Below are 43,661 nucleotides of genomic sequence, written 5' to 3' on the forward strand. Positions count from 1 at the left end.
CGGCTCGCTGCCGAGCCGCGCCTCGAGGTTTACGAGCTTGCCCTCGGCGCGGCGGCGCTCGATGTGGCCGTTGACCAGGGTGGCGACGCCCGCCGAATCATAGCCGCGATATTCGAGCCGCTTCAGCGCCTCGACCAGCAGGGGCGTGACTGGTGCCTTGCCGATGATGCCAATGATGCCGCACATGAAAAGCCCCGCCCCAGCTACTTCTTCCCGGCCTTCTTGGCCGCCGCCGCACGTGCCTTGAGTTTTGCACGAAGCGCCGCCGCCCGCCCCTTCTTTGTCTGCTGGCGGGCACGGCCGAAAGCCACAGCGCCGGCCGGCACGTCCTCGGTGATGACGCTGCCCGCCGTCACGCTGGCACCACGGCCGATCCTGACCGGCGCCACCAGCGAGCTGTTGGAGCCGACGAAGGCTTCCGGCCCGATGACGGTGCGCCACTTGCCGTAGCCGTCGTAGTTCACGAAAATCGTGCCGGCGCCGATGTTGGAGGCGCCACCGACGTCGGAATCGCCGAGATAGGCCAGGTGATTGGCCTTGGCGCCGCGGGCCATGCGGGTGGCCTTGAGCTCGACGAAGTTGCCGATATGGACCTCGTCGGCGACCTCCGAGCCCGGCCGGATGCGGGCGAAGGGACCGATCCTCGTGTTGCGCCCGATGCGAACGCCCTCAATGTCGCAGAACGCCAGGATCTCGCTGCCCGCGCCGACGCTGACGCCGGTGCCGAAGCGCACGTTGGGGCCGATCGAGACATCAGGCGCCAGCCTGGTGTCGGCCGCGAGCCACACCGTATCCGGATCGGTCATGGTGACGCCACCCTCCAGCGCCGCGAGACGCAGGCGTTGCTGCAGCGCCTTCTCGGCGATCGCGAGCTCGGCGCGCGAATTGATGCCCTGGAACTCCGATTCGTCGCCCTTGACGGCGATCACGGCATGCCCGTCCGCACGCGCAATGCCGACCACATCGGTGATGTAGAACTCGCTCTTGACGTTGTTGTTCTTGATCGAGCCGAGCAGCGGCGCGATCAGCGCGCCGTCGATGCACATCACGCCGGAATTGCAGAAGTCGACGGCGCGCTCGGTCGCGTCGGTATCCTTGCTTTCGACGATCCGCTCCAGCATGCCGTCGCGCACGATCAGGCGGCCGTACGGCGTCGGATCCCTGGCCATGAAGCCCAGCACGCCGACGGCAGCCTTGGCCTTGCGGCATTCCTCGACCAGGCGCCTCAGGGTGGCCGTGGCGATCAAGGGCGCATCGCCGAAGACCACCAGCACGGGGCCGCGATGGCCCTTCAGCGCCGGCAGCGCCGCCTTGGCGGCATCACCCGTCCCACGGGGCTTGCGCTGAACCACCGCGGGATGCGGCGCGAACACCAGCGCCACCTCTTTCGCCCCCGGCGCAACAACGCCGACGATGCGGGTGGGTTTCAGCCGGGCGGCGTTCTCCAGCACATGGCGGACCATCGGCCATCCGGCCAGCGGATGGAGAACCTTCGGCAGGGCCGACTTCATGCGCGTGCCGGCGCCGGCAGCCAGCACCACCACGGCGATAGGCGATTTCATGTCCCGTCCGATGCCACGGGGCTGGCGGTCCTGCAAGGCGGATATGCTAAGGAGACGGCATGCACCCCAATGCCGACAACCTGATCGCCAGCCGCTTCGACACCGTGATCTACGACCTCGACGGCACCCTGATCGACAGCGCCCGCGACATGTGCGTGGCGGTGAGCCGCGTGCTGGCCGATCACGGCCTGCCGCCGATCAGCGACGAGGATGCCCGCCTGTTCATGGGCGAAGGCAGCAAGGTCACCATGCGCCGCGCCTTCGCCAAGGCCGGCCGCACGCTGGACGAGGCCGAGGCGAGCGCCGTCACCCGCGAATTCGTGCGCTACTACGAGGCCGATCCCGTCAGCCATACGACGGCCTTCGACGGCGTGGCCGAGGTCGTCGCCCGCTTCGACCGGATGGGCCTGAAGCAGGGCGTGTGCACCAACAAGTTCGAGAATCCCTCACGCCTGATCCTGAAGCACCTGAAGCTGATGCCGCCGATCACCGACGTGGCCGGTGCCGATACCTTCACCGTGCGCAAGCCCGACCCCGGCCACATCCTGCAGCTGATCGACAAGATGGACGGTCATCGTGACCGCGCCGTGATGATCGGCGATTCCATCCACGACGTAGAAGCTGCCCACGCGGCGGGGCTGCCGGCGGTGCTGGTGAGCTGGGGCTATACGGCCAAGCCGGCCAGCGAGCTGGGCGCCGAGGCCGTGATCGACCGTTTTGCCAGCCTGCCCGACGCGCTGGGGCAGATTGCCGCCCGTTGACGGCCAAGTTGACGGATTCGCCGGCAGGCCCTATACGCGCCCCTTCCGGGCGCTTAGCTCAGCGGGAGAGCACACCCTTCACACGGGTGGGGTCGTAGGTTCAATCCCTACAGCGCCCACCATTTTCTATCCGCCTCCCAGGCCCTTGTTGGCCAGGCCGAGGCGGTCCCGGTCGGTCGCCATCGCCGCACCGGCCAGTTCCGGACGCAGGATGTAGAGATCGCGCGCGTCGACCTTGTCGGCCTTGCGCTCGGGCAGCGCGATCGGATAGCGCGTCTCCTCGCGATGGTCGCGCAGGAGCTTCTGCACGTCGTACTGGCTGCCGAACTTCCACAGGCTTTTCACGAAGTTGGTCTGACCGCGTGCGAGATGGCCCGCGACGATCGAGGTCGCGCCGACCAGAGCCTGCCAGCCCATGTGCTTCTTGAAGAGGATCTGCTGGGTCTTGACCAGTTCCTCGTAGAACTTCTCCAGCGGCAGGCGGGTCGGCACCACGGCGTGCTGCACGTCGAAGAGCTTGTAGTTGCGGGTGGCGAGGCCTCGCGCATCGGTCGTCCAGGTCTCGGTGCCGGGATAGGGCGTGTTGACCGTGACATGCACGATCTCGGGCACAGACAGCGCCCATTCCCGGACGACGGCGAAGCGCGCCTCGTCCCATGACGGATCGGCGATGATGTTCACCGCCACGATGAGCCCCAGCGAGCGCGCATACTCCATTGCCTCGAAGCTCTTGCCGAGACTCACCCGCTTGCGATGCAGCGCAAGCCCCTCCTCGTCGATCGCCTCGACGCCCAGGAACATGTAGGTGAGGCCAAGCTTGCGCCAACGCGCGAACAGTTCCTTGTTCTTGAGCAGCACGTCGCAGCGGGTTTCCAGGTAGTACTGCTTCCTGATGCCGCGCTTCTCGACCTCATCGGCGATGGCGTGGCCATGCTCGGCGTGGACGAAGGCCACGTCGTCGACGATGAACACGCCGGACTCAGCGACCCGCGCCAGATCCTCGCCGATCACGCCGGGGCTGACCTTGCGGTAGCTGCGGCCGTAGAAGGTCCAGGCGCTACAGAAGGTGCAGTTCCAGGGACAGCCACGGGAGAATTCGACAGAGGCGCAGGGATCGAGCACGCCGATGAAGTACTTGTGGCGCTTCGCCACGAGATCGCGCGCCGGCATGATCTCGTCGAGCGAATGGACCATGCGCGGCGGCGGGCCCTCGCCGGCGATCGTCACCACGCCCGGCAGCGTTGCGAGATCCCGCCGGGCGGCCAGGATCTTGGGGGCGATCTCCTCGCCCTCGCCCTTGACGACGCAATCGATCGCGCCGTCGGCGTGGGTCAGGATCTCCCGCGCGGTGAAACTCGCCGAATGGCCGCCCACGAACACCAGCGCGTCGGGCAGCAGCTGCCGTGCCAAGCGCGCGAGATCGACGACCTCGGGGATATTGGCAAGATAGTTGAGCGAGAAGGCCACCGCGTCCGGCTGCCAGGTTTCGAGCACGCGGCGGTAGTGCCTGTGGCTGAAAATCTGCAGGTCGAGGAGGCGCACCTCGTGCCCGGCCCGCCGGCAGGCCTCCGCCACCCGCTCCAGCCCGAGCGGCTCGAGCCTGAGGTAGACCTCGGTGTACATGAGACCACTGGGATGAACGAGCAAGACCTTCATGGGCGGCTCCCCGAGTGCAGGGCATTGTATACTCTTTGGCGATGAACGACGATTTCGCGCTGCCCGGATTGGGCTGCACAGCGGAGTCACCGCTGCTGGGTCCCGTTACCGACCTCCGATCGTTCGCTGAAGAAACTCGCGCACACGCACGATCGAGTCTCGCATGGCCTCCTCGTTGAACTCGGCGCGATGTCCTTTGACCGTGATGCCGCGCCCGGGCGCCAGGAACAGGTCGAGCTGATCGAAGTCGTGGTGCACGCCGGGATAGACGACCAGCTCGATCGATGAGCGGTCGCCGGGCGTCCGCGGCGCGCCCAATTCAGATCGGCCGGCCGCCATGGCTTCGCAAGAGGCGGACGGCGTCCAGTCGTCCTTGTCGCCGACCATCACCAGCACCGGGCCGATCGTGATGCCTGAGGCGTACTGACAGACCGGATAGAAGGCGATGCCGGCGCGGAATTTCTCCGGGTAGCGCTGCTCCAGCAGGCCCTTTTCCAGGGCGGCCAGAACGGACCCACCGCCCATCGAAAAACCCATGAGTGCGACATGCGATGCGCGAACGAAGGACTTGGCCGCGAGATAGCCGAGCGCCGCATAGCCGTCCGTTGCCTGCTCGTGGAAGAAGAAGCCGCCGCAATGGTCGTCCATGCCACGCGGACCAAAGCTGTCGATGGCGAGCGCGGCGTAGCCGTAACGCGCCAGCCGGTCCGCCCACGAGATCATGGAGCTGTGGAAGCCGCCGCAGCCATGTAGCAGAACGACGGCAGAAAACGGTCCCGCTCCCTGTGGTCGGGCCAGATAGCCAACGAGACGGACCGGCTCTGCCTTGGTCCCGGCGTCGACGGTAACAAACTCTCCTGCCGATACGCTGGTATTGGCAATGGCCATCGCGGCAAGCAGGCTTGCGATGAGGACCCGCATGGACATGCGTGGCAGTGTATACTCTTTGGCGATGAACAACGTGCTCAGCCTTCGTCCCGGGGACCGCATTCCCGACTTCGCCCTGCCCGGCCTCGACGGCAAGCATCGCAAGTTCATCTGGTCGTTCACCGGCGAGCCCGTGGCTCTGGTCGCGGTCGACGATCTCGCCAATCTTGACGCCGGCCAGTTCGCCGCTCTGATCGATGCGTGCGGCAAGTCCTCCGTCGTGCCCGTCGTGGTGGCCGGCAACGCCGTCGCTGGCGCCTCGGCCCCCTGGACAAAGCTGGGTGGCACGCCCGTGGCTCCACTGCTGCTCTGCGACCCTGACCGCAGGTTTTTAGCCGCGCTGCTGGCCCAGGGCGGCATGGGTCTCGGGTCCGCCGGTGCCTTGCGCATGCGCGTGATCGTGCTCGATCCCAACCAGCGCATCGCTGCCACCTTCGACAGCCGCGCGCTGCCGGCGGCGGCAGAGGCAATCGACGGGCTCGCCCGCTCGGTGCGCAGCGACGGCGGGCGCGATCTGCTGCTGCAGACACCAATGGCGCCGGTCCTGGTGCTGCCGCGCGTCTTCGAGCCGGATTTCTGCGCCCAGCTCGTGCGGCTGTGGGGTAAGGGCGACCACAAGGACAGCGGCGTGTCGAGCCGCTACGGCAACGTCAACATGGATCATCTGAAGCGGACCGAGGACTACACGATCGTCGAGCCGATGATGCTGAAAGCGGTCTCCGATCGCCTGGCCTATCGCATCGGGCCGGAGCTCACCAAGGTCTTCGCCTTCGACCGCCAGTTCACCTTCGATTCGCACGTCGTGCTGTCCTACAGCGCCGACGGCAAGCACTTCTTCGGCGCCCATCGCGACAACGGCGCGCCGACCACGGCCGACCGCGCCTTCGCCGTATCGCTCAACCTCAACGACGATTTCGAGGGCGGCGAGCTTGTCTTCCCGGAATATGCCGGCGTGCGCGTCAGCCCGCCGATGGGCGGCGCCGCGGTCTTCTCCTGCTCGCTGCTGCACCAGGTGCTGCCGCTGACGCGCGGCCGGCGCTTCGTGCTGACGACCTTCTTCCGGGCGAAGGCATGACGTCGCCCTGGTGCGGAGCCCTATGCGGCACCGTACTGGCCTTGGCCACGACGGCGGCGGCCGCACAGTCCGTCAAGGCGCACATGGAGGCGTGCACCCGCTGGGGCCATGCCGGCGCCGAGTACGGCACCCGCAACAGTTGCGACAGCCCGGTCGTCATCCGCTTCATGGCGCTCGGTGATCAGCACGTCGTCGAGCGCGAAGTGGCGCCGGGCGCCTGGTTCGGCTCAAGTGCGGACCTGTCGGGAGGCTGGATGTTCACGGCCTGCCCCGTTGGCTATGCGCCGAACCTGCGATTCGCCGTGGAGAACAGGAACGCGATCCTCGACAGCCTGTACAACTGCCTGCCGTCGCGGCCCGGCGCCTGATCGGAGCCTGCTCTACTTCTTGTTGCTCGCCTCGTCATGGGCGTGCGCCAGCTCGACGCGCGCCTGGTCGAGCGCGGGATCGAGGACATCGATGCGCGAGGCCTCGTTGAAGGCACGGTCGGCGCTGGCAATGTCATTGCGCGCGATCGCCTGGCGCATGGTCGTCAGAGCCTCGGCGACCTGGCTGCTGCGCTTGGCCTCCTTCTGCTGCGTGGCCTGCACGGCCTGGCGCAGTTCGGCGATCTCGGGCGCTTCAGGCTTCAGCTTGGTGGCTTCGGCCAGTGCCTTGTCGGCCTCGGCATAGTCGGCATTGCCGACGGCGGTGCGGGCGCGGGCGATCTGCAGCGCGAACTGGCCGTCGGGGGTCGCGAGTGCCGCGATCTTGCGCCGGGCCTCGCCCGTCTCGCTGAGGCCGGGCACCAGCTTGTCGGCCTCGTCGAGCTTGGCGGTGGCTTCCGTGAACTTGCCCCTGTCGGCCAGGCGAAGCGCCTGGGCCACCAGGTGAAAGGCTCGATCGCTCGACGCTTCATCCGGCAGGGAGTCGACGTCGCTCAAATCGGCGCGCGGCTGGCTTGCAGCAGCTTGCCTCGCCGGCGCAGGCGGCGGCGCTTCAGCACCCGTGCGGTCGAAGAGATAGAAGGCACCGGCCACCACGGCGACACCAACCGCACCAATGACCGCGAAGCGTGGCAGTCGCGCTGAAATCGGACGCAAAGCGCATTCCTCCGGCATAGCCGGGGGTTAACGTAGGAAGTCCGCCGTTGGTTGCTAGACTAGGCCGGCCTAAGTCCAGCGTAAGGTTCGTTGATGCCGTCCAACGGCCAGATCGGCCGGCGCAGCCTGGTGAACTTGAGCCGCGAGATGTCGGGCGAGCAGATGCCGCCGGAATCGACCAGCACGATCTCGCGCGCGATCGGTGCATAGGCGGCGCGATAGTGCTGCACGCTCTTGACCACCAGCACGCTCTTGGCCGTGGGATCAATGCCCTGGCTCAGGAACACCTGCAGGTCGATGGTCTGGATACGGTTGGAGATCGTCACCACGTCGATGCCGCCGATGCGTAGCACCGCCGTCGGCCCCATCGACGTCTCGACGCCGGCATTCATCGGCCCGTCGTTCTTGAAGCTGCCGTCCGACAGCATCTTCACGACCGCCCTGGCCTTGATCGGCGCGCCCATCGCCGGATCGGTGTGGCCGCCCAGGCTCACCTCGATCTCCGCGCCGACGCCCGCCTTGGTCGCCTGCTGCACCGTGCCCGGATCGTAGATCGTGCCGAACGCCACGTTCTCGATGCCGGCATCCATCAGCGCCTTCAGCACCGGCGTCGTGTCGTTGTAGCCGCCGCCGCCTGGATTGTCGGTGCCGTCGGCGATGACCAGCGGGCCCTTCTTCCCGACACCGGCCTTGGCTGCAGCGATGCCGTCGGCAATCGGCCGATAGTAGGATTTCGCCCCCTCCTCACGCCGCCGCCAGATCTCGTCGATCAGCTCGGCCGCGATCGCCTTGGCGCGCGCCTCGGCGCCGGGCTCGTGGCTGACCGCGATCGACGGGCCGGTATAGGGAATGTCAGCCCAGGTGAAGCCCGCCTGGATGCTGACGACGTCGATGCCCGGCTCCGTCTCGAAGCTGTCGGCCTTGGCCAGAAGGTCGAGCATCAGGCCGGGCTGGGTGGTGCGGCCATGCTCGGCGCCTTCCAGCATGGCGGGCTGCACCAGCAGGCAACGCGGAGCCTTCTTGCCCTCCATCGCCTGTTGCACCAGCGCCGCCGCCTGCACGGCCCGCTCGTAGCCGTCGATATGCGGATAGGTGCGATAGCTCACCAGCGCGTTGGCATTGCTGGCCATGCGCACGGTGGCGTTGGCGTGCAGGTCAAGGGTCGTCGCGATCGGCACGTCCGGCCCGACGACGCTACGCAACAGCTCGAGCAACGCGCCTTCGGCGTCGTCCTCCGTCTCCGTCACCATGGCGCCGTGAAGCGAGAGACAAATGCCGTCGAGCTTGCCGGCCTTCCTGGCGGCATTGACGATCATGTCGCGGATCGTCTCCCAGGTCTCCTTCGTGAGCTTACCCGACGGCGTGGCGTTGGCCGCGCCTGCCCACACCGGCTGCCAGCCGTACTTCTTCGTCGCGTCGATGTAGCCGCCGATCTCGTTCTTCGTGCCGGTGAAGCGCGGCACCATCGCCTCGCCTTCGATCAGCCAGCGCTTGCGATAGTCGTCCAGCGTGGTCACGAGCTTCGAAAACGTATTGGTCTCGTGCATGAACTGCGCGATGAGAACGCGGTACGCCATTCCTGAAAACCCTTCTACAGCTTCGCCGTCTTCAGCCACTCCGCCTGCCCTTCCTCGCCCTCGACGCCGGTGGTCTCGAGCAGGCGGCAGACCATCATGTAGTAGCCGACGGTGAGCGTGAGCTCGACCACCGCGCCCGGCGTCAGGAAGCCCTGGACCGCCTTCAAGGCCTTGTCCGATGCCTTGACGTTGCGCACGACGTCGTCGGTGTAGCGCAGCACGGCCTTCTCGTTGTCGGTGAAGGTCGGCGCCTCGATCGTGGCGTCGCGCAAAGCCGCGATCTTCTCCTCGGCGACTCCGGCTTCGCGGGCGATGCGTTCGTGCTGGAACACCTCGTAGGCCGCACGGCTCAGGCGACCGACACGCAAAATCGCAAGCTCGCGCAATTGGGCATCGAGCTCGCAGCGATAGAGCAGCGCATTGCCCATGCGAATGAAGCCCTTCAGCCCGGCCTCGGAATTCGCCAGCATGCGATAGATATTGAGGTGCGGCTTCAGCTTTTCGAGAAATTCGGCGTGCTTGCCGGTGGCGTTTTCGACTTCGTAGTATGGAATGCGCGGCATCGTCCCTCCCTCCGGAGCGGCGAGCCTGTCAGATCACTCCACGCCGTACCAGCGGATTAAGAAAACGGCCGAAAGGGCCCGTTAGCACAATCGGCTTTTCGATGACGATCAGGGCGATGCACGGCTCACCGGGATCGGCGATCGGTTCGTGCTGCTCGGGCCCCGGACCGACGGCGAAATCGCCAACCCCGTAGTTGCCGGTTGAATCGGTGTAGCCGCCCTGCAGGACGACGGTGAACTCCTCCCCGACATGGCGATGCATCGGCAGGCCACGCCCGGGCTCGAGCCGCAGCAGCGACACGCGATGCTCGCCCGGCAGGCTTATACGCATCTCCTCGAAGCCGCCGAACACGCGCTTCCAACGCATGCCGTCCTCGAGATGACGGACAAGCGGCTCCGGCACCCATTCGAAGCCGGGCCGCGGCACGTAAGGCGGCGGCCGGGACTCGACGGCGATCCCGTCCAGGCGCGCCAGCGTGCTCTGCAACAGCGCCTCGTCGAACGGCGCCTCGCCCTCGCCTTCCATCAACGCGCCGCCCAGCGCGCCCAGCTTCTCGACCATACGGCGGGCAGCGGGGTCGAGCGCGACGTGCAGGGACACGGCCAGCGCCGGGCCCGGGGCAAGCGTGCCGGCGGCGTAGTCCAGCAGCAGCTCTTCAGGGGCCGGATGGCTCATGACTCCTCTTTCTCCAACGCTTCCCGCAACCGCCCGAGCGCCAGGCGAATTCGGGACTTCACGGTACCCAACGGCAGCTTCAGCTCCTCGGCGATCGCGGTATGGGTCTTGTCCTCGAAAAATGCCTTCTGGATCACCACCAATTGATCGGCTGAGAGGCCGCCTAGAAGTTCCTTCACTCGCGTATACGTTTGTCCGGCCAGGACGGATTTATCGGCATCGGCCTCTTCTGGCGCAAATACCGTCAGCCAGTCCTCGGTCTCGATGGCCGGCCGGCCGGCCCGCCGGGCGAGGTCGATCCGCTTGTTGCGGGCGATGGTATAGATCCAGGTGGCGACCGAGGCCCGCCCGCGATCGAAGCTCGCCGCCTTGCGCCACACCATTATCAGCGCTTCCTGGGCCACTTCCTGCGCGGTTTCTGCATCGGTGCCGCCGCGCATGATGAAGGCTTTTACGCGCGGCGCGTAGTGGCGGAACAGGTTCGCGAAGGCCGCGCGGTCCTGGCGGGCCGCGATGGCCTCGATCAGGTCGGCGGCCTCGTCGGGCGAAAGCATCGACGAATACTAGTCCTCCCCCGTCGCGCGGGGGAGGTGGCAAAGACCCGCGACGGACACGTGATCCGACGTCGACCGCTGGTCGTATATCAGGCGCGGGCGCCGGTCGGCGGGTTCGCGCCGAGGTCCCAGAAGATGCCTGTCATCAGTCGCAGGCCTTCGCGGGCCACCGGAGCCAGCAGGTGCTCGTTGGGGGCATGCTGGGAGCAGGCCGCATAGGAATGGGGCACCCAGACCGTCGGCATGCCCAGGATGTCGGTGAAGACCTCGTTGGGCAGCGAGCCGCCGAGATTGGGCAGCATGTTGGGCTTTACGCCGCCGGTCTTCTCGATCGAGGTCGCGGCGAACTTCGCCCACGGATTCTCCGGGTCGAGGCGCGTGGCGTTCATGATCACCTCGCGCGCCTGGTCGATCTCGATCATCTCGTAGCCGTGCCGGTCGAGATGGCGCCGCAGCGCCGGGATGATGTCGTGCGGATCGGTGCCGACGACGAAGCGCAGCTGGCAGTAGGCGATGGCGCTGGGCGGGATGGCGTTGACCGGCCGGTCGGGATTGCCGGTCTTGAAAGCCAGGACCTCGAAGCTGTTCCAGCCGAACACGCGCTCGACCGGCGTCAAAGATTCCTCGCCCCAGTTGGGATCGATGGTCGGCGCCCCCTCGCCCGCATCGATATGCGCGTCAGCAAGCGCCGCGCGCACCGAGTTGGTCAGCGTCTGGGGCCGCCATTCCGGCACTTTGATCTGGCCGCGCCGGTCGGTGATGGTGGCGAGGGCATGCGCCAGCATGATGCCGGGGTTGCTTAAAAGCCCGCCCCAGTTGCCCGAATGATGGCCGCCTTCGCGCATCGTGAGCTTGAGGTTGAAGTTCAGTGTCCCGCGCGTGCCGCCGAAGATGGTGGGCCGGCGATGGTCAAGCCTGGGCCCGTCCGAGCCGATCAGCGCGTCGGCCTTCAGCGCCGCCTTGTTGGCCTTGCAGAAGTCGGCCAGGCCCGGCGAGCCTGTCTCCTCGCCGGTCTCGATCAGGATCGTCGAGTTGAAGCCGAGCGAGCCGCGCTCCTCGAGCACGCACGCCAGGGCTGCGATGTTGATGGTGTGCTGTCCCTTGTTGTCGGCCGTGCCGCGGCCGTACATGCGATCGCCCTCGATCACGATCTTCCACGGCGACAGGCCCTGGCGCCATTGGTCCTCCTGGCCGCGGATCACGTCGCCGTGGCCGTAGGTCAGCACCGTCGGCTTGGCCGGGTCCTCGACGCGGCGCGCGATCAGGAACGGGCCGTACTCCGCGCGCGGGTTGGGCAGCACGGTGCAGTCGTAACCCATCTTCTGCAGCGACTGGGTCATCTCGCCCGAGACGTACTCCTGCAGGGCGGGCATGGAGTTCGTCTCCTGGCTGGTCGTCGGGATCGCCACCCGGCGCTGCAGTTCGGCCAGAAAGCCGCCGTCGTCGAAATACTTTTCCGCGCGCGCGATGGCGCTGTCACGTGTTCCACTCATGATTTTTCCCGTGCCTTTCGCAGCCACGATAGCAAAATGCCGGCCTAGGGAGGACACAATGCTGACATCCGGCCGCGTCGTTTTTACCGACATGGAAGAAGTCCACTACGGCAAACCGGCCGCCCAGTCGGTCGCCGAGGTCGTGACGGCGCATGGCGCCGAGCGCGTGTTCCTGATGGTGAGCGGCACGCTCAACCGCGAGACCGACGAGATCGAGAAGGTCCGCCGCGCGCTGGGCAACAAATGCGTCGGCACGTTCGACAAGATGCCGGCGCACTCGCCGCGCTCGGCGGTGATCGCCGCCGCGGCACAGGCACGCGAGGCGCGTGCCGACCTGATCGTGACCCTGGGCGGCGGCTCGATCACCGACGCCGCCAAGGCCGTCCAGCTCTGCCTCGCCAACGACATCGCCACCGTCGAAGGTCTCGACAAGGTCCGCAACGCCGACGTGAAGGCGCCGACGGTGCGCCAGGTCTCGATCCCGACCACGCTGTCGGCCGGCGAATTCTCCGGCATCGCCGGCGTCACCAACGAGGCGACCCGGGTGAAGGAGCTGTTCCGCCATCCGCTCACCATCCCGCAGGCGGTGATCCTCGATCCCGAGGTGACGCGCCACACGCCGATGTGGCTGTTCCTGTCGACCGGCATCCGCGCCGTCGATCATTGCGTCGAAGGCGTGTGCTCCAACGAATCGACGGAGTTCACCAACGCCTCTGCCCTGCACGGCCTGTCGATGCTGGCGCGCGGCCTGCCCAAGGTGAAAGCCGACCCGTCGGACATGAAGGCCAGGCTCGACTGCCAGATCGGCTCGTGGCTGTCGATGGGCGGGCTGGCGGCCGGCGTGCCGATGGGCGCGAGCCACGGCATCGGCTACGTGCTGGGCGCGGTGTTCGACGTGCCGCACGGCCACACCTCCTGCATCATGCTGCCGTCGGTGATGCGCTGGAACAAATCGGCCAACGCCGACCGCCAGGCATTGATCGCCAACGCCATGGGCCAACCCGGCAAGGACGCGGGTGACGTTTTGGACGAGTTCATCCGCGGCCTCGGCATGCCCCGAAGCCTCTCCGAGGTGAAGATCGGCAAGGAACACTTCGATCGCATCGCCACACAGGCGATGGGCACGCCCTGGGTGCCGCGCAATCCGCGCAAGATCGACGGCCCGGCACAGGTGAAGGAGATCCTGGAGCTGGCTGCGTGAGCTGCTCGCCCTTTTGGCGAAATCGGACAGTTTCGCAAGTTTCGCAACCACATTTGCTGTCTGGGAGCGGTCCCTCCCGGTGTTGGAAATCGGATCGACGATGCGTAGAGCGACTTGGCAGGTCTGACTCTAACACAACTAGAGTAACATATCAATAACCATGGTATTTTTGCGCTCCATATAGGGGCCATGGCCGCATTAATTTGCCAGCAGTGCCAGCACCATGGCGTTGTTGTCCGGAAACGGGCAACTAAATCTCTCGGACGCGCGTTCAGACGATGAGCGCATGAAGACCTTTGGCCTGACCCGTCCGGTCTTGCGTTGCTGGCCCATCCGGCGGGCTGTCGGGTGGGCCTTCTATTCGGGTGTGGGCTATGTGGCGCGTGTTGGTAGTGGAGGACGACTCCCTGCAGGCTGACCATATGTGCGACCTGCTGTTGGCAGAAGACATGGAGCCGATCGGCCCGGCTGCGACGGCCGAGGCGGCGCTCAACCTCCTGGACGCGACCAGTCTCGATGCGGGCGTCCTCGATATCCGCCTGCAGAACGGGCTTTGCTTCGACGTCGCGCGCACGCTGATCGAACGGCGCATTCCCTTCCTCTTCCTGACCGGCTCCGTCGGCGAAGTCGTACCCACGGCCTTCCAAGCAGTTCCTCTCCTCCGCAAGCCGTGTGAATCCGCGACCCTGTTCGAAGCGCTGCGCAAGATATTGCCATTGCGACAGCACTGAATATCGTCAAAGCGTGCGACGATTGCCAGTGCATCGTCGACACGGCACACTGTCGGCATGCCGCTACATGTAGATATCTCGCGTCTCGATCGCCTGGTGGTCATCGTGGCGCGCGGGCAAATCACGGCCGAGGAGATGGGCGCCGTCAAACGGCAGCTCTTCGAGGCCGGCGTGCAGGCCTATGGCAAGATCATCGACGTCTCGCAAGGCCGATCCGACCTGACGCGCGAGCAGATCCAGAAGGTGGCCGACGTCATGCATGGGTCGGCGGACGAGACACCGCGCGGCTCGGTAGCGTTCGTCATCGATCCCCTTCGCATCGGCTTCCCCAACATGTTCGCCGACCTGACCAAGGGCGAACGGCCCATCGAGCTGTTCCGCAGCCTGCACGAAGCGCGGGCGTGGCTCGAACGCGCCAGGCAAAAGCCGCCGCAGCGCCAAGCCGGCTGATTCCTTCAGCGGGTCATTCCTTTTCTTATCTTTGCTCGCTCTCAGCGCGGCATTGCCGCATGCCGACTGAAGGCTGACCGCGCTGGTGCCGTGGGGTCGCCGGCTGTTGCACATGCGGGGAAGGTAGTCGCTGCTTCTCGAGCAGCCTCAGTCTGATGCGTTGACGAAAGCGAGAGAAGCCCTTCGGCGACTGCCTCCGAATGGTCACGACGCGAGCGGCACGCGCTCGCTATTGTACCGCTTGGGTGTTGTGGGAAGGGGCCACGTGCTCCGATCAAGTCGAACACGAGCTGGCGGCGCGCGCGCGCAACGGGCTGCCACGACTCTCCGCGGAAGAGCAGCAGGCGGCTATATGCTTGCCGGCCTCGCCGGCGTCGCGGTCGGCATGTGCCTCTTCAACGTTTTCCTGTCTGCCACGCCGGAGCCTGCAACCGCACTCTACAAACGGTCCAACGCGTTCGTGCGCGCGTGCGAGACGGCGGGTGCCGAGATCTCCAGGCTGCGGCGCGCCACCTTCTTCATCGACGATTGCGCCACACCTGTCGTCACACCGATCTTCGGCGAGGAAGGCCGGGTGATCGTGCGCCGGACGGTCGAGGGCGAGGCCGACGACGATGATGGCGGGCGCGTCACCTACTCCGTAAAGATGGACGGCCGCAGCATCGAGAAATGGCGCGCCATCGAAATCAGGCTGGCGCCGAGCCGCCTCACGCTCGATGCATCGCTGCTGCCGACCTCGCGATCCGCGACTCCGACGGCCGCCCATCGTTGAGCTGCGCCGATCTTGCAGCAGGTGATTTTCACCGCGGCCGGCAACAGTTACGCATCGCACGACGTTGGGCCCAGCGGGCGGATGCATCCTCACAGGCGCGGCGATACGCGGCTTGAACACAGTGCAGCCGGTGATCGTGTGCTTGTCGGAGGTGTGAACCAACATGTCGCGATGGTATTGGACCGCAGCCCTGTGCTGCGGTGTCCTGCTCGGTCACGCGGAAGTATCGAGAGTTGAAGCGCAGGGCGGTGGTGTCGCCGGCGCGGTTGGCGGAGCGGTCGGTGGCGCCGCGGGCGCCGTCGGCGCTGCCGTAGGAGCCGTTGGAAGCACAGCCGGAGCGGCGGTCGGCGCTGTCGGTAGCGCCGTCGGTGGTGTTGGTGCAGCTGTGAGCGGCGGCGGCGCAGGCAGCGGCGGAGCCGGCAGCAGCGGTGGCGCTGCCGGCGCGGGCGCCGGCGCTGGAGCAGGCAGTTCCGGTGCGAGCAGCGCCGCCGGTTCAGGTAGCAGTTCGGGCAGCGGTTCGGGCAGCAGCGGCTCTGGCGCCGCCGGTGGCAGCAGCGCAAGCGCCAGCAGTGGACCCGGCAGCACCGCGAGCAGTGCAACGGCCGGCACCGGCACGGCAGGATCGCAGAATCTTTCCGGCGGGATTTCCATCGGACTGGCGAGCAGCGCGGCGACACCGGGAAGCGGGCCGAGCGGCGGGAGCTCGATGACAGGCCAAGCCTGGCCGGTCTTCTCGGGCTCGACGCCAAGGTCGACGGAACCCTCGAAGCAGCCCTTCTCCATGCAGGCGGTCTATTTCCGGCCCGATCAGTTCAAGAGCAAGGCGGACTGCCTGACCGCCGCGGCAGGCAAGCGTCTGCCGCTCGAGGTTTGCCGGTGAGGCAAGCGATGGCCACAGAAGATAGGCAGCCCCCGCAGTGGGTGGCGGCCCTCTGGGCTTCGTCTTGCCTCCACATGATTCTCGTCGGCGCGCTGCAGCCCGCGCCGCTGCCGATGGATGATCGCTTCTCGCAACGTGCGATCGAAGTGACGGTGGAAAGGGCGGCGCCACCACCCGCCTTCCCCGCGGCAACGCCAATGGCAGACAGCGGCAGCCTGCACCCAGGGCCACCGATCGATTCCGTACCGAGTGAGTTGCCGCCGTCCAGTTCCCTCCATCGACCCAACCTCGAGGAAGCGGTGATGCTGTCCCAGCCAGCGCCCGCTGTCAGCGCGCGTGAACTGGCTTTTGCCGCACCTGCCGCCGTCCCACCTGTCCCGCACCAGCCGCCACAGAAGGCGATCACGCCGTCGACGTCCGCCCCCTCTTCCCCGGCCAGCCAGCGCCAGGCGCTGCAGGACTATGTGCTGCAAGTCGTTGGCAAGCTGTCGCATACGCGGTTCTACGTCGCTTCCCAAGCCAACCGAAACGAGGATGGCGTCGTCATTGCCCGCCTCACGGTTGCCCGTGACGGCGGACTGGTCGATCTGTCGCTGTCCAAGCAAAGCGGTTCGGCCGGAGTCGACAGCAGCGTCCTCGACGCAATCCGCAAGGCGGCGCCCTTCGCGCCCCTGCCCAAGGCGTTCGCCGATAACCGGTTCACTTTCATCGTGCCGATCAACTACGCGCCGGAACGGTAGAGCGCGTTACCTGGGAGACGTCATGCGCCTTGTCGCTTCGCTGGCCTGCTTGGTTGCCTTGCTCACTGCTGCCGGAACGGCCGTCGGCCAGACCCAGCGATACACCTGGAAGGACATGGACTGCCGACAATCGCGCATCGTCGCCTGGTCGGGATTGAAATGCAGGACCACCAATGTCGTGACCAGCGAAGGCAACATCGGCGCCTTCCGCCAGTGGGCCGCCTTCGGGACAAACCGCGACGGCTACTATGTGCATATGTTCTTCTGGGAGGCAGGGAACACCTACTCCTATCTGTCGGCTGACCAGACCACGGCCGACTTCCTGAAGTGGATGTTCGAGCATGGAAAAACCATCGCACAGGTCTCGGCCGTCACGCACTACAGCGATGCCGACTACGTGACGTTCAGGGATGACAAGGACGGCCGCAGCTGCGCGGGCTTCCGCCGGCTCGGCAAGTTCCAGCGCGGCGGCTACGACTCGGTCACAGGCGGCATGGTCTGCGCGCCGGCCGGCAAAGCCATCGCCGCAAGCGACATCCCGACATTCATCGACAATGTGCGGCTGCAGGCGGCTGCCGATTGAATCGATTCACGCTGTCGTCCTGACCAAGGCCCCGACCCAATTGGGTGAGGTGGTCGGGGCTGACCGCGACTTGTATGCTTTGCTCCCATAGTGCCAGGATACTGCATGCTGTCGGAGAGCGATCCCAAACCGTTCTACATCCGCCATAACAAAGATGGCACCCGAGACGAGTACGTACTGCAGGATGGCTGGTCGGAAGTGCTCCACCGGCATGTCACGCCTTGTGTGTATCGTTCAGGCGCCGACCGCGTTAGGGACGTGCGAACGTGGGAGGCCGACGAATTTTATGGCGAGAATAATGTTCCGCCGCGCGCGAAACTCGCCCTTCAGAAACTTAGAGAAGCCGTTCAGAGAATGCGGGAAGTGAGTAGTGCCCACCGGACCTGAAGGCCAGAAGCGCGACGCCGCCGCCCCAAGACTGGTCCGCGCGGTCCCTACAAGAAGCGGGCGGAAATTTCAAACCGAGACAGTGCCGGCTAGACCGTTCACATCAGCCACCCCTGCCCCGACGCACTGGTGAAGTCGAGCTGCACGATCAGGTCGTTGAAGTCACGATCGCCGCCGCCGTACGTATCCTCCCAGCCCCATGTGTTGAGCCCGTAGTTCCAGAGGTGGCCGACCGACTGGCTGTTCACTTGCTCGTTGGCATGGGCGAAGGCCCAGAAGAATGCGCCGGTGGTCTGGTTGGTGAGCTTCATGGCGATAAAATCGCCGGCATCGACGCCCACCAGCGCGGCCTGCTCGTAGTTGCCGTAGCCCGGGCCGCCGAGCGACGTGCCGCCTTGCGCCAGTTGATAGGCCCGCGCATCGGCGGCGGCGGCATAGGCTTCATGGCCCGGCCGCTTGCCGTCGATCGTGCCGGCAAGGTCGTCGACCCTGTAGAAGATGAGCGACAGGTCGTTCTCGCCGTTCTGGCGCACGCGCACCACGGCGATCTGGTCGTCTGCTCCACCGGCGGTCTCCGCCACCGCCACGGCACGCGCGACCCGCACCGCGCCGTCGTCCGACACGAAGTCGGCGAAGCCGAACGGCGAGCTGAGCGTCCCCTGTATGGCCTGTGCCGAGCCGCCGTTGATCGACACCGATACGTCCTGGCCCGACGCCACCACCGACTGCCCGATCCATCCCTGCGCCTGCTTGTCGAACAGCCGCACGAGATTGGGATCGAAATCGGACTGCAGGGACTGCTGCGCCAGCCGGTTGGTCCAGGCATAGGCACCCGAAGCGTTGGTGCCGAAATCGAAGCCGCCTGCGCCCAGGCCGATGTCGATGGCGGCGCCGGAAGCGGACATCGCCTGGAACATCAGGCTCTGGTCGGCGCCGCTCTGCCAGCCGCCGCCGTCGGCATCGAGCATGTCGGGGCTGGTGCCGAACGACATCTGCGAATGGGCGATCGCGGTCAGCGCCCGCGCCAGCAGCGTGCCGTTGGGCGTGCCGAGGCCCGACGTCAGGTCGTAGCCCGCACCGGCCTCGTAGCCGAAGCCGGTCAACGTGATCGCCGTGCCGTCGCTGTCGATGTGGCCGCCAAGGCGGTACGACGTGACGTTGTTGCCGAAGGTGACATCGTTGAACGAGGCCGGCGCGATCGCCGCGGCGATGTACAGCAGGTCGTTCATGTAGCCGAGGTTGGGCAGCCCCTGGTCCTCGAAGATGGTATCGATCTGCGCCACCAGCGACGCCCACATCGGTGTGGCGGCGCTGGTGCCGTCGGCCACGGCTAGGCCAAGCATGTTGGTTTGGGGCGTCGTGTACCACATGTTGCCGCCGGCATCGGCCGCCACGTCCGGCGCGCCTCGCCCCGTGCCGCCCCAGGGGCTGTGATTGACCGACGTCGGCGTCAATCCGAACGCCGTCTGGTACGACGGCGTCGGCTGGGTGACGTCGACCCCGCCGTCGCCGGCGCCGACGTCGTCTATGGCCGGGTCGATCGTGTGCCCGGAGATGGCATAGGTGTTCCATACCGCTTCGATCAGCAGGGTCCGCACGGCCTCGGACCCCGCCACGCCGCTGGGCAGCGTCATAAGGCCGCCTTCCATCAGCTGCCACAGCGTCGCCAGGTCGCCGGCCACAGCCAGCCCATAGAGCGCCTCGACCGTGTGGTCGTGCGGCGCCGCGGCCAGCGTCGTGATCGACGTGCCGCCCACCATCACCGCGTAGGCCGAGCTCAGCACTATGTTCTGGTTGGCGATGCCGTTGGTGAAGTTGTAGCTCGAGCCCCAGTCGTTGTTGGCGACGAACACCGAGATGTTGCGCAGCGCCGCGTCGATGAAGAGCTCGCGGATCGCACTGGCGAACGGCGACCCGGGCGCTGCCTGCTGGAAAATGCCGAACGAGGAGGAGACGACGGCAGGGTTGTTCACCTGGTCCCAGAATGCCGCCTGATAGGCGGTGACGCTGTTGGACGTCGCATGGTTGCCGAAGCCTGAGCCGGCATAGAGGCCCATCGTGCTATTGGGATTGGCCGAGGTGACCACGGCGACGTCGAGCGTGCGCTCGCCGGGATTGCCCATGGGCTCGGTGTAGTCCTGGCCGTTGTTGGCGACGACGTAATAGTCGCCCGGGGTCGACAGGCCGGCACGTTCGCGGAAAAGGTTCAACGCCTCCTGGAAGGTGCGCGTGAGCCCGGGCTGCATCACGTCGCCGGTCCCGGATTCCACGAGGCCAACCGTGGCCGTCGGCACGTCGATGCCCGTCAGCGGGAAATTGTAGAACCAGTTCGCCATCTCGCCGGCATAAGCCGACGACTCCCTGCCCGCAGCCAACAGCGCGTTGCCGATGCTCAACGGTCCGTCCGTCGGATGGACCGCGGCACCACGAGAGAGATCGTTGGGCGTGGCGGGATAGGTGCCCCACAGCGGCTGGCTGTCGAACCAGATGCCGGTCGCGCCGATCGTGTCGGGCAACGACAGCTCGCCCTCCCAATACTGGAGGTAGGCACCGGCGCCATAGAGCGTCTTGCCGAACAGATCGGTGAAATGCTGCGGCGTGAGCTGTACCCAGATCGTGCGCGATTCCACCGAGCTGATGTAACCGTCGCTGCCGGCGGCATTGCCCAACAGCGGAATGCCGAGTGCGGTGAGCTCCGCCTGGGCGGCGGCATAGGCGGCGGGATCGGCGCCGTAGGTCGACCACAGCGTGCCGTTGTCCTCGAGCTGCTGCAGGGTCGTCTGGCGCGTCGCCCAGTTGCTCTGCAGCAGCGCCGTCGGATCGTTGGCGCGCGGCAGGATGAGAGCGACGTTGAGCGTCATGTCGCTGGGGACCGGCGCCCCCTGAATCTGATAGGCCTCCGCGACCGTGGTCGCCGTGGTGGTGTGGTAGCTGGTGAGGTCGAGGTACGTCGAGTTGGTCAGGGTGACGCGCGCCATGACCACGATGCTAAGGCACGAAACAACTCGGCGACAACCGGCGTCGATGCAAGGCGAGATGCGCGCAGCGAATTTCTGCAGTTACTGAGAGGAGAGTTGCGCTCGATTACGAGGTCGTTGAAGTGGCCGCTCCAGGAAGAGCCGCACGTCTGTCGTGAACTGGCCCGGCGCCTGCAGCATGGAGAAGTGGGCTGACCTCCGGCTGCAACAGCAGGCCGGCATTGGGGATCTCGCGCGCCATGAACTCGGTGTTCTCTCGCTTGATCGCCTCGTCGTGGTCGGCGTCGACGATCCGTGTGTGCACCTTGATGGCGCCGAGATCGGCAGCGGTCCAATTCGGCTGGGTCGCCCACATGGTGCTGATCTCGTCGACGAACTTCTTGTAGTCGCGCGGTGTCGCCGACAATGCCTCGTACTCCTTCTCGGCCCGCGCGATGAACTGGGTGAAGACGGGGCTCTTGTCGACGTCCTTCACGCCGCTGGGATCGGAGTTGGCGGCGAAGGCGAAGAGGCGCGAGACGCGGCCCGGGTGGCTCATCGCCCGGCTGAGCCCGATGATGGCGCCGTCGCTCCAGCCGACGATCGCCGCCTGCGGGATGCCGAGATGGTCCATCAGGCCGATCACGTCGGAGGCCATCAGCGTATAGCCGAACGGCCGGCTGTCGCGCGTGCTGCGGCCATGCCCGCGGCTGTCCATGACGATCACGCGATGATCGCGTGCCAGCTCGGGCACCTGGTTGCCCCAATAGTTCGCGTTGGCGAGGCCGCCGTGCAGCAGGATCACCGGCGGGCCGCTGCCGAAGGTGGCGTACCAGATCGAGATGCCGTTGACCGGGGCGTGGCCGCTGGTTGTCGCCACGGGCAGCGACGGCGTCGGCGGCAGGGTCATCCAGCGCGGCACGGACTGTGCCGCGGCGGTCGAAACAATGAGCGCGGCGAACAGGCTCAGCAGGTAGGCTCGCATGAGCGAGCCTACCTCAGCGTCCGGGCCGAGAGCTATCCGGCGCTATCCGGCCCTACCCGGCTTTGGCCGCCCCCGCCGCCGGCGGCCGGCCGTTCTGGTAGACCGCGCCCTCGAAATCGCCGAAGACCTGCAGCGTCTTGGTGTCGGCGAAGGGCAGGATCTGGGTCAGGATCACGCCGGCCACCTTCTTTTTCGGATCGAGCCAGTAGTAGGTGTTGGCGAGGCCCGCCCAGGCGAGGCTGCCGGCGCTGCGTTTGCCGGGCACGTCCTGGGTGTTGATCATGTAGGCCAGCCCCCATTTCTTGACCATGCCAGGGAAGAACTCGGCGTCGTTGGTGAGGTCGGGCTGGGCGGTCTTGAGCAGGGTCACGTTGAGGTCGCCCATGCTGTTCTTGTTCACCAGGGCAACGGTTTCGGGTTTCAGGATCTGCGCCGTGCCGAGCTTGCCGTTGCCCAGGAGCGCGCGCAGGAACGAGAGGTAGTCGCGCCCCGTCGAGTAGAGGGCGCCGCCGCCCATGAAGAATTCCGGCGCCTGGGGCATGCCGAACTCGATGGGGCTGAGCTTGCCGTCGGCGCCGCGGGCATGGACGCTCGCCAGGCGCGCCTGCTGGTCGGGCCGCAGGATGAAGCCGGTATCCTTCATGCCGAGCGGCGTGAAGATGCGCTCGCGCATGTAGCCGTCGAGCGACATGCCGCTCACACGCTCGACCGCCTTGCCGGCCCAGTCGATGTTGATGCCGTACTCCCACTTCTCGCCGGGGTCGGCGATCATCGGCACCTTCAGCGCCTCGAGCTTGCAGGTGCCGATGCCAGGGACATTGGCCACCTTCATGTAGCGCTCGATGTCCTTGTTCCACAGGTCGTAGCTGAAGCCGGCCGTGTGGGTGAGGAGGTGCCGGAGCGTGATCGGCCGCTTGGGCGGTCGCAGCTTGGGCTTGCCCTCGGCGTCGAAGCCTTCCAGCACCTGCGCGGCGCTGAGCTCCATCACGACGTCGCTGATCGGCTTGTCGAGGCTGAGCTTGCCCTGCTCGACCATCTGCATGGCGGCGATCGAGGTCAGCGCCTTGGTCATCGAGGCGATCCAGAACATGGTGTCCGGCGTCATCGCCGTGCCGGTCACGAGGTTGCGCTTGCCGAAGGCGCCTTCGTAGAAGACGCCCTTGTCGTCGGCGGCCGCCGCCACGACGCCGGGCACATCGCCCGACGTGACCGCGCCGTTCAGCACGGCGTCGATCTTGGCCTTGTCGGCCCGGGCCTCGCCCGGCCAGAACAAGGGCACGCCCGATGCCAGCAAGGCGCCGGCGCCGGCTTTGATCGCGGTTCTGCGTGTGACTGTGTTGGCTTGATTGTGCTTGCTGTCAGCCATCGTCCTGTCCTCCCACTGCCATAAGGGACATCTCGTACGCGCTGCTATGTCGGCACTACCCGACAACTATAGCGCGTGCGCGGCGAACGGGCGATTGTACGCAGGTTGCAACTGTTGGGGGGCAAACCAGAATGCCAGACGAACCTATTCGTTCCTTAGGCAGGATGACGCGGTCATGATCGTGGCGATATCTGACATCAGCCGCTCTCACCCGCTAATAGCAACATGGCAGTTCTAACCAGATCTGAGCAACATCCGTCTCGCCCACCGACCGAGTGATAGGTAGGTCGCTTGAATGTACGTCACTCGATTCTCAGGCCCAACAGCATGCAAGCTCTGCTCGGTTTCCCAAATCAAAAGTCGTTCTCCTGCTCGATGATTAATGTCATCTTCAAGCTGACGCAGGCGCGCCGAGAATCTCAAGATATCGAACTCGATAATCTTGTAAGCGACCAACAGCACGTTGGATAAAACTATCACAAGCGCGAAAACGGCCCACGATGCGTAGACGATACTTGCTGTAAGAATGGTCGTCAGGACCGTGCCCCCAACCGTCATGATTTGTATGAGGACGCTATTCCTTTGAACGGCTTCTGCTCGGAGTGTGTTGTATTCCGCTAGCAGCGTTTGCAGTCGTTCCTTATCACCAATGCCCGATTCACTAGTTTGGCGCATAGTTCGGCCCTCACTCGCCGAATGGTCGTTCGACAAGTGTGATGGACAACCGTGAGTTTGCCAACTTGCCAGATAGTCCTCGACCAACCGCTCTGGCCTTCCGCGGGCAGGTCAATCAGACGGCAAAGGCCAGCCGAGGCTAAGGGGTCAGTCCAACGGCAAGCCAATTCTCTCCTTCCGCCAGTCTCAGAGCCGTCCCTTGCGCCTCGCCACCGCCTCGGAGAGCAGGCAGAGGATCTCCCACATCATGGTGACGCCGACGAGCGCGGTGTTGCCGCTCATGTCGAAGGGCGGTGAGACTTCCACGACGTCGCCGCCGACCAGGTCGAGCCCGCGCAGGCCGCGCAGCATGCGCTGCGCCTCGTGCGGGGTGTAGCCGCCGATCTCGGGCGTGCCGGTGCCCGGCGCATAGGCCGGGTCGAGGCCGTCGACGTCGAAGCTGACATAGGTCGGGCCGTCGCCCACGACGCGGCGGGCCTCGGCGATCACCTTGTCGACGCCGAGGTCGAAATACTCCTCGATGGTGATCACGCGCATGCCCTGCTCGACCGCCCACATGTTGTCGTCGCGCTTGTAGAGCGAGCCGCGGATGCCGATCTGGACCACGCGCTTGGGATCGAGCAGGCCCTCCTCGACCGCGCGGCGGAAGGGCGTGCCGTGGGTGTACTTGTAGCCGCCGAAATAGGTGTCCCAGGTGTCGCTGTGGGCGTCGAAATGAACCATGCCGAGCGGCGGCAGGTTCTTACGGATGCCGCGCATGATCGGGAGCGTGATCAGATGGTCGCCGCCGGCCGACAGAGGCACCGCGCCGGCCGAGTGCAGCTTGGCGAAGAAGGCTTCGATGCGCTCCAGCGAATCGTCGAGGCTTGCCGGGTTGACCGGTGCGTCGCCGAGATCGCCGCACTTGGCCAACTCGTAAGGCGCCACGCCGGTGACGTGGTGCACGCGGCGCATCATGGTCGAGAGGTCGCGCATCTGGCGCGGGCCGTGGCGGGCGCCCGGGCGGTTGGTCGTGCCGCCGTCCCAGGGCACGCCGACCATGCCGATCTCGACGTCGGCGGGATCGCGGAACAGCGGCAAGCGCATGAAGGTGGCGACGTCGCCGAAGCGCGGCACCACCGTGCCGGAGACCGGCTGCGGGAAGGCAGGCTTGGAGGGGTGCGAAGCGTCGTTCATGCGCGCCTATGTAGGTAGTTATTTGGGCTGCAAAAGAGCCTTTCTCGCGGTGACGAACTCCTCGACCACCGCCACAAACCGGTCACCTTCGCTATCGCCGATCATGATGTTCAGCGCCACGAAGCCGCGACGGGCGATCCAGATGCCGGCCGCCATCATGTCGAAGAAGAACAGCTCCTTGGCGTCCTGGCTGCCCGAGGCGATGTCGGCCGCCGTCTTGATGGGTCGGGAGGTGGCGTGCGCCGTCATCATCGAGCCGATGCCGGAGAACTGGAAGGCCACCTTCTCGCGCTGGCAGATGGCGTTCAGCCGCTGCCGGATCTTCTCGCCGCGCTCGTTCAACTCCTTGGCGGCGGCCGGCGTGTAGACCTCGCCGTAGCCTGCGGCACCCGCCGCCATGGTCAGCGCGTTGTTGTTGAAGGTGCCGGCGTGCGGCAGATGGTCAGGCTTGGTGGGATCGAACAGCTCCATGATGTCGCGCCGGCCGCCGAAGGCGCCGAACGACATGCCGCCGCCAATGTACTTGCCGAGCGTCGTCATGTCCGGGATCACCCCGGTCTTCTCCTGCAGGCCGCCCGGCGACAGGCGCGAGGTCATGACCTCGTCGAAGATCATGGTGATGCCGCGGGCGCGGGACTCCTCGCGCACCATCTTCAGGAACTCGATGTCGCCCGGCAGGCAGCCATGGCTACCCTGCATGGGCTCGAGCAGGACGGCGAACAGCTCCTCGCCGTGCTTGGCGAGCAGGGCGCGCGTGCCCTCGACGTCGTTGTACGGCGCCACGATGTATTCGTAGGGCACGTTCACCGGGCTGCCGCCGCTCACGAAATAGAGCACGCCGCCATGGTAGCCGCCGTGGAACACCATGACCTTGGTGGCCTTGGTACGGCCCTTGCGCTGGGCATAGACGCGGGCGCCAGCCAGCGCCATGACGTTGCCCTCGGTGCCGGAGTTGGTGAAGCGCACCAGGTCGATCGACGGCATGCGGTCGGCCACCAGCTTGGCGAGCTTGGCCTCGTTGGCGTTGCGGCCGCCGTAGTTCCAGCCGTGGTTCAGCGCGCGGTCGATGGCGGCGCGGATCACCGGATGGGAGTGGCCATAGATGCCGGCGGTATATTCGCCCAGCACGTCGATGTATTCGTGGCCGTCGGCGTCCCACAGACGGCAGCCTTCGCCGCGCACCACGGTGAGCGGGAACGGCGAATTGTGCAGCGTGGTGCGGGTGTTGCCGCCGGGCATGGCCTCGCACGCCTCGTGGTGGCGCGTCAGGCTCTTGGGATTGCGGGCGGTGTAGGCCTGCCGCGCCTCGTCGAGGGCGGACTGCAGGTCTGAGTTGACCAAGGCGGTATCGGGCACGGGCTACTCCTCCAGGCACTCTGTCATCCTGAGCGTAGCGAAGGATCTCATGCCCTCAGCAAGCGGCGATGAGGTCCTTCGCTACGCTCAGGACAACAATGAGTATCGCACCACGTTCAGCTCACGGATAGGTCAGCCTGCGGATATCCGCGATTCATTGTTTGGACGCAGGCTTAGAATGATTCACGGGCCGCATGAATTCATCGGCTGGCCAGGCAGTCCTCTTCGAAGCCCGGCTCGGGATCCAGCCATCACACCACGTTCAGCTCCCGGATAGGTTTGCCTGCGGATATCCGCCCATAACCGAACGGCGAAAGATCGAGCGTGCGATAGCTGCCATGCACGATCAGCTCGGCAACGGCGCGGCCGACGGCCGGCGACTGCTGGATGCCGTGGCCGGAGAAACCGGTGGCGAAGATCAGGCTGTCGATCGCGGGGTAGCGGCCGACGATGCCGTTCTGGTCGAAGGTGTTGTACTCGTAGTAGCCCGCCCAGGCATTCACGACCTTGGCCGCTTCGAAGGCCGGCACGCGGTTGGCCAGCACCGGCCACACCATGTCGTCCCACTCCTGGTGCTGGACTTCCAGCGCCGCCGTCGGCGGATCGTTGCCGTCGGCCGGCGTCGTGCCGCCGATGTAGAAGCGGCCTTCCGGGCGGAACCAGGTTCCCGTGGGATCGATGGTGAGCGGCGTCGGGCCGGGCGGCTCACGCACATCGAAGACGAATACTGAGCGCCGGCGCGGCTCGACCGGCAAGGCGATGCCGGCGGTGGCGGCGACCTCGCCCGACCACGGGCCGGCAGCCAGCACGACCGTCCCGGCCTCGATCGTGGCGCCCGAGCGCAGCGTGACGGCGTTGGGTGCCAGCTTCACGACCTCATCGGCAACGTACTGCGCGCCGAGCTCCCGCGCCTTGCGGCGGAAGGCCTGCATCAGCGCCGGGCCGTCGAACCAGCCTTCGTTGGCGACGCCGTGCGAGGCGAGCCGGATGCCTTCATCCGACATCCAGGGAAAGCGGCCACGCAACGCTGCCGGATCGAGCAGCTCGACGGCGCAGCCCTCGCCTTTCTGAACGGCATGGTTGGCCCGCAGGACGGCCTCGCCCGCGTCGCTCGCCAGGAAGAGATAGCCCGGCTCCTTCAAGCCGAGATCGACGTCCAAGAGCTTGGATGCCTGGCGCAGGAAACCGATGCCGTAGCGCGACAGATGGATGTTGAGCGGCGTGGAGAACTGTTGGCGGATCGAGCTCGCTGACAGCGCCGACGAAGCGCGCGTGTAGCCGGGATCGCGTTCGACCACGACAACATCACCAGCGAAATCGGCATCGCGCTTGAGATGCCAGGCGATCGACGAGCCCATGACGCCGCCGCCGATAACCACAACATCGACCATGTCCCGTAGCTAGCATGCAATTTGCTTCGATTCATGCGGTTCCTTTGGCTGCAGAAGGCTGAGTTCGCCGCGGATGCTCCCTGCCCTGCTCCGATTGTCGCTGCGTCGGGCCCTGCTGGCTCTTCCGCTGGTGCTCGCCGTCATCGCCTTCACCTTCTTCCTCATCCGGCTGGCGCCGGGCGATCCCGCCGCGATCCTGGCGGGCGAAGCCCCGACGCCCGAGTTCCTGGCCCAGGTCCGCGCGGAGTACGGGCTCGATCAGCCGGCCTGGCGCCAGTTCGTCGCTTTCCTCGGAAAGGCGATGACCGGCGACTTCGGGACCTCGATCTATTCCAAGCAACCGGTGTTCACGGTCATCCTCGAACGATTTCCCGCCACCGTGCTGCTGACCGGCACGGCGATGGTCATCGCGTCGTTGATCGGCATCCTGCTGGGCGCCGCGTCAGCCCGACGGGCAGGCTCGCGCGCCGACGCGCTGATCAGCGCCGCTTCGCTGGTCGGCTATTCGCTGCCCGGATTCTGGGTCGGCCAGCTCCTGATCCTGCTGTTCGCCGTATCGCTCAACTGGCTGCCGGCCGGCGGCATGGTAGCGGCGCGCGGGAGCTATACCGGCTGGCGCCATGTCGAGGACGTCGCGTTTCACATGGTGCTGCCAGTCGCGACGCTTGCGGTTTTCCTGCTGACCATGATCGCCCGCTTCACGCGCGCCGCCATGGTCGAGGCGCTGGACCAGGACTACGTACTGGTGGCCGAGGCAAAGGGCGCGTCGCGGCGGCGCGTGTTGTGGAACCACGCGTTCCGCAATGCCGCCGTGACCACCGTCACCGTGATCGGGCTGGAATTCGGCATGGTGCTGGCCGGCGCCGTGGTCGTCGAGATCGTCTTCAGCTGGCCGGGGCTCGGCCGGCTGTTCTACGACGCCATCCACCGCCGCGACTTCGCGCTGCTGACCGGCGCCTTCATGTTCTCCTCGCTCGTCGTCATCGTGGTCAACATGGTGTCCGACATCGGCTGCGCCATGCTCGACCCCAGGATCCGTCGATGACCCTGGCCTCGCCTTTGCCGACGCGCCCAGCGTGGGTCACGCGTCCACTGACGGTGCTGGCGGCAGTGCGGCGTCAGCCGGCAGCTGGTGTCATGGGAGCGCTGCTCGTCCTCGTCACGATTCTGGGCGCGCTGCTGGCCCCTTTCCTGACCGCCGCCGATCCCCTGGCGCTGGGCAGCGACACGCTCGCCGAGCCCTCGTGGGCTCACCCTTTCGGCACCGACGATCTCGGCCGTGACGTCCTGGCCCGGGTGCTCTATGGCGGCCGCGTGTCGCTCGGCATCGGCCTATTCAGCGCCGCAATCAGCGTCGGGCTGGGCATGACCATCGGCATGGTCGCGGGCTTCTTCGGCGGCCTGCTGGACGAAGTCCTGATGCGCATCACCGAGGCTTTCCAGATCCTGCCCAAGCTTCTCGTCGCCGTGGTCGTCGTGTCGCTGATCGGCAGCGGGCTGCTGAACGAGATCCTGGTGATCGGGCTGCTGAGCTGGCCGGCAACCGCCCGCATCGTTCGCGGCCGCGTTCAGGTGATCCGCCATGAGGAGTTCATCGCCGCCGCCGAGATGTCGGGCGCAGGCCCGGTGCGCCTGCTGGCCCGCCACATCGCGCCCAACGTGCTGTCCTTCCTGCTTGTCAGCGCCTCGCTGCAGGTCGCGTCGGCAATCATGTCGGAATCCTTCCTGAGCTTTCTCGGGCTCGGCGATCCCGAACATCCGAGCTGGGGACTGCTGCTGCAGCAGGGCCAGCTTTTCCTGCAGCAGGCGTGGTGGCTCACCACCTTCCCGGGCCTCGCACTTGCCATGACGGTGCTGGGGCTGAACCTGCTGGGCGATGGATTGAGCGGCAGCCACGCCGCACCGGCACGCAGCCGCCGATGAGCGCACCGCTCCTCTCGATTCGCGAGCTGGGCGTAAGCTTTCCCCGCAAGGAGGCGCCCTCGACCACGGTCGTCGAGGGCGTGAGCTTCGACATCATGCCGGGCGAGATCGTCGGCATCGTCGGCGAGTCGGGGTCGGGCAAGTCGATGACCGCGCGCTCGGTGCTGCGGTTGCTGCCGAAGTCGGCCGAGCTCAGCGGCAGCATCCGCTTCCGCGGCCGCGAGATTCCGGAAATGACGGACGAGGAGATCCGCGACATGCGCGGCGCTTTGGTCTCCATGGTGTTCCAGGATCCGATGACGTCGTTCAATCCGGTGCTGCGCATCGGCGACCAGATCGGCGAGGCCATCGCCCTGCACGATCGCGCGCGCCGCGGCCGTCGCGCGTTGCGCGATCGGGTGGCAAAGCTGCTCGCCCTGGTCGGCATCGCCGATCCCGCGGAACGGGCGCGGTCGTATCCTCATGAATTCTCCGGCGGCATGCGCCAGCGCGCGCTGACGGCGATGGCGGTCGCCAACAGCCCGGCCCTGCTGATCGCCGACGAACCGACGACGGCGCTCGACGTCACGGTCCAGGATCAGGTTCTGTCCCTGTTGCGCGAGCTCAACGAGAACTCTGGCACCGCGATCCTGCTGATCACGCATAATATCGCTGTCGTGGCGAGCCTCTGCCGCCGCGTCATCGTGATGTACGCCGGACGCGTCATCGAGGACGGGCCGACGGACGAGGTGCTGACCGCACCGCGGCATCCCTATACGTGGTCATTGCTGCAGTCCGTGCCGCGCATCGACCAGGCTGGGACCCGCCTGACGGCCATCAAGGGTCAGCCGCCCGATCCGGCGACACCCCTCGCCGGCTGCAAATTCCATCCTCGCTGTCCATGGGCCGAACAGCGTTGCGGCGAGCAGGAGCCGGCGTTGTCGCCGATCGGCGAGGCGCACGGCGTGCGCTGCTGGCTGCCCATGAACGGCATCGCGGCCGCCGCCCAATGACCGCGGCCGAGGCCCCGCTGGTCAGTGTCACGGCAATCCGCCGCCACTTCGTAAGCGGCGGCGGACTTCTCGCGCGGCGCAAGGTCACCAGGGCAGTCGACGACGTGAGCTTCGGCATCGCCGCCGGCGAGACGCTGGGCCTGGTCGGCGAATCGGGATCGGGCAAGTCGACGCTGGGCCGCGTCATCGTGGGCCTGCTGGCCGCGACCTCAGGCCAGGTCGCTATCGCTGGGCAGGCGGTAGGAGGCGCCCGCGGCGGCGCCCGGCGCGCCCTGTGGCGTCGGGTGCAGATGGTCTTCCAGGATCCTTATTCGTCGCTCAATCCGCGCCTGACCGTCCGCGACACGCTCGCCGAGCCGTTGCGCAATTTCGGCATCGCGCGCGGCGCCGATGCCGACCGGCGCATCCGCGAAGCGCTGGACGCCTGCGGACTGCCGGCCAGCGCCATGACGCGCCATCCGCGCGAGTTCTCGGGCGGACAGCGCCAGCGCATCGGCATCGCCCGCGCCCTGATCGTGCGGCCGGATTTCATCGTCGCCGACGAACCCGTCTCCGCCCTCGATGTCTCGATCCAGGCGCAGATCATCAACCTCCTGCAGGATCTGAAGGCGGCGTTCGGCCTCACATATCTGTTCATCGCCCACGACCTCGCCGTGGTGAGGCACGTGTCGGATCGAGTGGCAGTGATGTATCGCGGCAAGCTCGTCGAAACCGCCTCTGCCGAGATGCTGTATGCGCGACCGGCGCATCCCTACACCCAGCTGCTGCTGCGCTCCGTGCCGATGCCGGATCCCAGGGCCGAGGCCGAGCGCCGCAAGCGGACCGCCGCCAGCGAGATCGCCCATCCGCAGGCCACGGCCGGCGGCTGCCCTTTCCACGCGCGATGCCCGAAGGCCCGCTTTCCCCTCTGCGGCGAGCAGGCGCCGCCTCTGGCCGCACACGCGTCCGGCCACAGGGTCGCCTGCCATTTCCCCGGTTAAGCCGGGCTGGCGTGGGCGAAGTCCTCGCGGTTGCTTGCTTCACCGTCGAAGATCCCGGTCACGGCGGTGCTGTTGAAAGCGCCAGGCAGGGTGTAGGTGCAGAACGGAAAGACCGGGATGTCGTTCCAGACGATTTCCTGGATGCGGTCGTAGATCGCCTTGCGCTTGGTGAAGTCGACCTGCACGCGCTGTTCGTCGAACAGCTTGTCGACCTCGTGATTGACGTAGTTGCTGTTGTTGACGGCCTGGATGTTGAAGATGTTGTTGGAGTTGTAGAAGCGCTCGACGCCGACATCCGGGTCGGGGCCGAGCGAGAACGACATCGTGGCGAAATCGAACTCGTTCTTGACGAAGGCGACGTCGATGATGGCGCCACGGTCGAGCGGCCGCGGCATGACTTTGATGCCGACCGCCGCGAGGTTACGGCTCACGATGTCGCCGATCTTGGCCGCCGGCAGATCGTTGGCGCTGTAGAGATAGCGCAGCGGAAAGCGAACCCCGTCGGCCTTGCGGGCAAAGCCCGCTTCGTCCAGCAGCGCGTTGGCCCTGGCGGGATCGAGCGCATAGTCGGCAAGCGCCTTGTTGGCGAGCGGCGAGGTCGGCGGCACGGGCCCGATCATGTTCTGCGAAAGTCCGGGAAATACCGTGTTGCGAATGAAGGTGCGATCGATGGCGTGCGCCAGCGCCTGGCGTACCTTGCGATCGCTGTAAGGCGGGTTGCGGAGATTGATGTACGCCTGGTAGCCCGCCGTCTGGATCTTGGTGAACTTGAGCTTGACGCCGCGGAACTTGCCGACCCGCGCCACCTCGACGGCCGGCAGCGCGCTGCTGTAGATCATGTCGACTTCGCCGTTCTGCAGCGCCGCCATCCGCGCCGCCGGATCGGGGATGATCCGGAACATCAGCTCGTCGAAGCCGGGCTTGCCGGGCAGGAAGTACTTGTCGTTGCGCCGGTACAGGATGTGATCGCCGGAGACGTACTCGACGAACTTGAAGGGACCGGTGCCGATCGGCCGCTTGTTGTGCGGATCGCGCGCCGCGTCCTTCCCTTCCCAGATGTGCCTGGGCAGGATGGCGCCGCAGAAATTGCCGAGCGTGCTGATCAGCGAGGCCTGCGGGTGCTTCAGTCGCAGCACGAAGGTGTTGGGATCGGGCGCCTCGAAGGCGGCGATGGCCTTCAGCGCGCCGCGATAGGGATGGAGCTTGGAATTCACCTGCTCCAGCGAGAATTTCACGTCCTCCGAGGAAAACGGCTTGCCGTCGTGCCAGACGACGTTGGGATGCAGCTTGAAGGTGTAGACCAGACCGTCGGGCGAGATCTCGAAACTCTGCGCGAGATCGCCGCTCACCTTGCCATCGGCATCCATCCGCGTCAGGGCGCTGTAGCAGGGCGATCCGGCAACGAAGCTCGAGATGCCGGAGCTGACCGCAGGATTGAAGAACGGCGGATCTTCCTCGATGACGCCGATCAGGCGCTTGGGATCGGCCGCCCGTCCGTAGCGGCCGGAGAGGATCAGGGGTGCCGCCGCCAGGCCAGCGAGTGCGCCACGCCGGCCGATGCCGGCAACGACCGCGGCCCGCATCACTCGGCCGCCAGGCTGGTCTTGTCGAAATAGGGATTGGCCGGCACCGGCAGGCCCATGCGTTCGCGCAGCGTCCGGCCCTCGTAGGCCTTGCGGAACAGGCCGCGGCGCTGAAGTTCGGGGATCACAAGTTCGACGAAGTCGTTCAGGCTGCGCGGCATGACCGGCGTGTTGATGTTGAAGCCGTCACAGGCCTTGCTCGTGTACCAGTCCTCGATCTCGTCGCAGACTTGGCTGACGCTGCCCTTCATGGTGACGTGCCCCATCGAGGGCAGGATGCGCTCGTAGGTCTGGCGGACGGTGAGCTTGTCGCGCTTGGCCATCTCGACGATGGTGTTGCGGAAGCTTGCGATGCCCAGCACGCTGGTCGGCAGGTCCGGCATCGGCCCGTCGAGCGGATACTTGGACATGTCCGTCTCGCAGAGCTTGGAGAGGTACGGCACGCCGAGCTCCGGTGCGATCAGCGACTGCAGCTCGTCGTAGAGTTCCTCGGCCTCACTGGCGGTCCGCCCGACATAGACGGCGCAGCCGGGCATGATGCGCAGCGAATCCGGCGCCCGGCCGTACTTCGCCAGCCGGCCCTTGAGATCGGCATAGAAGGCCTGGCCCGCCTTCTTGGTATTGGTGACGGCGAAGATGCAATCGGCATGCTTGGCCGCAAGCTCGCGGCCGTCCTCCGACTGGCCGGCGGTGAACAGCACCGGATAGCCCTGCGGCATGCGCGCGACGTTGAGCGGTCCCTTGACCTGGAAGTGCTTGCCCATGTGGTTCAGGACACGCACGCGCGTCGGATCGAGGAAGCGCCCGGTCGCCCTGTCCTGGATGAATGCGTCCTCTGCCCAGCTGTCCCACAGGCCCTTGGCGACCTCGATGAATTCGATGGCCCGCTCGTAGCGATGGTCCTTGGCCATGTGCTCGGTGCGGCTGAAGTTCAACGAATCGTCGGGATAGGACGTCGTGACGATGTTCCAGCAGGCGCGTCCCTTGCTGAGATGGTCGAGGGAGGCGAACCGGCGGGCGAGAGAGTACGGCTCGTCGTAGGTCGTTGTCGCCGTGCACAACAGACCGATATGCTTGGTGTATTGGGCGACGGCCGTGAGCAAAGTGATCGGCTCGAAAACCGCTGGGCGGTCGGATGGACTGTTGGCGGCGAACAGCGCCGGCTTGTCCATCTGCCGGACCGCGTTGCCGTCGGCCATGAACAGAAGGTCGAACAGACCGCGCTCGGCCATCTGTGCCGTCTCGATGGCGTGGTCGAGATTCATGACATTGTCGGACCAGGCATCCTTGTGACGCCAGCCGCCGAGATGACCTCCCAGGCCCAGCAACCCGGTCATCAGATTCATCATGGCAACGCCTCCACGCTCATCCCAGACTCGGCGGGCACGATGCAAGAGATGCGCCACTGACCAACAATTGCAGGTATGGTTCCCAGTCGATTCTGTCGGAGGTCTCGATGACGCAAGAGCCCGGTCATAGCCTGCGCAGCCGCGCGCCCTACCTGCCGATCCACAAGCGGCCGCGCCTCAGGCTGCCCAACGATGCGCGCGTCGCCGTCTGGACCATCGTCAATGTCGAGAACTGGAGCCCGCTGGGGGCGATGCCGCGCACGGTGCTGCCGCCGCCGATGGGCAATCCCCTGCTGCCCGACGTGCCCAACTGGGCGTGGCACGAATACGGCATGCGCGTGGGCTTCTGGCGCTTCCTGGAGGTGCTGGCCGCGCGCCAGCTCAAGGCGACGTTCGCCGTCAACGGCACGGCCTGCGAGCTCTATCGCGAGGCCTGCCAGGCCGCGCACGAGGCGGGCTGGGAGTTCATGGGCCACGGCTTCGTGCAGCGGCCGATGCATCGTGTCGACGACCAGCAGTCGGCCATCCGCGACACCATCGCCGCCATCAAGGCCTTCACCGGCAAGCCGCCGCGCGGCTGGGAGAGTCCGGGACTGACCGAGACCGACGAGACGCTGGACCTGCTGGCCGAAGCCGGCATCGAGTATGTCGCCGACTGGGTGATGGACGAGCAGCCCATCGCGCTCAAGACACGTACAGGCAGCATGGTCTCCGTGCCCTACACCGTCGAGGTGAACGACGTCGTCATCAGCGCCGTCCAGCAGCAACCCTCCGACGAGATCCTGCGCCGCGGCCGCGACCAGTTCGACCGGCTGTGGCAGGAGGGCGAGACGGCGCCACGGGTGATGGCGATCTCCATCCACCCCTATCTTACGGGCGTGCCGCACCGCATAAAATACCTGGAGATGCTCTACGACCACATCCTGGCGCACGACGGCGTCGTGCTGTGGACGGGCGCGGAGATCCTCGACTGGTATCGCGCCGAGACGGCGCGAACGACCTGAATTTTCGCTCTCTGGACAGACCGCTATCTCTGCGAGTATTAATATAGGACAACTCTACCCTATATCAGAGGCCCCAGGTGCCAACAGCCGGAACCGACACGATCGAATGGCAAAAGGGCAATACGGCCAAGAGCGATCCCTTCTTCATCCTCATCCTGAACAATCCCGCACTGGAGCGCCCGGAGGGCTCCGCGCACTTCGTCCCGGACATGCCGGGCGTAGGCGCTGCCGACCGCGCCGCCCTGAAAAAAGCGGCCGGGTATATCTTCCAGAACCTTTTCGGATTGTTGCCAGGCCAGGTCGACAAGGTCCTGGGCCTTTCGCCCCACGCTAACGAGATCCGCGTGGTGTCGATGTGCATCCCGACGACGACCGTCAGCGATGCGACCGCCCTTGTCGCCGAAGACGCCCTCGACGACAGCCTGATTCTCGTGGCGCGCCGCGATCAGGCCCATGCGTTCGTGAGCGCAGAGAGCCTCGATCCCGACATTTTGTTTCTGGTGTCCCAGTCGCCGACCCATACGCGCGCTTCGGCCTTCGGCACAACGGACGACGACACGCGATCCGGCATCGCGTTCACCTATGACGGCTGGAACCTGTCGCAGCGTTATCTCCACCTCATTCCCGGCATGTCGGCGGTCCACGCGACGGTCGGCGGGATGACGCCGGTCCACGAGTTCGGACACGCTTTCTCGAGCTATACCAATGGCTACGTGACGGACCTATATGTTGACGGCACACCCGCGTTCAATCGCAAGGTGGGCCGACCCATTCCTGCCAAATTTGCCGCCTACGACGGCACTACGTACAATAGCGATGCGGTTCGGGATGGCCTGGGCTATCCCGGCGGCTGGCAGTCCTATCACCCCGAGTTGATCGACCCGACACGGCCGGCGATCATGGACAACTACTGGGCTGCCGCCGGCGGGCCGCTGAAGTGCCAGCACGACAAGCTAACGCGAGCCTATATCCTGGATCGAGTGCACGCCAAGGCGACCCGCTAGAAGGAACTTCAGATGGTCGAGCCACTCAAGCCTCAAGCAAAGCTCCTGGCGAACAAGAACGTCTCGCAAGCCGAGTTGGCCGAATTCGAGCAGCTCCTTTCGGCGCGTTTCGACAAGGACCCTTCCCTTCCGGACGAACAGCGCGCCAACCGCCAGCGGCGGCTCGAGGAACTCGCCGCCAAGATCAAGGGCAAACCCCTGGAGCGATAGTGGAAGCCGTAGATTGAGTTCGATCCCGTGCCGGCGTGATCGACTACGTCGCCTTCACGCAGTCGAACGACGCGGTGGTGCCCGATTGACCGACGGCGCGGGCAAGCCGGTCGTTCTTGCTGCAATACCTCTGGGCCAAGGTGAAGGCGGAATTGGGATTGGCGGCGCCGGTGACCTGCACCGACACCTGGTTGCCGACGATGGTTTCGCCGTTGGGGCCGCTCGACGTGCTGAGCCCGCTGCCTGAACAGCCGGCCAGCACCAGGGTGAGGAGGATGGTTCGCTTCATGGGCGGACGCTAGCCTCCGAGGCCGGCAAAGCAAACGGCCGAGGCCGTGGCAAATCTGGGACTAGACGCCGTAGACCGCGCGCGCCGTCGGCGCGCTGATCGCCCCCTCGACGAGATCGCGCTGGGCGGCGGCGCGCTCGCGCTGCTGCGGCGGTCCGAAGCCGCCGGCGCCCGGCGTCACGACCGCGAACCACTGCCCGGGCTTCAGTACCGCCGAGTCGCCCTCGAACACGACGCCCGGCCCGGCCTCGACCTTGCCGTGAGCGCCGGGACCGCCGCCGAACAGGCCCCAGCTGCGCGATCGCTGGCGAGTGATATCGACGCGCACGCGGCAGTCGTGCGTCGCCTGGTAGACGCGACGCAGGCCCATGCCGCCGCGGTATTGGCCGACGCCACCGGAATCCTCGACCAGCTCGTAGCGCGTAAGCAGCAATGGATACTCGATCTCCAATGCCTCGACCGGCAGGTTGGAGGTGTTGGTGGTGTGGACATGCACGCCGTCCAGCCCGTCCTTGTGGGCGCGCGCGCCGCTCCCGCCGCCGATCGTTTCGAGATAGACCCAGGTCGAGCCGTCGGTCGGCCGCTTGCCGATGAAGTAGGCCACGGTGCAGGCCGAGTTCGAGCAGGCCATCACCCGCTCCGGCACCGGCTGGGCCAGCGCGCCCAGGATCATGTCGGAGACGCGCTGGCAGGTCTGCAGCCGGCCGTTGACCGCGGCGGGCGCCAGGCAGTTCAGGATGCTGCCTTCCGGCGCAGAGATTTTCAGCGGACGCGCCAGGCCGGCATTGGGCGGAATGCCGGGATCGAGCACCGACTTCACGACGTAGTAGGTCGTGGCGAGCAGCGCGGTGTAGGTCATGTTGATGCCGGCGCGCATCTGCTCGGTAGCGTCGAAGGCGAGCGACATCTCTTCGCCCTTCACGGTCACCTCGACCGACATCGGCAGCAGGCCCGCCACCTCCTCGTTGTCGAACACGTCCTCGAAACGCCAGGTGCCATCGGGCATGGCGGCGATGGCCGCGCGCATCTTGCGCTCGGCATAGTCCATCACCGCGGCGCCGGCCTGCAGCACCGTGTCGGTGCCGTACTTGGCGGCCAGCGCCTGGAAGCGCTGCACGCCGACGCGGTTGGCCGCCATCTGGGCGCGCAGGTCGGACAGTCGTTCGGAGGGCACCTGGCAATTCAGCAGGATCAGGTCCTGCACGTCGCGCTGCAGCTCGCCGCCGCGATAGAGCCGCACCGGCGGGATGCGCAGGCCCTCCTGGTAGATGTGGGCATGGCCGCGATCGACGAAGTCGGCATGGTGGGCGAGGTTCACCGTCCAGGCGACCATGCGGCCGTCGATGAAGATCGGCTCGGCGACGACGATATCGGGCAGGTGCGTGCCGCCGCCCTCGTAGGCGTCGTTGCCGATGAAGGCGTCGCCCGGCCGGATGTCCTGGGTCGGATAGCGCCGCATGATGTGCTTGATGAGGTCGAGGAAGCTGCCGAGATGGATCGGGATGTGCTCGGCCTGGCACAGCGTCTCGCCAGCGGCGTTGAACAGCGCCGTCGAGCAGTCGCGCCGCTCCTTGATGTTGGTCGAATGCGAGGCGCGGATCAGCGTCTCGCCGGTCTCCTCGACGATCGAGGCCATGGCGGCGCCGATCACCTCGACGGTGATGGGGTCGAGCTTGGTCATGCCGCCGCCTCGAGGATAAGATTGAGATAAGCGTCGACCCGGGCAGTCCAGCCGGGCGGCACGAGGGTCGTGGCGTCCATCTGTTCGACGATCGCCGGGCCGGCGAAGCGGTTGCCGGGGCGCAGAGCCTCGCGGCCGTAGACGGGGGTGTCAACGAAATCGGCAGCTTCAGCCAGCCATACCGAACGACGCTGCACGATGGCGCCGGACGCATCCGGTCCGGTCTCGGGATGCGCCAAGAGCTCGGCCTTGCACACCTCGCCAGTCGCCTCGACACGCAGGGTGACGATCTGTACCGGATCGCCGTCGGCCGCAAAGCCGTAGCGCTGGCGATGCACGTCGGAGAAACCTGCCGCCAACGCCTGCAGCGTCGCCTTGGAGACGGGGCCTTCGGGCACCGCCACACTCAGCTCATAGTTCTGGCCGTGGTAGCGCATGTCGACGGTGCGCGTGATGTGCCGGTCGCCGGAAGCAATGCCTTCGTGCTCGAACCAGCGCTCAGCGCGCTCAGCCAGGGCCGCGAATCCCTCGGCGACGTCGGCCGTCGAAGCCTCGGTCGCGGGCATCAGGCGCGTCAGGGCGAAGTCGGCGCGCAGGTCGGTCAGGAGCAGGCCCATGGCGCAGAGGATGCCGGGATTGGCCGGCACCAGCACGCGGCCGATCTCGAGCTCCCGGGCGAGGCGCGCGGCGTGCAAGGGCCCCGCCCCGCCGAACGCCATCAGCGTGTAGTCGCGCGGATCGTGGCCGCGCTGCACGGAGATGACGCGGATGGCGCGCGCCATGTTCGCCGTGACCACCGACAGGACGCCCTGCGCCGTCTGCGGCACGCCAAGCCCCAGCGTTCCGGCCAGGCGCGCGATCGCCTGCTCGGCGAGGTCGCGGCGAATCTTCATGCGGCCGCCCAGCAGATGCTGCGGGTTCAAGGTCTGCAGCACGACGTTGGCGTCGGTGACGGCGGGCTCCGGATTGCCCTTGTCGTAACAGGCAGGTCCGGGATCAGCGCCAGCCGAGCGCGGCCCCACCTTCAAAAGGCCGCCGCTGTCGATGTAGGCGATTGAGCCGCCGCCCGCGCCGACGGTGTGGATGTCGAGCATCGGCGCCTTGATCGGATAGCCGTGCACCGTCGCTTCGGCGGCGAGCCGGCAGCGACCGCCCTGCAGCAACGCCACATCGGTCGAGGTGCCGCCCATGTCGAAGGTGATGAGATCCTCGAAGCCCGCCAGCCGGCCGATCGCCTGGGCGCCGACCACGCCGGTCGAGGGGCCCGACAGCACCGTGCGCACCGGCATCTCGGCCGCGGTGGCAAAGCCGATGACGCCACCGTTGGACTGCGTGAGATGCGGCGTGGCCGTCATGCCGAGTGCCGCAAGCCGCGGGCTCAGCCGCCGGATGTAGTTCTCCATTACCGGGCCGAGATAGGCGTTCAGCACCACCGTCGACAGCCGCTCGAACTCGCGGAACTCCGGGGCGATCTCATGACCGGCCGAGATGAAGGCGTCGGGCATCTCCTCGCGCAGGATCGCCACCGCGCGCTTCTCGTGATCGGGGCGGACGAAGCCGTAGAGGAAGGACACGGCGACGGCCTTCACGCCGGCAGCCTTCAAGGCTCGGGCGGCGGCGCGCATCCGGTCCTCGTCGAGCGGCACGTCGACCTCGCCCGTGTGGCGCAGGCGCTCGGGCACTTCCAGCCGCAGGTCGCGCGGCACCAGAGTTTTAGGCTTGTCGGCCTGGATGTCGTAGAGGTCGGGCCGCTTCTGGCGGCCGATCTCGAGCAGGTCGCGGAAGCCGTCGGTGGTCACCAGCCCGGTCTTCACACCGCGATGCTGGATCAGCGCATTGGTCGCGACCGTAGTGCCGTGACCGAAGTAGACGATGGGCGCCGCGGGATCCTTCGCCTCCGGCGCAACGCGCCGCATCCCCTCTTCCACGCCCTGGGCGATGCCGCGCGAGGGATCGTCGGGAGTCGACGGCACCTTCCAGGTCTCGATCCGGCCTTCCTGTTCATCGAAGAGGCAGATGTCGGTGAAGGTTCCGCCTGAATCTACCCCGACCCGCCAGCGCGACATGCCATTTGCCCTAATTGTTCGTCATTCAAATGATAGTCGGTCGGCGCGCGGTACTTCAAGACAAGCGGTAGCCACCAATCAACTGGCTGGCAACGTCGAATGCATCGTATTGATGATGGTCATACGGCGGGTGGTTCCATCGATATCGAGAGCGTGCCACGCCGTTCCTCTGATGTCGGTTGGCCGAACCTCGACGACCGATCCGTTGATCTGCGCGGTCAACGTCGTTGAAGAAGGAAAGCCGCTTCCCCCGGAATAGATGTGAACCCAAAGTTCATAACGCCCGTCGCGCCATCTGCCGACGCGCATGACTTCCGGCGCCTGCCCACCGCGCTGCACATCGCGCAGCAGCTCGATCCACGGCGCCGTCGCGACGCTCCCCAGGCCGCCATAGAAGACGTGGCCGGCGGCGTCTCCGGCAGGGAAGACGATGAAATGAAGGTCAAGGTCAATCGCCTGATCATCCCACGCCAATGAGAAGGTTGCCTCGTCGGCCAGATTCTGAGAAGGCGCCAGCCCATCGAGCACGGATGGCGGCGGGGCAGGAACGTGACGAGCCACGAGACTGCGGAAACGCTCGCGCACTTCCGATTCGGCCGGGCGGAAACTACCGAGCAAAGTCACTCGATCATCAATCTTTCGCCATGCCTCCTCCAAGTATCCCGGAACCGATGATACCAAGCGGTCGGCGTCCATATCGCCGTAGTTCACCAGGATGACTTCGGCATTACCGCTGTTGATTGCATAATCGACCGCCGCCTCGAGGAAATTCTTGCGGCTTGGCTTGGCGTACTGCTTGCATTCGACGATCAGGACTTGCGAGCTTCTCTCGGTCACCGGTTCCCTGACGATCCGCCAATCCGGCTGTATGTTCCGCTTGCGTTTCTTGCTGAAGAGAATGGTAGCGCGCGTGCGGAGTTCGGCGAACAGGTAGAGAGGCGGCACGCTGCGAATCGTGGCGACGTGCGTTGCGGCGAACCGAAAGCGAAGGCCGCCATTGACCGGATGGAACACCAGCCGATGATAGCCCGTTGCTTCCGCTATCTGCGTTGCGACCCAGAGGCCGAAAAGCTGGTCTCGCTGCTTCCACAGCGGCAGGTTCAGGAACTCCTCGAGTACCTGGGAGACGACCTCTTCCTCGCTGTGCTGAACATGCGTTTCGAGGAACGCTTGGAGGTTGCTGATGATTGGCTCGATATTCGGATCTCCGGGTCGGGCGCGCAGTCGCGCGACCAACTGGTCGAGCTCCGCGAACGTGCTTCCGATCCATCTGTCATGGTCGGCCTGAAGGACCGCCGCCAGTTCCTCGCTGGACGGGGTCCCCACGCGCCTCTCGTAGGTAAAGGAACCTTCGTGAGGCTGTGCGCCGTTTGCGACAAGCAGTTCTATCGCCGTCGATACCACCCGGCGCGTTTCTCTTACGACGAAGTCACCCTTCGAATTACCTGTGCTGGGCAGTTGAGGGAGCGGCATGAGCCATTCCCCCGCGGAGTAGGCTTCCAACCAGCGAGCGATTTCCGGCGAGGTTGCTTCCTGGCGATCTACTGGCCGGATTATCCGCTCCAGTCCCCAGAGGACATCGATGGTCAGCGGCTGCTTGGCCACCAGTTGACGGAAGCGACGAAATTCTTCTCGGTATGCCTTGAAGTGCTGGAGATCGAACTTGATGCCATCGGGCGACGACGCGCTGAAATCAAATGTGATCTGCAGATTCTCATCGGAAAAGCGCGCGTCCGCTTGCACGAACATGTTCCAGATTTCCTTGGCCATGTCGTCAAAAGGTTCACAGCAAGCCAGGAACGCTTCCAGGAATTTCGACGCCGTCAGTTTGCGTTTGCGCAAGCTCGCTTCGATGTCCGCATTCTCTTCCAGCCCCAACTCTCCTGAAAGCCGCACCACGAAGTCCTTGTCGTAGGTATCCTCATCGAGGCCGGATTCCTTCAGTCGTCTCCAAACCGAGAGTGCGTCCGTCAGCAGCCGAGCGCTTGATGACATTGAACATCTTCCCCTCGATGATCAGTAGAATGCATATCGGTCATTCTACCACAGGTGGAGAAGATACGCAGCCGCCGCCTCGGCCTGAGATATTTGACTGGCGGCCTGGCGTTGCGGTCAGACGTTGCCGGGGTGGACGGCTCCTGACAGCGTACTTGCGTAGACGTCCTGCCACTTCTTGTCGCTGTCAGGGCTGATGAAATAGCCGCTGCGTGCGCCGCGATAGACGTTGGGGTCCTCGGCGCCGGGCGGCAGCGCGCCGCTCTCGCTGAGCGCCCGCGCCGCGCGCAGGAGGCGGCGACGCGTGCGGGTGATCATCTGGTCCGACGGCGCCAGGTGCTCGTGGCCGAAGTCGGTGACGGGGCCCATGCTTTCGGTGATCGCCTGGTCCTGCAGATGGATGCCGTCGATGCCGCTGTAGATCCGATTGCTGCGCTGCGCTTCGCGGTCCATGCCCCAATCGTTGGTCTCGTCCATGGCCATACGCCAGCGGCCGAGCCAATCCGTGGTATTGGGCAGCATCCTGATGCCGCCGCGGCCGGTGCCGCCGATCGGCGTGCCGTCCTTGAACCTGGGTTGCGGCAGGGCCTGCGCCGACTTGGCATGCTTCCAGAAGATGAACACGAACATGCAGTGCCCATCGTCGATCGGCACCCAGGCGCGGGCATGCATGTGGCTGTTGAATTCGCCGTTGGGCGCCTGCGACCAGCAGGGGAACAGGAAGTTGGCGAAGCGCCAGTAGGTCTGGCACGGCCCGGCGGCGCGGTAACCGGCGTACTGCGTGCCCCACGGCGTGTCGGCGACGTGGTACTGCGGCGCGCGGTTGGTGATGGTGAAGTAGAACGGATCGGTCTCGGGCACGTCCTCAGGGTCGACGTGGCCAGCATGCAGGAAGCCGAAATGGGCGGTGTCGATCTCGCCCTCGAGCGCCTGCAGCCAGTTGCAATTGCGCTGCATCATGTGGACGACGATCTCGTCGGGCGGGAGATCCAGCACCTCGAAGGCCGGC

General features: G+C 66.0%; 38 protein-coding genes, 1 tRNA gene and 2 pseudogenes. 17 read left to right on the forward strand and 24 right to left on the reverse strand.

Going from position 1 to position 43,661, the window contains the following annotated elements:
- Positions 1–186 (reverse strand): annotated as a pseudogene (locus RSO01_RS31295) (glutamine--fructose-6-phosphate transaminase (isomerizing)); the annotation flags it as partial.
- Between the two features lie 17 nt (positions 187–203).
- On the reverse strand, positions 204–1,562 hold the full coding sequence (glmU, locus tag RSO01_RS31300) for a bifunctional UDP-N-acetylglucosamine diphosphorylase/glucosamine-1-phosphate N-acetyltransferase GlmU (RefSeq protein ID WP_147154489.1): 1,359 nt from the start codon (positions 1,560–1,562) through the stop codon (positions 204–206).
- Positions 1,563–1,621: 59 nt separating this feature from the next.
- On the opposite strand from glmU, the gene RSO01_RS31305 reads away from it, so the two are divergent.
- Positions 1,622–2,323 carry an HAD-IA family hydrolase gene (locus tag RSO01_RS31305; protein ID WP_147154490.1) on the forward strand — a complete coding sequence of 234 codons (702 nt, stop codon included), beginning with the start codon at positions 1,622–1,624 and terminating at the stop codon, positions 2,321–2,323.
- 47 nt (positions 2,324–2,370) lie between these two features.
- Positions 2,371–2,445: transfer RNA gene (locus tag RSO01_RS31310), tRNA-Val, on the forward strand.
- A gap of 4 nt (positions 2,446–2,449) precedes the next feature.
- On the opposite strand, the gene hpnR is transcribed toward RSO01_RS31310, so the two are convergent.
- Both hpnR and RSO01_RS31320 read right to left on the reverse strand, forming a co-directional pair.
- Positions 2,450–3,979 carry a hopanoid C-3 methylase HpnR gene (hpnR, locus tag RSO01_RS31315; RefSeq protein ID WP_147154491.1) on the reverse strand — a complete coding sequence of 510 codons (1,530 nt, stop codon included), beginning with the start codon at positions 3,977–3,979 and terminating at the stop codon, positions 2,450–2,452.
- Positions 3,980–4,084: 105 nt separating this feature from the next.
- Positions 4,085–4,906, reverse strand: a complete 822-nt coding sequence (locus RSO01_RS31320) for a dienelactone hydrolase family protein (RefSeq protein ID WP_170303501.1) — start codon at positions 4,904–4,906, stop codon at positions 4,085–4,087.
- 25 nt (positions 4,907–4,931) lie between these two features.
- On the opposite strand from RSO01_RS31320, the gene RSO01_RS31325 reads away from it, so the two are divergent.
- Both RSO01_RS31325 and RSO01_RS31330 read left to right on the forward strand, forming a co-directional pair.
- A complete protein-coding gene (locus RSO01_RS31325) occupies positions 4,932–5,981 on the forward strand; it encodes a prolyl hydroxylase family protein (protein ID WP_170303502.1) in 1,050 nt (349 codons plus the stop codon).
- 41 nt (positions 5,982–6,022) lie between these two features.
- Complete coding sequence (locus tag RSO01_RS31330; RefSeq protein WP_170303503.1) at positions 6,023–6,349, forward strand: hypothetical protein; 327 nt, start codon at positions 6,023–6,025, stop codon at positions 6,347–6,349.
- Between the two features lie 12 nt (positions 6,350–6,361).
- On the opposite strand, the gene RSO01_RS31335 is transcribed toward RSO01_RS31330, so the two are convergent.
- The 6 genes from RSO01_RS31335 to RSO01_RS31360 all read right to left on the reverse strand — a co-directional run bounded on the left by RSO01_RS31335 (position 6,362) and on the right by RSO01_RS31360 (position 11,926).
- Positions 6,362–7,063, reverse strand: a complete 702-nt coding sequence (locus RSO01_RS31335) for a hypothetical protein (RefSeq protein WP_147154494.1) — start codon at positions 7,061–7,063, stop codon at positions 6,362–6,364.
- A gap of 59 nt (positions 7,064–7,122) precedes the next feature.
- On the reverse strand, positions 7,123–8,640 hold the full coding sequence (locus RSO01_RS31340; protein WP_147154495.1) for a M81 family metallopeptidase: 1,518 nt from the start codon (positions 8,638–8,640) through the stop codon (positions 7,123–7,125).
- Between the two features lie 14 nt (positions 8,641–8,654).
- Positions 8,655–9,203, reverse strand: coding sequence for a carboxymuconolactone decarboxylase family protein (locus tag RSO01_RS31345; protein WP_147154496.1), 549 nt, complete (start codon positions 9,201–9,203; stop codon positions 8,655–8,657).
- A 28-nt stretch (positions 9,204–9,231) separates the two neighbouring features.
- On the reverse strand, positions 9,232–9,879 hold the full coding sequence (locus RSO01_RS31350; RefSeq protein WP_147154497.1) for a ChrR family anti-sigma-E factor: 648 nt from the start codon (positions 9,877–9,879) through the stop codon (positions 9,232–9,234).
- A complete protein-coding gene (locus RSO01_RS31355; protein ID WP_147154498.1) occupies positions 9,876–10,433 on the reverse strand; it encodes a sigma-70 family RNA polymerase sigma factor in 558 nt (185 codons plus the stop codon). The genes RSO01_RS31350 and RSO01_RS31355 overlap by 4 nt, the downstream gene beginning before the upstream one ends.
- Positions 10,434–10,522: 89 nt before the next feature.
- On the reverse strand, positions 10,523–11,926 hold the full coding sequence (locus RSO01_RS31360) for a M20 family metallopeptidase (RefSeq protein ID WP_147154499.1): 1,404 nt from the start codon (positions 11,924–11,926) through the stop codon (positions 10,523–10,525).
- Between the two features lie 61 nt (positions 11,927–11,987).
- Here RSO01_RS31360 and RSO01_RS31365 point away from each other — a divergent pair, with 61 nt between their 5' ends.
- The 4 genes from RSO01_RS31365 (at position 11,988) to RSO01_RS31380 (ending at position 15,080) form a co-directional block, all read left to right on the forward strand.
- On the forward strand, positions 11,988–13,127 hold the full coding sequence (locus RSO01_RS31365) for an iron-containing alcohol dehydrogenase (protein ID WP_170303505.1): 1,140 nt from the start codon (positions 11,988–11,990) through the stop codon (positions 13,125–13,127).
- Positions 13,128–13,501: 374 nt separating this feature from the next.
- A complete protein-coding gene (locus RSO01_RS31370) occupies positions 13,502–13,858 on the forward strand; it encodes a response regulator (RefSeq protein ID WP_147154500.1) in 357 nt (118 codons plus the stop codon).
- A gap of 57 nt (positions 13,859–13,915) precedes the next feature.
- Positions 13,916–14,308 carry a hypothetical protein gene (locus RSO01_RS31375; protein ID WP_147154501.1) on the forward strand — a complete coding sequence of 131 codons (393 nt, stop codon included), beginning with the start codon at positions 13,916–13,918 and terminating at the stop codon, positions 14,306–14,308.
- 352 nt (positions 14,309–14,660) lie between these two features.
- Positions 14,661–15,080 carry a hypothetical protein gene (locus RSO01_RS31380; protein ID WP_147154502.1) on the forward strand — a complete coding sequence of 140 codons (420 nt, stop codon included), beginning with the start codon at positions 14,661–14,663 and terminating at the stop codon, positions 15,078–15,080.
- A 213-nt stretch (positions 15,081–15,293) separates the two neighbouring features.
- Here RSO01_RS31380 and RSO01_RS31385 read toward each other — a convergent pair whose 3' ends face one another.
- A complete protein-coding gene (locus RSO01_RS31385) occupies positions 15,294–15,863 on the reverse strand; it encodes a hypothetical protein (protein WP_147154503.1) in 570 nt (189 codons plus the stop codon).
- Between the two features lie 171 nt (positions 15,864–16,034).
- On the opposite strand from RSO01_RS31385, the gene RSO01_RS31390 reads away from it, so the two are divergent.
- Together RSO01_RS31390 and RSO01_RS31395 are read left to right on the forward strand one after the other, a co-directional pair.
- Positions 16,035–16,700, forward strand: a complete 666-nt coding sequence (locus RSO01_RS31390) for an energy transducer TonB family protein (RefSeq protein WP_170303504.1) — start codon at positions 16,035–16,037, stop codon at positions 16,698–16,700.
- Between the two features lie 22 nt (positions 16,701–16,722).
- Positions 16,723–17,283, forward strand: coding sequence for a hypothetical protein (locus RSO01_RS31395; protein ID WP_147154505.1), 561 nt, complete (start codon positions 16,723–16,725; stop codon positions 17,281–17,283).
- A 485-nt stretch (positions 17,284–17,768) separates the two neighbouring features.
- Here RSO01_RS31395 and RSO01_RS31400 read toward each other — a convergent pair whose 3' ends face one another.
- The 6 genes from RSO01_RS31400 to RSO01_RS31425 form a co-directional block, all read right to left on the reverse strand.
- Complete coding sequence (locus RSO01_RS31400) at positions 17,769–20,648, reverse strand: DUF4114 domain-containing protein (RefSeq protein ID WP_147154506.1); 2,880 nt, start codon at positions 20,646–20,648, stop codon at positions 17,769–17,771.
- A 106-nt stretch (positions 20,649–20,754) separates the two neighbouring features.
- A complete protein-coding gene (locus tag RSO01_RS31405) occupies positions 20,755–21,612 on the reverse strand; it encodes an alpha/beta fold hydrolase (RefSeq protein WP_308933105.1) in 858 nt (285 codons plus the stop codon).
- Between the two features lie 52 nt (positions 21,613–21,664).
- A complete protein-coding gene (locus tag RSO01_RS31410; protein ID WP_147154507.1) occupies positions 21,665–22,978 on the reverse strand; it encodes a serine hydrolase domain-containing protein in 1,314 nt (437 codons plus the stop codon).
- 861 nt (positions 22,979–23,839) lie between these two features.
- On the reverse strand, positions 23,840–24,829 hold the full coding sequence (gene speB / locus RSO01_RS31415; RefSeq protein ID WP_147154508.1) for an agmatinase: 990 nt from the start codon (positions 24,827–24,829) through the stop codon (positions 23,840–23,842).
- A gap of 18 nt (positions 24,830–24,847) precedes the next feature.
- Positions 24,848–26,185, reverse strand: a complete 1,338-nt coding sequence (locus RSO01_RS31420) for an aspartate aminotransferase family protein (RefSeq protein WP_147154509.1) — start codon at positions 26,183–26,185, stop codon at positions 24,848–24,850.
- Positions 26,186–26,436: 251 nt separating this feature from the next.
- Positions 26,437–27,576, reverse strand: coding sequence for an NAD(P)/FAD-dependent oxidoreductase (locus RSO01_RS31425; protein WP_147154510.1), 1,140 nt, complete (start codon positions 27,574–27,576; stop codon positions 26,437–26,439).
- Positions 27,577–27,649: 73 nt separating this feature from the next.
- On the opposite strand from RSO01_RS31425, the gene RSO01_RS31430 reads away from it, so the two are divergent.
- From RSO01_RS31430 to RSO01_RS31445, 4 genes are read left to right on the forward strand one after another with little or no spacing between them, the layout of a single operon-like run.
- Positions 27,650–28,621, forward strand: a complete 972-nt coding sequence (locus tag RSO01_RS31430) for an ABC transporter permease (RefSeq protein ID WP_147154511.1) — start codon at positions 27,650–27,652, stop codon at positions 28,619–28,621.
- Positions 28,618–29,499 (forward strand): ABC transporter permease, encoded by an 882-nt coding sequence (locus tag RSO01_RS31435; protein WP_147154512.1) that lies wholly within the window; start codon positions 28,618–28,620, stop codon positions 29,497–29,499. Before RSO01_RS31430 ends, RSO01_RS31435 begins: the two co-directional genes overlap by 4 nt.
- Positions 29,496–30,491 carry an ABC transporter ATP-binding protein gene (locus RSO01_RS31440; RefSeq protein ID WP_147154513.1) on the forward strand — a complete coding sequence of 332 codons (996 nt, stop codon included), beginning with the start codon at positions 29,496–29,498 and terminating at the stop codon, positions 30,489–30,491. Before RSO01_RS31435 ends, RSO01_RS31440 begins: the two co-directional genes overlap by 4 nt.
- A complete protein-coding gene (locus tag RSO01_RS31445) occupies positions 30,488–31,471 on the forward strand; it encodes an ABC transporter ATP-binding protein (protein WP_147154514.1) in 984 nt (327 codons plus the stop codon). Before RSO01_RS31440 ends, RSO01_RS31445 begins: the two co-directional genes overlap by 4 nt.
- Here the strand turns inward: RSO01_RS31445 and RSO01_RS31450 are convergent.
- Complete coding sequence (locus tag RSO01_RS31450; RefSeq protein WP_147154515.1) at positions 31,468–33,054, reverse strand: ABC transporter substrate-binding protein; 1,587 nt, start codon at positions 33,052–33,054, stop codon at positions 31,468–31,470. The genes RSO01_RS31445 and RSO01_RS31450 overlap by 4 nt on opposite strands.
- Positions 33,054–34,403 (reverse strand): LLM class flavin-dependent oxidoreductase, encoded by a 1,350-nt coding sequence (locus RSO01_RS31455; protein ID WP_147154516.1) that lies wholly within the window; start codon positions 34,401–34,403, stop codon positions 33,054–33,056. The genes RSO01_RS31450 and RSO01_RS31455 overlap by 1 nt, the downstream gene beginning before the upstream one ends.
- A 107-nt stretch (positions 34,404–34,510) precedes the next feature.
- On the opposite strand from RSO01_RS31455, the gene RSO01_RS31460 reads away from it, so the two are divergent.
- The 3 genes from RSO01_RS31460 to RSO01_RS31470 all read left to right on the forward strand — a co-directional run bounded on the left by RSO01_RS31460 (position 34,511) and on the right by RSO01_RS31470 (position 36,621).
- On the forward strand, positions 34,511–35,407 hold the full coding sequence (locus RSO01_RS31460) for a polysaccharide deacetylase family protein (RefSeq protein ID WP_147154517.1): 897 nt from the start codon (positions 34,511–34,513) through the stop codon (positions 35,405–35,407).
- Positions 35,408–35,484: 77 nt separating this feature from the next.
- Positions 35,485–36,411 (forward strand): hypothetical protein, encoded by a 927-nt coding sequence (locus RSO01_RS31465; protein WP_147154518.1) that lies wholly within the window; start codon positions 35,485–35,487, stop codon positions 36,409–36,411.
- Between the two features lie 12 nt (positions 36,412–36,423).
- Positions 36,424–36,621: a hypothetical protein gene (locus RSO01_RS31470; RefSeq protein WP_147154519.1), complete on the forward strand. Its 198-nt coding sequence runs from the start codon at positions 36,424–36,426 to the stop codon at positions 36,619–36,621.
- A gap of 43 nt (positions 36,622–36,664) precedes the next feature.
- Here RSO01_RS31470 and RSO01_RS31475 read toward each other — a convergent pair whose 3' ends face one another.
- The 5 genes and pseudogenes from RSO01_RS31475 to RSO01_RS47705 all read right to left on the reverse strand — a co-directional run.
- Positions 36,665–36,910, reverse strand: a complete 246-nt coding sequence (locus RSO01_RS31475; RefSeq protein WP_147154520.1) for a hypothetical protein — start codon at positions 36,908–36,910, stop codon at positions 36,665–36,667.
- Between the two features lie 61 nt (positions 36,911–36,971).
- Complete coding sequence (locus RSO01_RS31480; RefSeq protein WP_147154521.1) at positions 36,972–38,591, reverse strand: hydantoinase B/oxoprolinase family protein; 1,620 nt, start codon at positions 38,589–38,591, stop codon at positions 36,972–36,974.
- A complete protein-coding gene (locus tag RSO01_RS31485) occupies positions 38,588–40,657 on the reverse strand; it encodes a hydantoinase/oxoprolinase family protein (protein WP_147154522.1) in 2,070 nt (689 codons plus the stop codon). The genes RSO01_RS31480 and RSO01_RS31485 overlap by 4 nt, the downstream gene beginning before the upstream one ends.
- A gap of 78 nt (positions 40,658–40,735) precedes the next feature.
- Positions 40,736–42,652, reverse strand: coding sequence for a DUF8600 domain-containing protein (locus RSO01_RS31490; protein ID WP_147154523.1), 1,917 nt, complete (start codon positions 42,650–42,652; stop codon positions 40,736–40,738).
- Positions 42,653–42,769: 117 nt separating this feature from the next.
- Positions 42,770–43,661: pseudogene (locus RSO01_RS47705) on the reverse strand (Rieske 2Fe-2S domain-containing protein); the annotation flags it as partial.

This window comes from Reyranella soli, assembly GCF_007992495.1.
In the GTDB taxonomy this organism is placed as follows: domain Bacteria; phylum Pseudomonadota; class Alphaproteobacteria; order Reyranellales; family Reyranellaceae; genus Reyranella; species Reyranella soli.

Bases quoted from the DNA above. Each gene is read 5' to 3' on its own strand.
- glmU (WP_147154489.1), bottom strand. From the start codon at position 1,562: ATGAAATCGCCTATCGCCGTGGTGGTGCTGGCTGCCGGCGCCGGCACG.
- RSO01_RS31305 (WP_147154490.1), top strand. From the start codon at position 1,622: ATGCACCCCAATGCCGACAACCTGATCGCCAGCCGCTTCGACACCGTG.
- hpnR (WP_147154491.1), bottom strand. From the start codon at position 3,979: ATGAAGGTCTTGCTCGTTCATCCCAGTGGTCTCATGTACACCGAGGTC.
- RSO01_RS31320 (WP_170303501.1), bottom strand. From the start codon at position 4,906: ATGTCCATGCGGGTCCTCATCGCAAGCCTGCTTGCCGCGATGGCCATT.
- RSO01_RS31325 (WP_170303502.1), top strand. From the start codon at position 4,932: ATGAACAACGTGCTCAGCCTTCGTCCCGGGGACCGCATTCCCGACTTC.
- RSO01_RS31340 (WP_147154495.1), bottom strand. From the start codon at position 8,640: ATGGCGTACCGCGTTCTCATCGCGCAGTTCATGCACGAGACCAATACG.
- RSO01_RS31345 (WP_147154496.1), bottom strand. From the start codon at position 9,203: ATGCCGCGCATTCCATACTACGAAGTCGAAAACGCCACCGGCAAGCAC.
- RSO01_RS31350 (WP_147154497.1), bottom strand. From the start codon at position 9,879: ATGAGCCATCCGGCCCCTGAAGAGCTGCTGCTGGACTACGCCGCCGGC.
- RSO01_RS31355 (WP_147154498.1), bottom strand. From the start codon at position 10,433: ATGCTTTCGCCCGACGAGGCCGCCGACCTGATCGAGGCCATCGCGGCC.
- RSO01_RS31360 (WP_147154499.1), bottom strand. From the start codon at position 11,926: ATGAGTGGAACACGTGACAGCGCCATCGCGCGCGCGGAAAAGTATTTC.
- RSO01_RS31370 (WP_147154500.1), top strand. From the start codon at position 13,502: ATGTGGCGCGTGTTGGTAGTGGAGGACGACTCCCTGCAGGCTGACCAT.
- RSO01_RS31375 (WP_147154501.1), top strand. From the start codon at position 13,916: ATGCCGCTACATGTAGATATCTCGCGTCTCGATCGCCTGGTGGTCATC.
- RSO01_RS31380 (WP_147154502.1), top strand. From the start codon at position 14,661: ATGCTTGCCGGCCTCGCCGGCGTCGCGGTCGGCATGTGCCTCTTCAAC.
- RSO01_RS31385 (WP_147154503.1), bottom strand. From the start codon at position 15,863: ATGGAGAAGGGCTGCTTCGAGGGTTCCGTCGACCTTGGCGTCGAGCCC.
- RSO01_RS31390 (WP_170303504.1), top strand. From the start codon at position 16,035: ATGATTCTCGTCGGCGCGCTGCAGCCCGCGCCGCTGCCGATGGATGAT.
- RSO01_RS31395 (WP_147154505.1), top strand. From the start codon at position 16,723: ATGCGCCTTGTCGCTTCGCTGGCCTGCTTGGTTGCCTTGCTCACTGCT.
- RSO01_RS31400 (WP_147154506.1), bottom strand. From the start codon at position 20,648: ATGGCGCGCGTCACCCTGACCAACTCGACGTACCTCGACCTCACCAGC.
- RSO01_RS31405 (WP_308933105.1), bottom strand. From the start codon at position 21,612: ATGCGAGCCTACCTGCTGAGCCTGTTCGCCGCGCTCATTGTTTCGACC.
- RSO01_RS31410 (WP_147154507.1), bottom strand. From the start codon at position 22,978: ATGGCTGACAGCAAGCACAATCAAGCCAACACAGTCACACGCAGAACC.
- speB (WP_147154508.1), bottom strand. From the start codon at position 24,829: ATGAACGACGCTTCGCACCCCTCCAAGCCTGCCTTCCCGCAGCCGGTC.
- RSO01_RS31425 (WP_147154510.1), bottom strand. From the start codon at position 27,576: ATGGTCGATGTTGTGGTTATCGGCGGCGGCGTCATGGGCTCGTCGATC.
- RSO01_RS31430 (WP_147154511.1), top strand. From the start codon at position 27,650: ATGCTCCCTGCCCTGCTCCGATTGTCGCTGCGTCGGGCCCTGCTGGCT.
- RSO01_RS31435 (WP_147154512.1), top strand. From the start codon at position 28,618: ATGACCCTGGCCTCGCCTTTGCCGACGCGCCCAGCGTGGGTCACGCGT.
- RSO01_RS31440 (WP_147154513.1), top strand. From the start codon at position 29,496: ATGAGCGCACCGCTCCTCTCGATTCGCGAGCTGGGCGTAAGCTTTCCC.
- RSO01_RS31445 (WP_147154514.1), top strand. From the start codon at position 30,488: ATGACCGCGGCCGAGGCCCCGCTGGTCAGTGTCACGGCAATCCGCCGC.
- RSO01_RS31450 (WP_147154515.1), bottom strand. From the start codon at position 33,054: ATGCGGGCCGCGGTCGTTGCCGGCATCGGCCGGCGTGGCGCACTCGCT.
- RSO01_RS31455 (WP_147154516.1), bottom strand. From the start codon at position 34,403: ATGATGAATCTGATGACCGGGTTGCTGGGCCTGGGAGGTCATCTCGGC.
- RSO01_RS31460 (WP_147154517.1), top strand. From the start codon at position 34,511: ATGACGCAAGAGCCCGGTCATAGCCTGCGCAGCCGCGCGCCCTACCTG.
- RSO01_RS31470 (WP_147154519.1), top strand. From the start codon at position 36,424: ATGGTCGAGCCACTCAAGCCTCAAGCAAAGCTCCTGGCGAACAAGAAC.
- RSO01_RS31475 (WP_147154520.1), bottom strand. From the start codon at position 36,910: ATGAAGCGAACCATCCTCCTCACCCTGGTGCTGGCCGGCTGTTCAGGC.
- RSO01_RS31480 (WP_147154521.1), bottom strand. From the start codon at position 38,591: ATGACCAAGCTCGACCCCATCACCGTCGAGGTGATCGGCGCCGCCATG.
- RSO01_RS31485 (WP_147154522.1), bottom strand. From the start codon at position 40,657: ATGTCGCGCTGGCGGGTCGGGGTAGATTCAGGCGGAACCTTCACCGAC.
- RSO01_RS31490 (WP_147154523.1), bottom strand. From the start codon at position 42,652: ATGTCATCAAGCGCTCGGCTGCTGACGGACGCACTCTCGGTTTGGAGA.